Genomic DNA, 54788 nt, shown 5'->3' on the forward strand with positions numbered 1-54788 from the left:
CTGCTCTCCAGCCCGATACGTGCGCTGCGTTTAGAAGCCTTTGATGCCATCAGCGCCGGTTGGGAAGGGGAGCAGGAGACGGTTGCCGCTATCCTCAATGCCCTCAACGGCTGGCGGCTGGAGCTGGCCCGTCAGCGCGGTAAAACCCGTGTGCTCGATGCGCTGGATCTCTCTTGCCACCAGAGCCATATCGAGCGTGCCACCCTCGATGCCCTGATGAGCGAAACCTGGCGAGCCCGTGGGTTGGGTCAGCGGGCGCTGGGGCTGATGGCTGAACGGCTCGGACTCGACGATTTGGGGCCTGAGGATCTCTTTGCGCCGCCGCCAGCTTCCAGCAGCCGTGACATTTCTTTTGATGAGGCGATCGAGTTGATTGCCGATGCCTTTAGCCGTTTCGATCCCGAGATGGGGGCGTTTGCCCGCATGATGGCCGAGAAGGGGTGGATTGATGCGGCGCCCACGCCAAATCGCCGCACCGGCGCCTACTGCACCAAGTTTGCCGAACCGGTCGAACCGCGGGTCTTCGTTACCTATGCCGGCACCATGGACAATGTCATTACGCTGGCCCATGAGCTGGGTCACGCCTGGCACAACTGGGTGATCCGCGATCTGCCGATGAGTCAGCGCAGCTACCCCATGACGCTGGCGGAGACCGCCTCCATCTTCGCCGAAACCCTGGTGCGCAGCGCCCTGTTCGAGCAGGCGCAAAGCCCGGAAGAGCAGCTGGCCATCACCTGGGCGGAGGCCGACGGTGCGGCCACCTTCCTGGTCAATATCCCGGCTCGCTTCGATTTCGAGCAGGCCTTGGTGGCCGAGCGGACGCAGGGTTATGTATCCGCAGAGCGACTCAAAGCGTTGACCGACGAGGCGTGGGGACGCTGGTATGAGGGGAGCCTGACCCGCTATCACCCCATGTTCTGGGCGGCCAAGGCGCACTTCTCCATCGCCGGGCTGGGCTTTTACAACTATCCCTATCTGTTCGGTTATCTGTTCAGCCTCGGGGTCTATCAGCAGTTGATGAGCCGCAAGGCGGCGGGGGAAGAGGGCATTGCCGAGGCCTATCGTGCCTTGCTGCGCGATACCGGCCGGATGGGCGCCGAAGATCTGGTAGCCAAGCATCTGGGGCAGGATATCCGTGAGGCCGCCTTCTGGCAGGGGAGTCTGGCACAAGTAGCGCAGGCGGTAGAGCGCTTCACGCAGTTGCCTGCCTGATTGGGTCAGCGGTGATATGAACAACAGGCCCCCGGACAGTCTCGCTGTCCGGGGGCCTGTTTGTTATGCCTGCTCTTGCTGCGGTTTGATGGGGCCAACGAACAGGGGGCGGGTCTGGTGAGTCAGATCCGGCTGATAGCCGTTGAAGAAGAGGTTGAGCAGCACCGAGCTGATGGTGGCCAACAGAATACCGCTATGAAAAAGCGGTTGTAGCTGCGCCGGAAGCTGTTGGAAAAAATTCCCGGAGACCGTCGGGATCATGCCAATTCCGAGACTGATGGCGACGATATAGAGGTTGTGGCGGTTGCTGTTGTAATCGGTGCGCGCCAGGATGCGAATGCCGGTGGCCAGCACCATACCGAACATCACGATACCGGCGCCCCCCAGCACGAAGGGCGGGATGGAGGCGACCAGCACCGACATCTTGGGGATGAGGCCAAAGGCGAGCAGTATCCCCCCCGACATCACGCAGACCCAGCGACTCGATACCCCGGTCACGCTCACCAGACCGATATTCTGGGAAAAGGAGGTGTGGGGGAAGCTGTTGAATATCCCACCAATAATGGTGCCGATGCCATCCACCCGCAGCCCGCGCACGATATCACCGCGTCTGGCCGGATGGCCGACGATGTCGCCAAGGGCCAGAAACATCCCCATGGATTCGATAAAGGTGATGAGCATGATCACCGTCAGGGTGGCGATGGAGATGGGATCGAAGGTGGGCCAGCCGAAGGCGAAGGGCACTATGGGGGCAAACCAGGCTGCCTCGCCGAGGCCATCTAGGCTTACTTCGCCCATAGCGATGGCCACCACGAAACCGAAGATGATCCCGAGCAGCACCGAGATATTGCTGAAAAAGCCCTTGGTGAAGCGGGTCACCAGCAGGATAAAGACGAGCACCAGAAAGCTGGTGCCGATATAGCGCAGGCTGCCATATTCCGGATTGCCCTTGCCCCCCGCCATCCAGTCGATCCCCACCTGCATAATGCTGATCCCGATGGAGGTGATAACCACCCCGGTCACGACGGTGGGGAAGAGCGGCATCAGCCTACCTATCAGCGGCACCAGCAGGGTCGAGATGATACCGGCGGCAATGGTGGCGCCGAAGATGCCCGTCAGCCCCAGATCCGGGTTGGCTCCGATGGCCAGCATGGGCATCACGGCGGCAAAGGTGACCGACATGATGACCGGCAGCCGGATCCCGGCAAAGCGGCCAATCCCGACACATTGCAGCAGGGTGACGATGCCGCAGCAGAAGAGATCCGAACTGATGAGGTAGGAGATTTGATCCTTGGGTAGCCCCAGACTGCCGCCAATCACCAATGGCACCGCCACGGCGCCGGCGTACATCACCAGCACATGTTGCAGGCCCAGGGTAAAGAGTTGGCCCATGGGGAGCATGCGCTCCACTTCATCCACCGGGCGCTTGCGCGCACCCGGTCGGGGGGAGGGGGGATTGGTCTCGTTCATGAACAGATCACTCCTTGAAGCCCGCGCAACTGCTACAGGCAAGATAGTGGAAGCCGCAGCTTTCCCGGTCATTGATCTCGTGTATTGACAGAGGTGCCAGATCCTTCGGCAGTAGTGAGAGGGATCCGGTGCAGCACGGGTCAGTGCACAAAACATGCACAACGCCGCTCACGAGAGAAAACGTTTGGCGATAACGCCTTGTTTTTGCGGGATGAGTCACATACCGGCCAGATAAGTGTCCGGCTGCTGGCTGGGGAAGGAGGTGAGGGCATCTCAGATTGGTAAGGGGTTTATCATTATCGGTCTGGCGATCTCACTTTGATAGCCGGGCACCATAACGTTGCTCGCAATGCGCCCCTCTGCATGTGACGACGCTCGCGGGCCGCAGGGCGCAATCGGGGGCGGGGGCGTGATCCAAAGCAAGAAAGTTGGATGTTTTGGTGGCGCACGGGGCCGCCGCTGGGGTAGTTTCGATAAAACCGACACAGATCCTGAGGTCTTATCCATGATCATCTATCTGCATGGCTTTGATGCCACCAGCCCAGGCAATCACGAGAAAGTGCTGCAGTTGCAGTTTATTGATGATGATGTGCGTTTCGTGCACTACAGCACGGTTCACCCCCGTCATGATATGAGCCATCTGCTCAAGGAAGTGAAAAAACAGCTCGATATGAGTACCGATCCCAAACCGCTGATCTGCGGCGTGGGTCTTGGTGGCTACTGGAGCGAGCGGATCGGCTTTCTGTGCGGCATTCGCCAGGTGATCTTCAACCCCAACCTCCATCCGGAAGAGAACATGCAGGGCAAGATCGACCGGCCGGAAGAATATGACGATATCGGTACCAAGTGTGTAACTGAATTTCGTAAGAAAAATTCAGGAAACTGCCTGTGTATCCTTTCCGTTCAGGATGAAGTGCGCGATAATCGGGACACTGAACGTGAATTGAAGAACTATTACGACATCGTGTGGGATGAGCGCGAGACTCATAAGTTCAAAAATATCTCGCATCATCTGCAGCGGATGAAGGCCTTCAAAGAAGCCTGATCCATCACGTCGACCGATTTCGTTTTAGGGAGCCAATGGCTCCCTTTCGTTTTGAGGAACCGAGGAAAATCATCATGATGAATATTGTCGTTGTAGGCGGCGGCGCCGGTGGCCTGGAGCTGGCCACCAGTCTGGGTCGCAAGCTTGGCAAGAAGAACAAGGCCAAGATCACTCTGGTCGATCGCAACCGCACCCACCTGTGGAAACCCCTGCTGCACGAAGTAGCCACCGGCTCCATGGATGCGGGCATCGATGCCCTGAGCTACCAATCTCACGCCAAGAACCACGGTTTCGACTTCCAGCTCGGCACCCTGACCGACATCAAGCGTGACGATAAACGCATCGTGCTGGCCCCGATCCACGACGACAATGGCGACATCGTGGTCAACGAGCGCGAGCTGCCCTACGACTATCTGGTGATGGCCATCGGTTCTGTCTCCAACGACTTCAACACCAAGGGCATCAAGGATAACTGTATTTTCCTCGATAGCCCCTCCCAGGCGCACCGTTTCCACAACAGCATGATGAACCGCTTCCTGCAGTTCGCCACCGAATACCAGCCGGGCGACAAGGTGAAGATTGCCATCGTTGGCGGCGGCGCCACCGGCGTCGAGCTCTCTGCCGAGCTCTACAACGCGGTCGAGCAGCTCTACGCCTACGGTTTCAAGAACCTCACCACCGACAGCCTGAAGGTGACCCTGGTGGAAGCGGGCCCGCGCATTCTGCCGGCTCTGCCGGAGCGCATCAGCGGCGCCGCCCATCAGGAGCTGGTCAAGCTGGGTGTGGACGTGCGTACCGCCACCATGATCACCGAAGCGACCAGCGACGGTCTGCACACCAAGGATGGCGAGCTGATTGAAGCTGACCTGATGGTGTGGGCGGCCGGTATCAAGGCTCCGGATTTCATGAAGGATATCGCTGGTCTTGAGACCAATCGCATCAACCAGCTGGTAGTGAAAGAGACCCTGCAGACTACCCGTGACGAGAACATCTTCGTTATCGGTGACTGCGCAGCCTGCCCGCAGCCGGATGGCAAGTTTGTGCCGCCGCGCGCCCAGTCTGCCCACCAGATGGCCAGCCAGGCATTCAAGAACATTCTGGCCAAGATGAATGGCGGCGAGATGAAGCCCTACCTCTACCACGACCACGGTTCGCTGGTGTCCCTCAGCCGCTTCTCCACCGTGGGCAGCCTGATGGGTAACCTGATGCGCGGCTCCATGATGGTGGAGGGCTACATTGCCCGTCTGGTTTACATCTCCCTCTACCGGATGCACCAGATCGCCCTGCACGGCTACGTCAAGACCGGCCTCATCATGCTGGTGGGTCGCATCAACCGGGTACTGCGCCCGACCCTGAAGCTGCACTAAGCCGGGATTTGGCAACATGTTGAATACCAAAAGGAGAGGCGATGGCCTCTCCTTTTTTATGGGCGCAGATCAGGAAAGAGAGAGCTACTTGCCCAGATAGGTACGGTCGAAGAAGGTATTGACCCAGTGAGGGCGGTAGATGGCCAGCACCGTCATCGCCATGCCGTTGAGCAGAGCTTCGGGGAACAGCAGCAGTGGCCAGATGGAGAGGTAATCTGCCGTGATGGTGTGCCAGGGGTAGCTGTCACTTAGCCCCATCAGCAACGCGCTGGCGGCCACCTTGACCGAGATGGTGATGGCGCCGCCGAGAAAGGCGGCAATGAAGATATAGACAAAGAGATGGCGCGGCAGCCAGGCCCAGCTGGCCAGAAACAGCAGCCAGCTGGTGGCTACCGGCAGGGCGATGCCAACCAGTGCCTGCCAGCCAAAATCGGCCAGATTGGTGACACCGAAGTAACCGAGCACCAGCAGGGTCAGGCAGGGAGCGAGCAGTGCCAGCCGCCATCCCAGCAGCAGGGTGAGGGAGGTGAGCCCGAGAAAATGGACCTCCAGCCCCTCATGCAGACCGGCCCTTAGATACCAGAGCGGCACCAGCGCGATGGCACTGCCCAGCAACAGGTGTTGATAGAGGGGGTTGTCATGGAGGGTTTGCCACAGAGAGCGGCGCAGGCTGAAGGCCAGCAGTACCAGCCAGATCAGGAGGGCGGCGAGTTGTCCTTCACTCATCTTGTCGTCCATTCATGCAGTTGAGTCCGGGCGGTCTTCCCGACCGCCCCATAGCAGAGCAGGCTGACGAATCAGCCTGCTTTTACCATCAATATTTGACGTTGTTGTGGTACTTGCCGAGGATGCCCTTGACCCGTTCCATGGTCTCCTTGCTGGGGGGCTTGATCCCGCTCAGCTCGTACGGGTCGCCCAGCACGTCCCACTTGTGTTTGCCGAGCTCATGGTAGGGGAGCAGCTCCACCTTCTCCACGCTTTCGCCCAGCTCGGCGATGAACTGGCCTAGCCCTTCGGCGCTCTCGTCGTCGTCGCTCCAGGTTGGCACCACCACGTAGCGGATCCACATGGTCTTGCCTTTGGCTGCCAGATAGCGGGCAAACTCCAGGGTATATCTGTTGCTGACGTGGGTCAGCGGAATGTGTTTCTCGTCATTGATTTGTTTGATGTCGAGCAGCACCAGATCGGTCTGGTCGAGCAGCTTGTCCACCTGTTCGTCGAGATGACGGACGAAGCCGTTGGTGTCGAGACAGGTGTGGATCCCTTTCTCTTTGCAGGCGGTAAAGAGTTCGGTAATGAAAGCGGGTTGCAGCATGGCTTCACCGCCGGACGCTGTCACGCCACCGCCGGAGGCATTCATGAAGTGGCGATAACTGGTGATGTCACTCATCAACTCCGGTACGGTCACTTCGCGGCCACCTTCGGTATCCCAGGTATCGCGGTTGTGGCAGTACTTGCAGCGCATCAGGCAGCCTTGCATGAATACGATAAAGCGTATTCCCGGGCCATCGACAGTGCCGCAGGTTTCGACGGAATGGATCCGGCCAACGGTGCCGTGAGCTCCGGCTGGCTGGCTGATTTCAACGGCAGGGATCCGATTAATGACAGACATAAACAACTCCAACGATTCGAGCAGGCCGTTATTTTATTACATAAACCCCTATTGATCCTACACCTTTAGTCCGCCGCCCGGCTGCCAAGCAGCTGCTCCAGCCCCTTGACGGTGAGCGGCCGACTGGTGAGAAACCCTTGATAATGCTGGCATCCCAGCGCTTTGAGGATGGCCAGCTGCGCCTCCTCTTCCACCCCTTCGGCGGTGACGGTAAAACGAAAGACCTGGGCCAGATCGAGTATCGCCTTGACGATGGCTCTGTCCTGTTCGCTGTGTACAAGGGTCTGAATGAAGCTTCTGTCCAGCTTCACCTCGTCGGCGGGCAGATCCCGCAGATAGGCCAGCGACGAGTAGCCGGTGCCGAAGTCGTCGATGGAGATGAGGATGCCGAGCTCCTTGAGTTGGCGCATTCTGGCGATACTCTCCTGCCGATTCTCCAAGACTACCGATTCGGTCACCTCCAGCAGCAGGCGGGAGGGGGGCACACCGGTGTCGCGCAAGATGTACTCCACCTGTTGTACGAAGCCCTGGGTGTGGAACTGGCGGGCACTGACGTTGACCGACAGATGGGGGATCTGCAGGCCACGGTTGAGCCAGAAGCTGTATTGGGCGCAGGCGGTCTTCATCACCCAGTAGCCGATCTCGAGGATCAGGCTGGTCTCTTCGGCGATGGGGATAAACTCCCCGGGTGGCACCATGGTGCCGTCGCTGCGCTGCCAGCGCAGCAGCGCCTCGATACCCGACAGCGAGCCATTGTCGACCCGATATTGCGGTTGGTAGTGGAGTTGCAGCTCGTGGTGACGCAGGGCATCGCGCAGCTCATTGGTGAGGGTCAGCCGGTTCTTCTCATGCTGGGCCATCGCCTCGGAAAAGAAGACGTAGTGGCCCTGACCGGCGCGCTTGGCCATGTGGGTCGCGGTGTCGGCCTGTTGCATCAGGACCAGATGATCCGTCTCGTTGCCGGAGAAGAGGCTGATCCCCACCGAGGCGCTGCAGTGCAGCTTGTGATCGCCGATGTCGAACGGGGTACGAAACAGCCCCATCAGCTCGCGGGCGAAGTGCTCTGCCAGAATTTTGGCGGTGACTTCCCCTTGACCCAGCAGGGTAAAGAGCAGGGCAAACTCATCCCCCGAGATACGCGCCTGCACCAGATTGTCCTGGGGCAGCTCCCTGAAACGCTGCACCACGGCCTGCAGCAACAGATCGCCGCAGGCGTGACCGAGGGAGTCGTTGATCGACTTGAAGTTGTCGAGATCCACCAGCAGCAGGGCGCCCCACTGGCCGTTGGAGGCGCTCAGGGTCTGCTGCAAAATATGGTTGAGGCTGCGCCGGTTGTGCAGACCGCAGAGATCGTCGTAGTAGGCGAGCTGCTCGATATGTCTGGCCGCCTCTTTTTCCTGGGTGATGTCGTAGAAGCTGCAGATAAAGTGGCTGAGCTCCCCTTGCTCATCCTTGACGCCGTTCACCATCAAGCGTACCGGAAAGAGGTGACCATCCTTGTGCAAGCAGCGCTCTTCCCCGAGCCAGAACTCCTGCTCGTTGACGGTGCGGCTGACATCCTCCTTGAGATGATCCCCGTAGTAGGTGGGGCGCAGCTTGCGAATGGAGTGACCGATCACCTCTACCTCGCCAAATCCGGTGATCCGGCTGAAGGAGTGGTTGACCTTGAGGATGATGCCGTTGTGATCCATTACGATCAGCCCATCGTGGGTATTAAAGGCTACCTCGGCCAGTCGCAGGGCATCGTCGGTGGCGAGGCGCTTGAGTTCGATGGCGGCACGCTCGTGCTGGCTGCTCAATAGATCCAGAAGCTGTTCGGGCTCCTCAAGGGGGGTATCGAGCAGCAGGGTGATCTGGCCAATGGGGGCGCCGCTCTGGCCATGGAGCGGAATGCCGATGTAGGCGCTGGCATTGAGGGCAAGCAGCCGGGTCGCTTTGGGATAGCGCACGGGCAGATCTTCCACATAGATGGCCTGACCGTGCTGGAACAGCTCCTGAGCGGGGCCGGGGTCGAGCTGGATGGGCTTGAGGGTGGAGCAGATCTCCTCGTTGATGACGCAGCGGGGGATGATCCAGAGATCCTGACCGCGGGGCTGGAACTCGCCGATCCAGCCCACCCGGGCACCGCTGGCGTTCATGGCCCAGCTTACCAGCGTCTTGCAGTAGTCGATGCCGGTCTGCTGGTGCAGTTCGGGCGGGAGGGCCAGCTCGGCGCGGTGCTCTTCTGGTTGCGGTTGCCAGTGGCCGAGCAGCTGGGCGCTGCTGCGCACCAGCTGCAACATCTCCTCGCTGAGCGGGGTGGGATCGAGATACTCCAGACTCAGCACCCCGAACAGCTTGTCCTGCTCCAGCAAGGCACCATCTAGGCGTGAGCGCACACCGGCACTGGTCAGATAGAGGTGATTGCTCAGCATCGGCTGGTGGGCAGCCTCCGAGAAGCTCAACGCTTTGCGGGTACGCAGGGCGCGGATATAGCGGCTGTCACCACGGATGGGGTAGAGCGCCTCGCCCCCCAGGGTGAACACCGGGGTGAGTTGCTCGCTGCCGAGATCGCCGTTGGCCTGATAGTGCCAGAGGATGAGCCGATCGGCCCCCAAACTCTCTTTAAGGGCCTCGAGCAGGGGCGCATACTGTTGCTGGCTCGCCATCTGGCTGAGGCGCGGCAGTTGCAATGCCAGATCGGCGATGGGCTCCTGACGAAGGTTCTGCAGACAGATGAGCCAGAAGCCATCCTGCTCGTGGGCGAGGGCGATGTGCCAGAGCTGGCTGGCAAAGCGCACGGTGATCTTGCCGCCATGGCCGTTGGCCAGCAGTTGTTCGATGGGCAGGCGCAGGGCATCGGGCAGCTGGGCAGGCCAGGGGGCGCGCGGCTCATCGAGCCAGTAGAGCGGGGTTTGCATCACGTCGGTCAGGGCGACCAGCCGTTGACTGCGCAGATCCAGACGGAAAAAGAGTGGCGTCTGGAGGGCAGGAGGAAGATGACTGAGTGCGGTAGACGACATGAACAAACAACATCCTGTTAAGCAACCGTCGGGGTTGCAAGAATACTGCAAAATGGTGTTAAACAAAATTTCATTGAATTCTAAATTAGAAAAGTCTAATTTATTGCCCATTATCATGTATGAGGAGTCTTGCAGATGAAACGGATCCTGATTATCGGTGGTGTCGCGGGGGGCGCATCGGCGGCGGCTCGTGCTCGTCGTTTGAGTGAAGAGGCAGAGATCGTGATGTTCGAGCGGGGCGAGTTTGTCAGCTTCGCCAACTGCGGTCTGCCCTATCACATCGGGGGCGATATCCCCGACCGGGATGCCTTGCTGCTGCAGACTCCCCAGAGTTTCAAGCGCCGTTTCAACGTCGATGTGCGGGTTTTCCACGATGTGATTGAGATCGACAAGGCGGACAAGACCTTGCTGGTGCGCAACCTGCAAACCGGTGAAGAGCAGCGCGAGCATTACGATGTGCTGCTGCTGAGCCCGGGGGCGGCGCCGATCCGTCCTCCCTTCCCCGGTATCGACAGCCCCCATGTCTATACCCTGCGCAACATCCCGGACATGGATCGCATTCTGGCGGCCCTGCATCACGATCAGCCGCGCCACGTTACCGTGGTGGGTGGCGGTTTTATCGGGCTGGAGATGATGGAGGCGCTGCACCAGCGCAAGCTGGATGTCACCCTGTTGGAGCTGGCCGATCAGGTGATGGCGCCGGTGGACAAGGAGATGGCCAACATGCTCCATGCCCGCATCCGGGAAGAGGGGATCGACCTTCGCCTGCGCACCGGCCTCACCGCCATCGAGAGTCTGGATCTGCCTGCCGAGAAGACCTCCGCCGTGTCGACCGCCAAAAGCGGTGGCCTGCGCCTGACCCTCAATGACGGTTCCCATCTTGATACCGGCCTGCTGATCCTCGCCATCGGCGTCAAGCCGGAAACCCTGCTCGCCGCCAAGGCGGGGCTGGAGCTGGGCCCACGGGGCGGCATCAAGGTGGATGCCGAGATGCGTACCTCGGATCCCTTTATCTATGCGGTGGGGGATGCGGTGGAAGAGATAGACTTCGTCACCGGCGAATCTGTGCTGATCCCGCTGGCGGGCCCGGCCAACCGGCAGGGGCGCATCGCCGCCGACAACATGCTGGGCAGAAGCGAAACCTACAAGAAGACGCAAGGGACCGCCATCTGCAAGCTGTTCGATCTGGCAGTGGCCAGCACCGGCCTCAACGAGAAGCGACTGGTGCAGCTGGGATTGCCGTTCGAGAAGGTCTATGTCCACCCGGGCAGCCACGCCGGTTACTACCCCGGCGCCCATCCGGTCAGCCTCAAGCTGCTGTTTGCTCCGGATGGCAAGATTTATGGCGCCCAGGCCATCGGCAAGGATGGCATCGACAAGCGCATCGACGTGCTGGCGGTGGCCCAGCGCGCCGGTCTCACCGTGTTTGACCTGCAGGATCTGGAGCTTACCTATGCGCCGCCGTTCGGCTCGGCCAAGGATGTGATCAACATGGCGGGCTTTGTGGCAAGCAACCACCTGAAGGGGGACACCCTGCTCTGCCACGTGGCCGAGGTGCAGGCTCGTAACCCCCATCAGCTGGTGGTGGATGTGCGCAATGGCCCGGAGCTCGACAAGCTGGGGCGGATTCCGGGGGCGCTGCATATCCCCCTCGACGAGTTGCGTGGTCGCCTCCATGAGTTGCCCAAAGAGAAAGAGCTGCTGATCAGCTGTCAGGTCGGGCTGCGCGGCCATGTCGCCTGTCGCCTGCTGAGCCAACACGGCTTTAAAGTGAAGAATCTCTCCGGCGGCTTCAAAACCTGGCAGATGGCTATCGCCGAGTAACCGTTTTATTTCTGTGCCTGTTTGCCCCTCTCCCTTGTGCGTGCAAGATGAGGGGCTTTTTGTTTCTGCTTTTCGCCCTTCTTGCATTCCCCCCGTTGCTGCAATATTTCGACACACTTTATTTCCTGTGCCGGACAAAATTAACGTTTTGTTCAGGGGATGGGTGCTATAACCCCTGCCTCGTTCATGATGAACCGTGTAGTAGGGAGAGTGACATGCTGGATATGCTGATGGCCATTTGGCATCAGGATTTTGACGCCCTGGTTCAGATGCAGGCGGTACCCCTGCTGATCAGTTGCCTGATGCTGGTACTGCTGCTGGAGTCCGCATTCGTCTTCCTGCCCCTGCCGGGGGACAGCCTGGTACTGCTGGCCGGTGGGTTGGTGGGCATGGGGGTGTTTGGCCCCGAAGTGACTCTTGTCTATCTGCCGTTGGCTGCAGGCATAGGTTCCGTGCTCGCCTACTGGCAGGGACGGGCCCTACAGCGCACCCGCTTTATGGATCATATCGAACGGATGTTGCCTCCCGACAGCCTGCCCAAGGCGACCCGGCTGCTGAAAAAGTACGGTTTTCTGGCGATGTTCTCCTCCCGTTTTATCCCGTTCGTGCGGGTGCTGACCCCCATGCTGATGGGGATTGGCCGCCTGAGCGTGCTGCGGATGTGCGTGGCCAGCTTTGCCAGTGCCTTTATGTGGGCGCTCTGCCTCAGTTTGGTGGGCAAGCTGGCGATGAATACCCCCTTCTTTCTCCACCACAGCGAACTGTTGACCCGGGCCCTGCTGATTACCTCGCTGGTGCTGTTTCTGGCGGCCGTCATGGCCATCCTGTTTCGCTGGTTCAAAGGCGGAGCAAAAAACGAGACCAGCCACGACTAGATGACAACCCTTGCCGCACTGGATCAGTGGGCAAGGGGGTTCTCGTGCTGCAGGGGGGCGGAATTGTGCCCATTCGGGTAATGAGCTTTGTGTCGGGTGAGCAGGATGCCTTATCCTGTTTCCAGCCACGCTGCGTTTGCAGCGCTCCAACTCGGGATGGAACCTATGCGCCTCTTCGACTCTCCCTCTGCTTCTCACCGCTCTACCGCCGGAACCGGCGCTCTGCGCCGCCGCTGCTCGGCCCTGCTGCTTTGCGGGGTGGTCGGTTTGATGTCTGGTTGCGGCCCTGACAAGCCCGCCAGCCAAGTACCGACCACAGAATCTACAGCGCTGCAGGAGGCCGGGGCGCCAACTTCTGTAGTGCAGGCCAATGCCCGCCAATATCGCGATGCGCCGGCACTGGCGCTGGTCTTCTCCGGCCCCCTGGCGCCGAAGGCAAACTGGCAGAGCTGGCTCGGGGTCAGTGAGGGGGGCAAGCAGGTGCAGGGGGAGTGGATCCTCGCCGACGATGGTCGCACCCTCTATTTCCCGAACGTTCAGCCCGATAAAAGCTATGAAGTGAGCCTCAAAGCGGGGCTGGGCCCATCCCCCCAGAGCTGGACCCTCAAGACCCGCCCGCTGGAGGCGGGGGCCTCCTTTACCGCCAGTGGCATGGTATTGCCGCTGCGTCAGGAACTTCGCTTGCCCATCAGCGCGGTCAATGTGGACGAGGTCAATATCGACTTCTTTCGGGTCGATGCGGAATATCTGCCCCGTTTTCTGGCGGAATATCGCCCCGGTGCCGGCATGGGTAACTGGGAGCTTGAGCAGATCACCAAGCGGGCCAAGCGGGTATTCAGTGGCCGCTATGCGCTGGAGCTCGATGCCAACCGGCGCGAGACCCGCCTCATCAATGTGAAGGAGCCGCAGCTGGCGGAGGCTGGCGTCTACTTTGCAGTGATGTCGCCCCTTGGCAATTACGACTGGCGCAAGGAGACCACCTATTTCGCGGTGAGCGACATGGGGGTCAGTGCCCGCCGTTACCGCGATCAGCTGGAGGTGTTCGTGAGCTCCCTGGCCAGCGCCGACCCGCTCAAGGATGTGCAGCTCTCCCTGCTCGACGAGAAAGGCAACCGGCTGCAGGTGCAAACCACCGATCCGCAGGGCCATCGCCGCTTCGATCAGGTGCAGGGTGCTCGCTTGCTGCTGGCCGAGCAGGGCAACCATCTGGCGGTGCTGCGCCTCGATGGGGCTGCGCTCGATCTCTCCACCTTCGATCTCGGCACCCAGCCCTGGCAGGCCCAGCAGTTGTATCTCTTTAGCGGGCGCGACCTTTATCGCCCCGGCGAGCGGCTCGACAGCGAGATCCTGCTCAAGGGCCAAGATGGCCAGCTGTTGCCGGGCATGGTGGTGGAGCTGGAGGTGAAACAGCCGGATGGTCAGCTGCTCGAACAAAAGCGGCTGCTGCCGGACAATTTGGGCGCGGCCCACTACGGTCTGCGTTTGCCGGATGATGCGCCGCTCGGGCGCTGGACCATCAACCTCAAGACCGCCGCTGGCAGCCGCTTTGAGTGGCCCTTTTTGGTGGAGGAGTTCTTGCCGGAGCGGCTCAAACTGCAGCTTGGCAAGGGGCCGGATGGTGAAGTGACGGATCTGGACGCCTCCCTCACCCTGCCGCTGCAAGGGGACTATCTCTATGGCGCCCCTGCGAGCGCCACCAAGGCCAAGGCGGAGGTAAAAATCAGCCGCGCTACCATGCCTTTCACCCAGTGGCAGGAGTTCACTCTGGGTGACGTGCTGCTCACCGAGCAGGCCAAGGAGCTCGAGGCGCGCAGTCTCACCCTAGATGCGCAGGGGCAGGGGACTTTTTCGCTTGCTGATGAGCTCGACGGGGTGCGTGCCCTCGGGCCGCTGGAGGTGGCCTATCGGGTATCGCTCTCCGAACCCGGTGGCCGCGCCGTCAATCGCAGCCGCACCCAGTATGGCTGGCCCGCAGGCAGTCAGTGGCCGGCGCTCAAGGCCGACTTCGTGGCCGATCGTGTGGAAGGGGGCAAGCCGCTCCCCTTCCAGATCCTCAACCTCGATGAGCAAGGCCAACCGGTGGCGGGGGCGGTGAAGGTGCGCCTTATCAACGAGTACCGCGACTACTACTGGCACTACGCCGATGGGGAGGGGTGGAAGTACGAGTTCAACAGCCAGCCTTATCTGGAGCAGGAGCAGACCCTGCAGCTGGATGGCAAGGGGCCGACCCCGCTCACGCTGCAACTGGCGGCGGGCTGGTATCGGTTGGAGGTTGAGAACAGTCAGGGCCATCAATCCAGCCTGCGGGTTGAGATTGGCAGTTACGCCTGGGGCGGCGGTGGCGAGCAGGCGCGGCCTGACAAGATTGCCATCACCCTCGACAAGCGCGCCTATCAGGCGGGCGACAAGGCCAAAGTGACGCTGGTGGCCCCGCGCCCCGGCAAGGGGTTGTTGCTGGTGGAAGATGGCGACGGCCTGCGCTGGTGGCAGCGTATCGAGCTCAAGGGGGCCGGTGGCGATGCCAAGGATGCCCGCGGCGAGTTCGATATCCCGGTCAGGCCCGAGTGGCAGCGCCATGACTTGCATATCTCGGCCCAGATCGCCGCGCCAGACAGCGCCTCCAAACCGGTCAGCAGCCAGCAGGGGCAGAGCCTGCGCTCGGTCGGACTGGTGCCGCTCACCCTAGACCGGGAAGCGCGCCGTCTGCCACTCACCCTGAGCGCGCCTGATAAAGCGGTGCCGCTTACCCGGCTGGAAGTGACCGCCACCTCCACCCCCAATAGCCAAGGCCGTGTGGTGCTGGCGGCGGTGGATCGGGGCGTGCTCAATATCAGCGATTACCAGCCCCTCGACCCGTTCGAGATCTTCTTTGGTCGCAAGCGCTTCGCCCAAGATTTGTTCGACAACTACGGCCAGGTGATCCCGCCGCAGGATGGCAAGCTGGCCCGCCTCAACTATGGGGGCGATCGGGCGCCGCTGAAAAAGGGTGGCGCGCTGGAGAGCCGGGTCGAGATAGCTGCACTCTGGAGCGGCGAGGTGAGTTTTGACCAGCAGGGTAAAGCGGTGATCCCGCTCGACTTGCCCAACTTCAACGGCGAACTGGCGCTGATGGCGCTGGCCTGGAACGAACAGCAAGTGGGTGAGGCCGAGCGCGCCGTCAAGGTGGTGGCGCCCTTGGTGGCCGAGATCGGCTGGCCGCGCTTTGGCGCCAGAGGCGATGAGACCCGGGCATTGGTGCAGTTGCGCAACATGAGCGGCGAAGATCAGACCCTCTCCCTTGTCTGGACCCTCAATGGTGGGCTCAAGGCAAACGGCGAGCTACCCCGCACCCTGGCCCTTAAAAATGGCGAGGAGCAGTGGCTGACCCTGCCGCTCACCGTGACCGGGGCAAGCGGCGTGGCAAGCCTGCAGTTGGCGGCCAGCGGCAAGGATTTTGCCATCAGCCGCGACTGGACTTTGCCGCTGCGCTCCCCCTGGCCGGCCGAGACTCGCCAGCGCTACCAGATGCTGGCTCCCGGCCAGCAGATGAGCTTTGCGCCAGCTGAGCTGACCGGGCTGGATCGCGCCAACCTGCAGGGGCTGCTCAGCCTCTCCGGCACCCCCCCTTGGGATCCGGCAGCCCAGTGGCAGGCGCTGGCCGACTACCCCTACGCCTGTCTGGAGCAGACCCTGTCCCGTGCCTGGCCTTACTTGCTGACCACGGCGGATGAGCGGGCCGCCTGGAGCAAACCCGCAGAGGGCAAGAAAGCGGCGAGTGAGGCGGATGTGCAACGCGCCCTGCTGCAACGGCTGCAGCGGTTGCAACTGCCAAGCGGTGGCTTTGGCCTGTGGGATGGCCGCTCCGACGAGGAGCAGTGGCTCACCGCCTATGCCGCCGACTACCTGCTGGCGCGCAAGGAGGCGGGTGACGCCGTGCCGGAGGCGATGCTCAATCAGGCGCTGAACCGGCTGCAAAGCTATCTCACCGACAGCCAGTACGGCGAGCGTTGGAGCAGTGCCCCCGAGCACAGCCGGCTGGCCTATCAGGCTTACAGCGCCTATGTGCTGGCCCGGGTAGGCAAGGCACCGCTCGCTACCCTGCGTCTTATCTGGGAGCAGCAGGCCGATCACGCCCGCTCCGGTTTGCCGCTCTTGCACCTCTCGCTGGCCCTCTCGGCCATGGGGGATGAGCAGAACGCCGCCAAGGCCCTCAGCCGGGCATTGGCGACCGAGCGTGGTGATGAATATCTGGGTGATTACGGCTCACCGCTGCGCGATGAAGCTCTTGAGTTCTCCTTGCTGCGCCAGCACAAGCTGGCTGTGGAGCGCTGGCCGGCCCTCAGTGCCAAGGTGGCAGATACCCTGGCTCACCGTCAGTGGCTCAGCACTCAGGAGCGGCTCGCCCTGCTGCGACTCGCCCGCTTCGATCCGGCCGCAGACTGGCAGGCCAAGGTAACTTCCTCTCTTGGCAGTGGATCCCTGAGCGGTTCGGCTCCGCTGCAGCAGGGCGCCCCCGAGGCGCTGGCGGCGAGCTCCGTCACCAACGAGGGCAGGGGGGCCCTCTATGTGCAGCGTACTCTGGTAGGTTACCCAGAACAGGCACCGGCACGGATCAGCAAGGGGATGAGCGTGACCCGCAGCTGGTTCAACAGCGACGGTCAGCCGTTTGATCCCGCCAAGGTGAAGGTCGGCGATCTGGTGGTGGTGCGGCTCAACGTCAGCAGTGAGTCGGCGGTGCCCGATGCCCTGCTGGTGGAGATGGTGCCCGCCGGCTTCGAGCTGGAGAACCCGGCCCTTGGCAACAGCATCAAGCTCGAAGAGCTCTCCATCGAGGGGAAACCGGCGTGGCAGAGTGAGTGGAACGACTATCTCAAGCATCAGGAGTTTCGCGATGACCGCTACACGGCAGCGCTGGATCTGAGCGAGGGGAGCAACCAGCAACTGGTCTACCTGATGCGTGCAGTGACGCCGGGTCGCTATCAGGTGCCGCCGACCCAGGTGGAGGATATGTACCGGCCCGAGCTGCGGGCAGTGGGTGAGGATATCCACGAGGTGCGTATCTCTGAGTAACAAACCCACCCTTGAGCGGGTTCGCCCGCTCACTTTCTGGCAGCGCGGCTGGTTGAAATTGGGTCGCTGTGGCCACGCTGGCTGGCGCTGGCTTGGCGGTCTGCCGCGCTGGCTGCGTTTCTCGGTGCTGGGAGTTGTAGCACTGCTGCTGTCATTGCTGGCGCTGGATCGGATTTTCCCGCCGCCGCCACTCGACCCCGCCTATGCGCGGGTGGTGCTCGACATGAAAGGGCGACCGCTGCGCGCCTTTGCCGATACCAGCGGCGTGTGGCGCTACCCCGTGACCCTGGAGCAGGTCTCCCCCCGCTATATCGAGGCGTTGCTGGGTTACGAGGATCGCTACTTCTGGCGTCATCCCGGGGTCAATCCGGTGGCCATGGTGCGCGGGGTCTGGCAGTGGCTGCGCTATGGGCGGGCTGTGTCGGGCGGCTCGACCCTCACCATGCAGGTGGCGCGCCTTATCGAGCCCTACCACAGGAGCGTGCCCGGCAAACTGCGTCAGATGGCCCGTGCGCTGCAACTGGAGTGGCACTACGACAAGCGCACCCTGCTCACCGTCTACCTCAACCGGGCGCCCTTTGGCGGCAACCTGGAGGGGGTGCAGGCGGCAAGTTTTGCCTATCTCGGCAAGAGCGCGGCCAAGCTGACCTATGCCGAGGCGGCGCTGTTGGCGGTGCTGCCGCAGGCTCCCAGCCGCAATCGGCCGGACCGCCACCCCGAGCGGGCCCGCGCCGCCCGTGACAAGGTGATGCAGCGGCTGGTAGCGCAAGGCGTCTGGCCCGAACAGGTGTGGCTGGAGGGGCGTATCGAGCCGGTGCTGGCTCGCGGCCACTTCACGCCGATGGAGGCGCCGCTGTTTGCCCGCCTTGCCGCTGACAATCAGGCTGGGGCGCTGGTGCACACCACCATTGATGGCGATCTGCAGCGCTGGCTGGAGGGACGGGTGGCGAGCTACATTCGCCGTTTCCCCGAGCAGACCTCAGCAGCGTTGCTCTTGGTAGACAACAAAACCATGGCGGTGCGCGCCTATGTGGGTAGCGCCGAGTATGGCAATTTGCGCCGCCACGGTTATCTCGACATGGTGCAGGCAATCCGCTCTCCCGGCTCCACCCTCAAGCCCTTTATCTACGGTCTGGCGATGGATGAAGGGTTGGTGCACTCGGCCTCCCTGCTCTCCGATGCGCCGAGGCTGGGGTCTGATTATCGCCCCGCCAACTTTTCCGGCGCCTTTCAGGGGCCGGTGACCCTGGCCCAGGCGCTGCAGCAATCCCTCAATGTACCGGCGGTGCAGGTGCTGGAGGCGCTTGGGCCGGACAAACTGGTCAGCCGCCTCGACAACGCCGGGGTGCGGCTGGCGCTCTCCGACAAACCCAATCCGGCCATCGCGCTGGGAGCGGCGGGCATTCGGCTTGAGCAACTGGTGGCGCTCTACAGCTCGCTGACCCGGCAGGGGCAGGTGGCTATGCCGGTCTGGCTGGCGGGGCAGCAGGCGGTGTCGCGTCCCTTGCTGAGCCCTGGCGCGGCCTGGATCATCTGGCAAATATTGAGCGCGCAGGGACGGGCTGATCAGCCCTTTGCCAGCGAGGCAACCGGCCGGGTCAATCGACTGGCCTGGAAGACCGGCACCAGCTATGGCTATCGCGACAGCTGGGCGATGGGGGTCTCCGGTCGCTGGACTATTGGCGTCTGGCTGGGGCGCCCCGACGGTACCCCCATGCCCGGTTTTTACGGCCAGAGCGCGGCGGTGCCGCTGCTGCTCTCGGTCTACTCGCGGCTCTCGGACAACAGCCCTCTGCCGGCACAGCCCAACACGGTGAGCGAGGCTGAGGTCTGCTGGCCGCTGGGGCGCAAGGCCAGCGCGACCTTGCCAGAGGCCTGTTTGCAGCGCCAGAGCGCCTGGTTGCTGGAAGGGCGTGATCCCCCCACCTTGCCGGATCCCATGGACTGGCCCTCGCCGCTGCGCCAGGTTGCACTCACTGCCGAAGGCAAGCCGACGCTGACCTGTTGCCACGATGCGGCAAAATCCGGTTTTCGGGCCCTGTGGCCTTTGTCGTTGGAACCTTGGCGGTCCCCCGGCGAGCGGCGGCAGGCGCTGCTCGCCAGCGGTTGTGCAGGGGAGGGGCAGAGCGCCGAGCTGCAGGCCCCCATTCGCATCGTGGCGCTGGGGGAGGGCAACCTTATCCGCAGTCAGCGTTACCGGTTGCAACCCAAAGTGCTGGGCGGTGTTGGCAAGCCAGCTTGGTTTCTCAACGGTCAGCGGCTGCGCTGGGACGGGGATCAGGTGTTGAGCGTGGCGGGGCGCTATCAGCTGGTGGTGGTGGATGAAGCAGGCAACAGCGATCGCATCGAGTTTCGCGTGGTGCATCCTGACGGTGATGCCGGCACCATCACCCGTTGAGCGTTTTGCCGACAGTCATTGAGGCGAATGTAATTAACCATTTGAAATGCATCAATATTTGATTGGGTGAATTAACTTGTGAATAATTACGAATTCATTCAAATCCAATCGGGAGTTCTCTTTTGCTGCGTGTTCTGTGTCCCTTGCTGGTGCTGATGAGTTCGGGCTGTGCCACTACCAATCATGGTGATCACCATGTTTCTCCTGAACGTACCGGGTTCTATTCACCTTTCGAACCCGTTTCCGAGAGTTTTGTACGTTGTTATCAGAAACAGTTTGCCTGTACCCCTGCCAATATCCGCCGTGACAGGGCGATGGAGGCGCGCAGGCAGGCGCAAGAGCAGGCCAATCATCGTGGTGATGATTGGTAGGCCGCAGATAACGAGAGGGGTTGGCAAATGCCAACCCCTTTTTCATTCCGCCCATTCAGCCCGGTTGGCGCAGATGGCCGAGCCGGGTGAAGAAGTGCTGGCTCTTGCGCTGGTGAAAGTGGCTCTTCTTGATGGGATGGAAGATGAGGTGGCTTTCGGGATGGCTTGCTTTTAACTGGTGGAGCATGGCTACGGCGGGCAGGCTGGTGCTGACCAGGGTGGTGAGTGGCATGCTGAGGGTCTCGGGCCCGAGCAGTTGATTGAGCCCTTGCTGAGCCTGCTCAAAGCGGGTCAGGGCCGCCGGGTCGGCATAGCCGCTACCCAGCATGGTGAGCAGGTTGTCGAGGGCCAGATGAAATTCGGCCAACTGCTGGCGAAAGCCGCTGCGCCCGCGCAGGGCAATCAGCTCTGCAAACGGAATGTCGGCCAGGTGAGTAGGCACTTGCAACGGGATCTCGAGGAGGAAGCAATCCTGACCGCCGCGATTGTGGTAGCGGGATTCGAGCAGATGGAGCAGGCGGTCGAGATAGTCGTGATCGGTAATAAGCGCCCCGTCATTGGCGAGTGCCCACTCACGGGCAAGGCGCATGGAGATCAGGTTGGCAAAGCGTCGCGCCATTCTGATCCCCCCCTCATCCCGGGTCGCAAAGCTGTGAGTAAGGCAAAAGCCGTGCAGCCGCTCCAGCCCCACCTGATCCGGGCAGAAGCAGTCGTGGTTGGCCTCCTGACGCCAGCGACCAATCAGCTCCTTGTTGCCAAACACCTTGTGGCGGACGAAATCGGGGGCCACCAGGCCGCTTATCTGGCTCTCCAGTTGCGGGGTAATGGCGGCAAAGAAGGCGGCATCGGGCCGCTCGGCCAGCAGATCGGTCTGCTGTTGAAGGGTATCGAGCAGGGCGGTGAGACCGCTCTTTTCGCTGACGGTGAAGACGAAGGCGAGCCGCTCCAGATAGAGCAGGGCAAATTTGAGCCAGAGCTCGTCGCGTACCTCCATGCCGGGGTAGTAGATGTAAGTTTTTACCACTTTAAAAACAATGCCTTATAGTTATTCGCCATTTTCTTGGGGCGTGGTTGGGGCAAAATGGCCTTTTGACGTCATCAGTTCCCAGATCCGTGCAGCCTCCGATTTGCTGGCTGACGCGATCCACTTCCCGTAAACGGACTGAAGCATTTCAAGATCTGCGTGACCCATCTGGTCGGCGATATAAGCGAGGTTTCCGTGCGATGTCAAATTCCAGCTGGCGAAAGTATGCCGCAGTTGGTAAAGACGGCGATAGCGGATCCCGGATCGCTCGACCACTCGAACCCACATGGTCACAAATCCAGACTGGGTGAACCAGTCTCCCGAGTTGTGCTCAAACGTCGAGGTCAGTTTTGGCGAGAACACCGGACGAACGGAGATGGTTTCCTTGCCGACCTCCTGGTCAACGCTGATCACTACCGGCTTTCTCGAGTAAGTGAGTTCACGCTGACCTGATAGCGCCTCTATTACCGGGGGCTGCATGTCCACCACTCTGACCAAGCCGGTCTTTGGTAGCTTGAAGTAGTCACCACCCGGGCCGACGCTGCGCCTTACCGTGATCGTCCGCTTTTCGAAGTCGATATCTTCCCACGCCAGAGCGCGAAGCTCACCGGGGCGCAGGCCGGTATAAACGGATACGGTGATCATGCGCTGGTGCTGAACGTGGGTGCAGGCATCCAGTGCCAGCAGGTACTCAGAATATTCGAGCGGGTCGGCAGGTGATCCGTTGCTGGAGGATACCAGCTTGAATCCAGCCAACATCTTGCTGGCATCTTTCATGATATCGTTTCGCTCGCACCAGAGCAGAAACTGGCAGAAGCGTTTCAGATAGGTGTTCACCGTGGCAGGCCGCAGTTGCGCCATCAGTTCGTTGCGCAGCCGCTCGAGATCCTTTGGCTTCAAGCTGGCCATATCCCTCTCAGGGCCGAGAATAGCAAGACAGGACTTGAACCCGCAGGGGTAAATCTTTCTGGTGGTCGGCTTGAGAGTTGGCTCCAGCAGTTTCCAGAACTCGGCGCAGGCACTCCCCAGTTGATGGCGCTTTCTTACCGGGCCGAACTTTTCCGCCGTTCCGCTGTTTGGAAAATGGGAGGCGTAGTTGAAGGTGTTGATGGCGATCTCATGCTTTATTGTGGCCAGCTTGTTGGCGGCGAATTTCACGTTCGCTTTTGTGATGGGGAGGTCCAAGACCTCCCGGCACCTGACGCCTTTATAGGTGAAGTTGATGCGCAGTTTTTTGCCATGAACTTCCAATCCTGTGACGCCAGCCACTAGATCATCATGCTTGACTCTACCCACTTGTCATACTCCGCAACGTTGTAACGAATCTGGTTGTCAGGGGCGCGGCGCCACACCAGGCCCTCTGGCCACTCTCCTTTCAGGCGGCGCCCTTCGGCTGCCTTCTCTGACATGCCGGTTAGGGCAGCGAAAAGCTTTGGCCTTACCCACTTGGCACAGGGGTAGACAAATTGCTGCATGGTTTGGTCCTCGCGGTTAAAAGAGACTCGAGCCGGTGACGCCCGAGCTGGTTGTAGTAAAAGGTTTGAACTTGCTTACGGGAGTTGGCAGCCTGGTCAAGGCGGTATTCCCCCAGTTCGGTGGTTTTCAGGTTGTGCTGGTTGGCCAGCCTGCCGATGGCTTGGGCACTCACCCCCAGCTCCTTACCCAGATCGGTTGCACTCCAGAGTTGGCCTGTTACCCGCGGCGCTTCGATAGGCAGGTCGAAGTGCGCCAGGATGCGGCCGATCTCGGCGAGCTTGGCCGATTGGGAAAGGGTTGGGGAGAGTACGGTATTAACCAGATCGTCCAGCAGTTGGCTGCTCTGGTCGATGAGTTGTAGTTGTTGCATGGCGTGGCCCTCCTGTCCTTGAGGATGGGGCGCCAATTGGGTTGAAGGAAGGGCCGCTATTTGTCCGTTTAAATTTCCATGGCAAGTTGGATGGACACTCGGTCAAATTCAGGGTCATATACCAGCCTAGATGCTGAGTTCACAGCCTCGATTCTCTCCACAAGGATCGCAGCTCTGGTCTCTTTACTCTGTGGTTGATACGTCCCTTTCCATGCGCTATCTAGGCCGATATTCCGCGCCACATTGGTGCTGTCTGCGCTTGAAAAAGGAAGATGCTTAAATACCGCCTGGTTAAGGCCGCGAAGCATATGAAGCTTTGCCATTGGATACCCGTTTGCATCAACAACATGACGGATCACATCCTTGAGGCGCTGAACGCATTTCTTTGGGTACTTGATGTCGTACTCGCCGCAGCTCCCAATAGCTACTCGTGGATAATGTCTGCACAGCCTGATAAATCTGTCGTCACTTTCGTTCATGTGCCATACCGGGACACCAACAACCTTTCCATGTGGCCACGCGGCCAGCAACTCATCATTACCCTTTTCTCCGCCATCAATAACATCCGGGATGATGGCGAAATCAAAGCGCGGGTGATGGCGCCACTTCTCAACAAACTCATAGTAACCAGCCCAATCTATTGGTCGGCCAGTTTTCCAGAATGTGAACGCGCCATTATCTAGTGCAAACGACTGTGTTATTTCGGAGGCCAGAGCCAACTGGCCATGGTTAGCGTAACTGATAAATGCGTGACGCCCTTTCCATGCCTTTATTGCGCATGTATCAGGAGTTATTGGCCCTCCATGATAGTGGATCATTACCCCTCCAGTTAACTATCCATAACCTGCTGCTTCGGTTCGATTGTTACCACCCCAAGATCGCACTCGAACTGGATGGGCTGGCCGTGGTCTGCCGCGACCCAGCACATCACCCGACTCATGCAGCCGAGAGCCTCCTCGGTACCGAGCTCCGCCATAGCGGCGGCGATCTGCTCGGCGAACTCCTTGTTGTCAGCCATTAGCTACCCTCCCACTCCGGCAACTTGTCGAACTGGTCTTGGGTTAGCATCACGGTTTCAACCTGGTGCGGCCCGTCGATGTTCTCGAGTACGCCATCCCGCTCATCAGCCGGCACGATAAAGCTGGCGCCATCGAACTTGATGCAGGCGAACTCCAGTTGCTTGAAGTCCTCACACTTCGGCGCGTGGGTGCTTGGCTGGAAGCGCCCGCCATGCATTTCGGATAGGTCGCGCGCCATTGTCTGGCAGTTGCACATACTCACCCCTTCACAAACAGGTCGGCCGCCACGATGACGGCCAGAATGTTAATGGCCAGGATTGCGATCCCGGCCGCCTTTTGTTTGGTCATTACAGCTCCTATGGGCAGCAGCTCGGCGAGCCGCCGCAGTAGTGGCTATTCGGGTCGAACTCGGCAACGTCGCAGTAGATGGGGGTAAGTCGTTCGCAGCAGATGCACTTGCCAACCCAACCTTCGCCATATTGAAACTGGATATACCAGCCATCCTTTAGCTGTGCGATCCGGGCTTTTCTGCATGCCTCTTTGGCTGCCTTGACCCGCTCCTGCATGGCGTACAGTTTGGCGTGCTTGATGATCCAGATCCCGGTCATCTTGGCCTTTAACAGCGGATAGCCGCAGTGCGTGCCTTCTGAGTCGGTCTCTTCGCCAAAAGCCCAGATCAGGACTTCTCGCGCGACATAAAGGACAGAGTGCCAGTCTTCACCTTCACCCCAGTAGTCAAGCCCGCCGCCGATGCTGGGCATGTGGTTCACGCGAACCCGCACTTGCCGGTTCTCGCGTTCCTGCTTGCTGGTTAGCGGGGCATTGTCGAGATTGTTGTGGCGATAGTGTGGCCGGTACAGCTCCAGCTCCTTATCAATCCAGACTTCGCCGATCAGGTTGCCAAGGATGGCGTGGAGCTTCTTGCTCAGCTTCTTCTCGATACGTGGTTTCATGTGGCTATTTCACATCCTTCATGCTGATCGAGATCCCGACGTAGGGGCACTGGGCGCGGTACACATCGCGGCCGTGCTCGCGCTCGATGCTCTTGCAGCGAAAGCCTGTGCGGGACTCGGTGGAAATAGGAAGGCCAGCTGGTTGGCTGGCCTGTAGTTTGGCTATCTGGTGCAGGGCGCGCTCGAGAGCCGCCTGCTTGTTGGGGTCAGTCAGCATCGCCACCCCCGATAACCGATAAAGCCGGGCTCCATGACGCGCCGGAACGGCAGCACCGGGAGGTGGGCTATCAGGGTCTTGAGCTGGGGGTTATCTGGCTGGCTGTCGATGGTGACTTTGGCGCCTGGGTTGATGCGGAGATATCTCTCCCGTGCGTCGGTGGCTTCTTCCCGGGTCAGGCCTGGCTGGATGATGGGGGCTCGGTAGCGCACGGCTCACCTCCTGATGGTATTGCTGCGGCAGGCAATGTCAGGGCCTCGGCAAGCAGGATGTATTCACCCTCGTCGTCTTGCTCCATTTCTGCGCCGCAGTCCTGACCGAAGGAATCGCAGTGCCCGCCAAGGGTGTAGCGCTGGAGGGATGCAATGTCAGACATCAGCACCAGCGCGTCAGCCGGATTCTGCTCCTGCATCATGGCGAACAGCTCTTCGCAATCGCCTGTCAGGGCGGCCTTGATATGGGCTGCAAAAATCTTGTGCCCCTCGGAAATCTGCTGGCTCGGCGCGCACTCGATAGCATCCTCCACATAGGGGAGTGCGAGCTTGAGTGTATCCAGCGCCCCCTTGAGTCGGCTCTGAAGCTGGTCGTGCTGCCCCTGCAGCTCGCGGTAGTCGGCTGCGACCGGTGAGGTGGTGGCATCAGTCCACTCGGTGTCTTGTCGGTCTGGCAGTTTGCCAGCCAGAGCCATTTCAACTCGCTCAAGGAAGGCATCAACAACCGGCAGATCGTCGATTGCCACCCCGATCGCCGGCACTATTTGGGTTACCTCCCGCAGCAGCTCCGCCATTACCCCGCACTGGCGGGTGGCGTCTGCAAGCTGCTCGGCCAGCTCCTGCTCGCGCTTGTTTGCCAGCCCCAGCACCACATATCCCGGCTTCTGCTCGAAGTCGGTGATGTAGCTGACGGTTCGCTCGGCCGTCTGGCTGGTGAACCCTTCATCCCACTCCCAGAGCAGCAAGGTATCCCCCACTTGGAAGTTGCGATCGGCGTTGTTGCGGATCTCGAAGGTCTTATCGCCGGAGACGACGGCGGCGAAGTATTCCGGCTTAATCTTGAGTTCGTGAATCACGATTGCTCTCCTTCCACAAATTCGAGTGCGGCGGCCACTTCCGGCAGCAGCTTGTCCCAGCTGGCGATATCGCCGTTCTTGTGCCAACCAGCTACGCCTTCACTGCTGTTCATCACGCCCTGCACCGCATACAGCGCATCGAGCAGCACATCCCGCTGCTTGGTCATGGCGGCCAGCTTCTCTGCCGGGGTGAGCCCATGCTTGCGCTGCATGGTGATGGTGAAGGGGCCGGTTTCAGGGTGGTTACCGCTCATCTCAAGGTAGTTAGTGGCGCCACTGGCCTTGAACTGGCCAGCGAACGAGGCGGCCAGCAGTTGCACCGCGACGCCTGAGATGCTGAGGTTAATACCGTCATTGGCGTCAAACTGGCTGATGAAGGCTTGCTTGGCCACGAACTCTGCCAGTGTCACGCCCTCCAGATCCTCGGTGGCGTAGCCGTCCAGCAGGTTGTAACAAGCAACCAGGCGCCCAGCGAAAGCGACCAATTCAGGGGAGTCATCTGTCTGCCCCTCCATCCTGACCACCACCTCTGCAATCGCGCCGTGCCCATCCACGTCAATGGTAGCGTTGCAGTCGTTGAGGTCATGACGCTGGTCCAGTCGCAGCACTGCGTTCTTGAAGTGAGTCATGCTGCCTTCTCCTGCCCAAGGCTTTGCTCAGCCGCATGGAACTCGCTACCCAAGATCTCGGTCATCATCGGCCCGACCTTGGCTCCGGTGCGCAGGTAAATCGCGCCGTCATGGGCAAACAAGGTGAAGCCACCGCCAAACAGCAGCTCACCCCAGTTCAGTCCCATGGACTCGTAAAGTGGATTGGCCTCCACCGATTCGGGGAACATGTCCCAGTAGCGATCTTGCAACTCCTTTTGCTCCTTGGCTTTGCCCTTTACCTTCCCGCGCCGCGGGGCTGACAGGTAGTGCTGGTCAGGCTTGGTCCAGAGATCTTTGTCTTCGCGCTGGGAGTAGTTGTTCAGCACCAGATTGGCGCACTTGAACTGGTGAACATCACTGCTGAACTTCGGTTTGCCATCAAACTCCTTGCCAAGAGCGTTGGCTTTCTCAATCAGGACACTCTTTGCAGTCTCAAAGTCGGCGTGAGCGGCCAGCACTTTGGCATCAGTGGTCTTGTAGAAACTGGTCATAGCGGAGCCTCCTCACCACCCAAGGCGGCAAACAGTGCGGGTATAAACTGGGACAGCTCGCCGGTCACCAGTGCAAAGTCGGCGTCCAGACGGGCAGCCGGATCCTCGCTGGTGATATCGTCGTTCTGCTCGCGCAGCTCCTCGCTGAACTTGAGGCGCTTGATGGAGAGGTCATCGCCCAGCACGAAGCTGATGCTTTCACCCCAGCAGAGGGCCAGCTTGGTGACCAGCTTGTCGTTGGCGAGGTGGTTTTTCACCTCGTCGGTCATCAAATCCTGCTGCTTGAAGCGGGCGATCCCGCCGTGTTCCATGGCGCTGCGCAGCTCGGATTCATCTTCCAGGGTGAAGGATGCCGGAAGGTTGCCCTCTTGCAGCCACTCGGTCATGGTGATTTCTGGCGGGTTCTTGAGTGCCACCGGCACCACCGGCAGGCTGCCGATGGACTTGCGCAGCAGGGCCAGCACGTCATCGGCCTTCTTGGCGGATGGCGCATCGACCATCAGCAGGCCGTCGGCCGGGTTGATCCACGCGTAAGTGTTGGATGTGCGACTGAATGCCCGGGGCAGCAGGGTGTGCAGCAGCTCCTCTTTCAGCGCCTCTTTCTCTTTCTTCTTGAGGGGGCGACCCTGCTCGAACTCGATCGCCTCTACCTTCTCGGCCAGCTGCTCTTTTACAACGGTAGATGGCAGCATTTTCTCCTCCTTGCGGGCGCAGATAAGGATTTGGCCGTTGGCGGAGTGGGTTAGGGTGCTGCCGAATTTGCCGAGCGGGCGAGTCCAGCCGAAGCGGGACATGTCCTGGCTGCCGCAGGGGGTGAAGGCGCAGGCTTCCAGTTGGGTTTCCAGTTGCTCAACGGTCAGGTCGAACGGGCGGGTAAAGCGGTACACTTGCAGGTTTTTAAACCACATGGTCAGAGGTCCTTTTGGTCGGTTAGTTGCGGGCTTTCGCCTGCAAGTCGTGGAGTTTCTTGGCGGCTGCTTCGGCTTGTGACCGGTTGCAGATGGCCCCGCCTGGCAGTACAAACTTGCCGCGCAGCTTGGGGTGGGGCATGACGACGCCCAACCCGATGACTACCGCGCCGCAGTAGGGGTTATCTGTGTCTTTCATGGGGGTCCTCGACTTATCCACCGTTTCTGTGTGGCTGGCGGTGGATGGTTTGGGGGTATCAGGCTGCAGCGCTGACGGGCTCTGCTCCGGCAAGCAGCAGGGTTAGCTTGCTGACATCGCGTATCCGGCACTCGCCGCGCCAGTTTGGTGCGAAGATGAGGAGCATGGAGCCCTTGGGGTTGCCCTTCATCTCTTCGCCGGTTGCCTTGTTAATAAAGCTCACCCGTCCATTGCGCCACTTTCCGTTCTCGTCGTGGTAGCCGGTGATGTGGCGCACCTCGCTGGCGCGCTCGCCGGGATACCATTCGGTGCTGGTGTCCTGCGGCACCAGCATGACGGTTCCGATGCCGCGGCCCTGCTGCTCGATGGCCTTTTCCACCCAGGGCCCGATATCGGAGTAGGGCGGGTTGAGCCATGCCCACGGCGAGCGCACCGACGGGCTGATAAAGTCGCCCCAGTCCACGCTCAGGGCGTCGATATCCGGCGTCAGGTACTTCTGGCAGAGCGCCGTTTCCGGCAGGGCGGCGGCATCGAGGACAAAGTTGAACTCCAGATCCAGCGCTCTGAACAGATAGAGCGGGGTCTGTGTCATGTCGCGGGTGGCTTCTGGAGTGGTGGAGCCGCGGTAGTCAGCCATTGGCAGCCTCCTTTCTGGCTTTGCTGTATCTGGCCGCGTCCTCGCAGTCGTCAATGTGGCTGGCTCCATACTTCTCTCTGGCCGCCTCGGCGCAGGTGTATGCCTCGTATGGGTTAAGACCCCAGGTGACCTTCCCGCAGTCAGGGCAGTTGCCGCGGTGGCGGCCGGTTGTCGGTCGCTCGCGGCGGCGCTTTGGCATACGGATCCCGGCAACGGTGATCATTCGGCGCTCGTTGACGTTGCGCGCTTGGAATGTGCGGCGGCTGATGGACTTCACGTACTCAAGCGGGTAAAAGGCTACCTCATCGTTCCACAGAGCATGCCGTACCTCCTCTGCGGTCAGGATCAGCGCATCAGACAGGCAGACTGTCGAACCCTTCTGGGCCTTCCAGTAGACATCGTTCCCGTCGAAATCACCGATGCAGCAGTGGATCACGTACTGATCACAACCTTCTTTCAGGCCTGCCATGCTGTCATCAAGATACTGGTGATCCACCCGCACGGTAGCGAGCTCATCGACCAGCGCTTTACTGAGCGGAACATCGGTGTAGCGGTCGTTGAAGTGGCTCTGGGCCTCCTCCAGCGTGTAGACGTGGGCTTTGTCCAAGTTTGAGGTGTAGCCATTGCCATTTAGCGCCCAGAACATGCAGGTGCTGCCTACATTGGTTCTGGTGTCGCGCAGATAGAAGCCTGTCATGCCGCCTCCTTGTGCTGTTCCGGTTGCTGGCTGGCTGCGAACTGCTCTTTCTCCCACTGGCGAACCGCAGCTTGACCTGCGCTGATGATCTGATCGGCCAGCTTGGCGCCAATGCCCTTGATTGCCAGCAGCTTGTCGCTCTGGTTAACCATCAGCTTCCACAGGTCGGTGATGCCAGCACCTTCCAGCAGTCCCTGCACCTTGGCGTTGAGGCCAATCTCGCTGATGTGGACTGTCTGCGCCCACTCGGCGCGGGGTTGCAAGTGAGGGTGGGTGATAGCCAACGCATCGAGCATGAAGGCGTGGATGTCGCGGATCGCCTCCATCGGGATGTCTCGGGCGATGACGCTCGGAAATATTGGGCTCATCCACTCACTCAGCATCACAGTGCAACCGGTGGCGTCTGAGCGCATGGCGTGGAGCTTCCAGTCCAGATCGTTCAGCAGGTAGCTCTTGTCAGACTGGATACCACCCTCTACCAGGTAGACATTCCAGCGGATGCCGTTGCCGTCAGGGTAGTGATTGCGCAGGTGCTTGCCCCACAGCAGGCTGATCTCCTTGAACCGGGCCATATCGTTGATGACCTGCTGGCGCTCATCCAGATCGGCCTGCTGCTGGTTGATGATGGCTGTCAGCTCGGTCACGCTGCGGGAAAGCCGGGTGTTGTCGCGGCGGTACCCGCTGATTTCGTTCTTGCTGGCGTTGATGGCGTTCAGGCGCTCTTCCAGCTTCTTGCGCTGCTCCGCCACCTTGCGCTTCAAGCCTTCAGGATCCATTGCCTTGTAGGCTTTGATGGTGCGTTCCAGCTCGCGGATCTGGACGTTGGCAGCGTTGAGATCTGCCTGAGCTCCGTCAGCCTTGCGGTTTGCGGCGTAGACGGCGTTTTCAGCCTGCTCTGCTTTGGCGCTGGCCTCTTCCTGTGCTGCTGCGATGCGCTGCTCGGCCTCTGCTACCTGCTGGTGCAACTGGCTGACCAGTGCGATCTGGTCGTTCAGCTCGGCATCTCGTGCTTCCAGCTGGTCAATCAGTTCATTGAACTGGTCTATATGGGCATTGGCAGACTCGCTGATCATGGTCAGGTTGGCGGTGAGCAGGGTTTCAAAGCTGCCGATGGCGGCCTTGGCCGGGCCGTCCGGCATCTGGATGATGGCGCGGATCTGGCTGGTGAGGGTGTTCAGGGCGAGGCTGGTTGCCTCGCTGGGGTTCAACGTGGTCATGGTTCGGGTCCTGTTGGGAAAGAGAAAGCCCAGCAAGCGCCAGGCTTTGGTTGGTTAGGCGGCTCGCTTCTTATCGAGGCCAAGGCGCGCAATGTTGGTGCGATAGATTTCGTTCGCCTGGGCCTTCTGCTCTTTGTTCAGCTTGTCACCCATTTCAGTAATGACAGACAGCGCTGAGCGCAACTCAGTTGCTGACTCGGCGATGTCGAGCTTGAATAGGGCATCTGCGAGCTGATCAGCAATCTCCGGGTCAACATCCGGCACTACCGGCTCGGGTTCGCTATGCGGCTGCTCAATGACGCTTTCCGCCTGCCCCTCGATGACCGCCCCCTTGTTTGCCTCTGCTTGCTGCTGCGCCCGCTTGGCTGCAGCTCTCTCGGCGAGGTTTTCGGTGGCAGACTTGTTGCCGCCATCCGGGCCGGTCGGCGTAAAATCAGGGTTGATTTCGCGCTCTTCCAGCTCATCGACGGAGTAAACACCAAGAATTACGTCAGGGGTGTAGAGGCGAGCCCAGCGCTTGACACCAAGATAGGCCAGCTGTTGCTTCGGGTCGTCGGCCCACAGCGTCGAGTTGCGGGTGCGCGCCTGCTGCAGCAGCAGCTTAACCTCGCGCACCTGGCCGTTAGCCAGCGCGGCAATGACCTTTACCCCGCAATCTTTCTCATCAGCAAAGCTCCAGTCTGGCACCCGGTAAACGGCCCCTTTCTTATCGGGATCCTTGCTCTGGACCTCTTTGAACTTGCCGATGACGCGCTCCCACGGCCCGAAAAACTCATAGTCAAAGCGCCCCTTGATGACGCCGGAGTTTACCACCACGGCGTTGACCAGTTGGGCCTCATAACCGAGCGTTCCGTTGACAAGGTGGGTTTTTTGCGCCACAGGGAAGGGGTTCATACCCCACTGCACCGCTTGCAAGCAGATGGCAAAGCAGTCGGCCTGATTGCCGCGCAGATGTTGCGGCACGGTGGCCTTGCCGCTGGCCATCATGGCTGCCATCTTGTCGATGCTAGCCATGAAATCCATATTCATCATCAGGCTCAGCATGTTTGCCTGACCGCGCTCATTGGCCAACACAGGGGCCGCGCTCTGGGTTGCTACTGTATTTTCCATGTCGATGTTCCTTAGAAGAGGCTGTCTGGGAGTTCTTCGGCCACCGGCTCATGACTGATCACGGTGGGGGTGAATGGCTCTTCGTTGTTGATGCGGTGGCGTTCTGCTGCCGCCTGGTACTGAGGCACGTTGATTTCGCCCATGCCATCGTGGCCCGGGTAGTAATTAGCCTTGCGCCAGGTGACGATGTTGCGCACTACCATATCGCGCAGCTCAAGGCCGCGGCGCCGATCCTCCTGCCCGTAGAAGTAGACGCCGACCATGATGGGCTTGTAGACGTCATGACCAAGGGGGCCGTCCTTCTCCACCGCGATAAACACGAAGCTGGCCGGGTGTCCGGTTACCGCTTCATAGCCGTCGGTGTAGTGGGCGTCCTGAATGTGGTAGTTGTGGGCCGAGCCATCGCGGGCAAATGCCGCTTCGCTGGCGTTGCGCACAAATTTCAGGTCAACCAGCACATGATCCGGGCGTTTCCAGTCAGGCCGGCATTTCAGCAGCTCACCGGTTTCTGGGTGGTTCCAGTAGATACTGGTCTCAGCCTCGCCCTCATCCAGCAGCACGGCTGCCTCCGGATGATTCAGGACAGCTTCGCGGTAGCGCAGGGCGTGGATGTATTCGTTATTGGTCACGATCACCTTGTCGCCAGCTTGCTCGCGGAACTGCTCTTTCAGCTCGTCGAGGAATTTCGCGTCAGGATTGAAGGTGCGGATCCGCTCTGCCATTTCCGCTTTGGTGCCGCTGAGTGGGAGGGGATCCGGCAGCGTGGCAATGCGCTCTGCTCGCTCCAGCTCTTTGGCGCCAATCTTGGCGTAGTTCTCGAGCACGGCCTGATAGCTGCCCTTGCTCTTGAGTGGCTTGGTCAGCGTATCGTTGTAGGCTTTGACGCATGCCTTGAGCGCTGTAGCTGTGCGCTTGTCATCTTCGCCGATGGTCTGGAAGCTCTCAGGGAGCTGGCAGTATGCTGCCTCGGCATCGCCCACCGTGGATCCAAGCTCGATGGGTGGGGTCAACTTGGCGTTGTACGCCTCAATGGCATCAGCCAGCTCCTGCAGCTCTGGGCGCTTCTCGAGACCGGCGTTGTACTCTTCGATGGCCGCCTTCATCTGGTCTGCACCAACAAAGGCATCTTCCGGCCACACCGGCTCGATGGCGTATTCGCTTTCGAAGTCGCCAAACTCCAACACAATCTTGTGCAGGATCTTGCCTTCGCGGAACGGCACAGTTTCTTTCTGCTGGTTGCCGTCAATCTTGTAGTAGCGGTAGTGCTGGCCGGATATCAGCGCCAGATCCAGGCTGCTTTTCGATTCGCCCGCGCTGCCGTGGTAAACATCGCTCGGGATGTCGCTATACATGCAAGGCGCGACAGGGATGAAGGTTTCAATCACCTGCTCGGCGATCTCGGTTTTTGCTGGTGCATTCATGGGGGTTGGTCCTCTGGTGGTCAATCTGCGGCCCCTTGCATAAGGAGCGTATATTCAACTTTCGAGACTACAGCTCTAGCTCATGTCGCAGGGCGCGCTTTTCGTGGTACTCCTCGATGGCGCGGCGTTCTGCTGCGCTGGGTTCGACGCTCACGCTGTAGCGGTGTTCAGTACGGGGCGGCATGGAGCCGCGAAAGCCCATCACCTGGGCTTCGGTCAGATTTTTCATGGTCGGGGTCATCTTGGTTATCCAAAGGCGGCCACAGCTTCGACGCCATGTTGTTGCCAGCTCCACCGGAGCCGCCTTGGGATACCCGCTGTTGCCAGCGGGCCTGCCGGTTACGTTATCCGGCGCTGTCTGGTCAGCCGTTCGTGTGTCGCGCTCCCGCGGCCGATAACAGGTGTCCACCCCAGAGTTGTGGACTGCTCTACCCATGCCACTTAGCTTGTTGACCCTCACCAGATGCAAAGCTGGCTTCCCACGAAGGGAACTCGGGGCGCCATCACTACTGGCGCATGGATTGGCCGCTTCTAACGGCTGTCGGTCACATCGTTCGCACTCCCTGTTGTGTTGAGGTCGCAATAGTCGAGTGATAAATCGTTCACGTTCACGCACCGCTTTCCGAATTGACGGGTTATCGGCGCATCCCTACCGGCATCGGGATTCGTGGTTGTGAGCCGGTTCCGAGTTGTTAAAGAGCGGTGCAACGCTGCTTCTTTTGGCAAAAAGAGGTTGCAGATAGCCAAAGCGCACTTGTGGCACTTGTTGAAATGGGCTTTGGCTACGGCGCTATGAGGGAAGCGCCAGACCCGGGTCAGATGGCGTTGCGGTGGAACTCGGCGCGCCAGTGGAGGAGGGCGCTGTGCTTGGTAAAGCCTGTGGTGCGGCGCTGGGCTGCGCGGGCCGCCACAATTCGGTGCCGCTCGGTCTGCATCATGGCAACGGTCAAGCGCTGCTTGATGGTTCGGCGGCGTGCGGCATTGCCATTGAACTTGTCAGCGATGGCGAAGAGGATCTGGTCTGCGTGATGCGCGGCTCTGGAAAAAATGCTCTTGGTCATGGTACATTTACTCCTGTTGGCGAGTAGGTCCTCGCTAATTCCCACCGGGTCAACTGGTTGGGGTCCTGATTGCTGGGGTGGTCCCCTGGCGTCTGGCGGGATGGTCTCCCGCCCTTCAAAGCCCGCCCTGTGCGGGCTTTGTCGTTCTTACGCGCTGGTCAGGCGCTTTTCACTTCTGCCCTGGTTAGGGGCTGGGTCCTGATTGCCGGGTTGCACTCAATTCTTTACTGGTCTTTTACTCCGCCAGATCCGGAGGTTTGCCGGTTACGTCTCCGGCCCGGGCTCTCACCGTTCGTGTGGCATTACCCAAGACCCTCACCACGATTGGCCGCCTTCCACGCTGCCCCTTGCTGTTATCGGTCTTGGTTGTTCGATTGCTTTACCGAACAAGGCAAAGGTTAATATTCCCGAACACTTGCGTCAATAGAAAATGTTCGGTTTTACGAACTATTTTTTTAGTAGGTGATGTAGCTGCCAAGTGGTGGGCACAAAAAAGCCCGCGCGATGCGGGCTTGATTGAGGTTGGTGCAGTTACTCTTTCGTGTTGCGGCGCAGTTCGACCATGCGGCCGAAGATAATGGCGTCCTTGATGGGCACCACTCCAAGGCGCTGATCATCGGTTACCAGTGTAATGCCAGAGAGGCCGTCGAGCGCCTTAAGCAGCCGATCCTGCTCGCTGCTGACTATCCTCGCCAGCACCACGTCGTTATGGCGTGGCGTCCGGTCGGCCAGATCAATAACGCAGATGTCGCCGCTCTTGATGCCTGAGCCAGCGAGGTTGTCATCGTTGGCAATGATGCCGATCAGCTGGCCATCGTAATCACTGTATATGGTGCCGCGCCCATCAAGGGTGTGCAGGGCATCGGTTGGGTGCTCTGTGAGGTCTGACATTTCCCATACCGCCACTTTGCCGAGGTGCGTGTCTGCTACATAAGTGCCGCTCTCTTTACCGGTATAGAGCCATAGCGGGTCGCATCCGAGCGCTTTGGCAATGGAGAGCAGGCTGCTGACGCGCAAATCCTTGAGCGGGTCAGACAGCAGAACGGATATCACCGCTTTGCTCACGCCTGACTTGCGCACCAGATCGGCCTGGTTCCAGCCGCGCTCATTGAGCATGTATTTCAGTCGATCTCTGAAAGAGGTCATGTCGCACTCGTTCGAATAAAAAAACACTTCCTCATTTTGTCCTATTTCTTGTGCGCTATGCCGATGGTTGACTTGTTCGGAAAAGCGAACCAAAATGAGTTCTGTATTACCAGTATCCATAAAAGGACCCCGACCAATGAAGAAAGACCAAGCCATCCAGTTTTTTGGCGGCAGTAACGCCATGGCGCGAGCCGTTGGCGTGACCAAAAGCACCGTATCCGAATGGCCCGAAATCATCCCGGCCAAGTATGCCACGCGCATCCACTTCGCCTCCGGCGGCAAACTTGATTTCTGCCTTGAGGATTACCGCCCGGAGCAAACGGAAACCCAGCAGGCCGCCTGACCAACGGCCAGCCTTACCCCAACCACCAGAGGACCCTGACCATGGGAAGACCAGCCCTGTCTGATCACGAAAAAATGGACACCCTGTCACCCTTGCGGGTGCGCGGCACTGTCGGCCACCGACAAGTGTGGCAGGAAGTCGGTGCCGAAGTCGGCATGACTGAAACCGCATTTGCCCGCACCTCGCTGCTTATGCTGCTCAATTCCATATCAAAGCATGAGCCCCAGATCCTGGCGAGAGCCGTCAAACGGGCCAATCGGAGCCTGATCGAACAGGGTTACCCGCCCGTCACTGTCGAGGAGATCCTGAAAGGGGATGGCCTGCCAGAGCGCGGTCTGCTGACCTTCTCGCCGCAAGATGAGGCCATCTATGACGAGGAGCGCCCCAAGAAGCCGGTGCAAAAGCTCATCGGCCTGATCAATTTCGTTTTAGGGAGATAACTGCAATGACTATCAACGCCAGACCGCCACGCCCCGCAGCCCAGCACGTCAGCGAACGGGACAACATTATTCTGAAATCCGTTATCCATGAGTTGTCGCTCGAGCTGGACACCTCGCTGATCCCGACTGCGCACGCTGCCGGTACCGACAAGACAGCCGTTCGACTCTCCCGGGAGTTGATGGCCCGCAAAATCGAGCGCGCCGAGCAACAAGCCTGCGCATAAACACGCTAATCACGGCCTGACTCACCACCAGGCTGTTAATCAGGACCTCAAAAATGACCATTGAACCCAAGGCCCATGGGGCCGCTCTCCTTTGTGCCGATCTGGATCACTGCCCAATGTGTGGCAGCGAGCTGCGCACCGGTAACGATGACCGCTCATTTGAATGCCCGGGATGTGAATACACCGAGCAGGAGGTGGCGGCATGAAAGCAATCGACCTTTTCGCTGGCCTTGGTGGCTGGTCTACCGGTGCTGTTATGGCTGGTTGCGAAGTGCTATGGGCAGCCAATCACTGGCAGGAAGCTGTTCACTGGCACAGCGAGAACCACCCGGATACCCAGCATATCTGCCAAGACCTGCATCAAGCCGACTGGACGCAGGTGCCAAGCCATGATCTGCTGCTCGCATCCCCATGCTGCCAGGGGCACAGCAAAGCGCGAGGCAAGGCAAACGGAAACCCGCAGCACGATGCCAGTCGCTCCACTGCATGGGCCGTGGTGTCTGCCCTTGAGTTTCACCGGCCGCAAGCCGCCATAGTCGAGAACGTGCCCGAGTTCCTTGATTGGTCGCTGTATCCGGCATGGGCGGCAGCCATGCAGGCGCTGGGTTATTCCTTGGCGCCGCATGTGGTCAATTGCGCCGATCTCGGGGTGCCACAAGAGCGTATCCGCATGTTTATCGTCTGCACTCGTTCAGCAAACCCATTAATCCTGAACCTGCCGAAGTTGGACCATGTTCCGGCGTCGCAGTTCATTGACTTCAACGCTGGGCGCTGGTCACCAATAGCCAAGCCGGGGCGGGCGGAAGCAACGCTGGAGCGAGTTGCAAACGGTAGGTCGGTCCACGGCGACCGGTTCGTGATGAGCTACTACGGCAACACCCGTACCGGGCGCAGCATTGATCGGCCAATTGGCACCATCACCACCCGAGATCGCTGGGCTGTAGTGGACGGCGACCGTATGCGGATGCTCACGGCAGAAGAAAACCTGCTGGCAATGAGCTTTCCGCGCGATATCAAGCGCCCAGACAACCACCGGCTGACTGTTCACATGGCTGGCAATGCCGTTCCGCCCCTGGCAGGCAAGCGGATCATTCAGGCACTGGTGGAGGCAGCATGAACACCGTTATCAAATTCCCGGGGGCTAGTGCCCCTCAAACCACCCAGAAGGAGGTTCGTGTGGCTGACCTTGATGATGGGTATACCCGCACGGCGAATGAGATCCAGAAGGCCAAGTGCAAGCTGCGCATGGCAGGGAGAGAGCTCAATGTCCTTGATGCGGTTATCTACTCCACCTATGGCTGGAACAAGAAGCGCGACCGCCTCACAAACACCTATTTGGCGGACCTGTGCGACATGGACCCGTCCGATGTAAACAAGGCCCTTCTTGTGTTGGCTCGACGTCGCATTATCACTCTTGAGAAGCTTGGCCATATGAAAATTGTAGGCGTAAACAAGGTGATCAGTGAGTGGGTATACGCCAGAGAAAAGACCCAAAAGGGTATTGGCAATTTCACCAAAAAACCGGGCAATTCTACCCAAAATGATGGGCGTTTTGACATTTCAAATCAGGTGAAAACACCCAACACCCAAGACAGTCTTACCCAAGACAATATAAAAACCTCTTCGTCGAAGAACGCTGACGCGCTCCCCGACGCCGGAGCTGTTGAGTCGGTTTCTGCCGCTGTCGAGAAGATCCGGCCAGATGCTGCCATCCAGACCCCGAGCGGGAAATTCTGGGGCACTCAAGATGACCTGACCTGCGCTGAATACATCCACAGCAGGGTGCTTGTGGTGAACCCAACGGCCAAGGCCCCCAACTGGGCGCAGTGGGCGAACGATATCCGCCTGATGCGAACCCAGCTTGGATACACCCATCACGATATCTGCTCGCTGTTCAAGTGGGCCAACCTGGACCCGTTCTGGTCAGCCAACGTGCTATGCCCCAAGACCCTGCGCAAGCAGTGGGACAAGCTCACTGCCAAGCGTGCTGGTGTGGTGCGCCAGCCGGCGCGTGGCGAGGAGTGGGATCTGACCAAGACCATGACCGCCGACAAGCTCAACCAGATGATTCAGGAGGGGTACTGATGACCATGAGACCGTTAAGCGAAGTCCTGGCTGGCATGCCGAGTGAGTTACCTATCACGCCAGTGCGCCAAGTGGCTGCCGTGGTTACCGAGCGCGACACCCAGGTCGTGAGCAAGCTGATTGAGCAGCTCAAGGTGATTTTCCCTGCCTGGCAGCGGTCATTTCCCACGCTCGAGATGCAGGAACGGGCTCTGCGGGAGTGGACGGTTGCGCTGGTTGAGGCCAACTGCACCAGCCGTGATCAGCTGAGTCAGGGGATGCGGGTTGCTCGCTCTCAGGAGATCCCGTTCTTCCCTGGGCCAGGGATGTTTATCAAGTGGTGCGAGATCACGCCGGAGTCGCTGGGCCTACCGACAGTGGACGCGGCCCTGGTCGAGGTCAGAACCCGCCGGTTTACCCATCCCGCAGTGGAGTTGGCCGCCAAGGCGACGAGCTGGGAACGCCAAACGCTCAGCCTGGATGATTACCGCCCTGTGTTCGAGCAGGCATACGCCCAGCTGCTGCGCCGGGTCGTTGCCGGAGAGGATCTTGGGGCGGAGGTGCGCAAAGGGCTGCCAACGCGTGAGCAGATCCAGCACAGCCCGGAGTATTACCAGCAAACCGGCCAGCGCGGCGTGGAAAGCCTCAAGGCCCTGTTCAAGCGTGGAGGGATGGCCAATGTTCAATCTTGACGTGATCGCCGCGGTCAAGGCCGCGAAGTTTTGCCGGGTGGTGGTCTATCCGGCCATTCGTGGATGGTGCGGGGAGCGGGTGCTGCTCGAAGTGGCAGACGAGATCTCCGTGCTGGGACACACCGATTGCCAGCGCGGGGCAGGGCACTGGCTGGTGCTCGACACGACGCCTGAGCAAGTTGCGGAGGAGGCCGAACGGCTGAGAGGCGCGCCAGTACTGGTGTTGAGAGGCGGTGTTGCAAATGGAGCTGTGGATAACTTTTGTGGGGAGGGCCTTGCCAACCAGTGACAACCGGTATATCGCGCCGTAACATGTTCATGCCGGACTTAGACCACCCGGCTGTTTGACCAAAAGGACCCGACCATGACCGCAAAATCGAATACCCGAGATCTATCCGTTGCGACCCAGCTGGGGCGCGTCATCGCGATAATGCGCGACGGAAAAGCCCGCACCCTGCGCGAAATCGAGCGCGAGTGCTGGAACCGCTTCGGCCACGCCGACACCCAAGCCGCCATCAGCGCCCGCCTGCGCGAAGTCTGCTGCCACGGCTGGGTAAAACACTCCACCTGCCAGACCATCGACAGCAAGCAGGTTTGGCATTACAGCCTCTCTCCGTTCCCCACTGCGGAAGCCGTTGCGGCTAAGGCGGTGGCAGCATGACAAACTTCCTCGGATTCAAGCTATCCACATCGGATGTTGTTCGCACCGTGAGCCTTGGTGATGAAATCCTATCCGATAGCATCCCGGTATTTCGCGCCGGCTACTCATACTGCCACCCCAACCCGCGCAATGACAGGGCCGCAAAACGCCAGCGTGCCGCAGCCAAGCGCCGCAACAAAGCCAAGCGGGGGTGAGGATGAGCAACCTGAGCAAAACCCAAGAGGCCCAATTCCGTGAGCTGGTGATCGCCAAACACGGTGAGGCGTTCACAACCTCCCGCAAGGTCGCTGAGCTGTTTGGTAAGCGGCACTCCGATGTTATGCGCGCCATCTCCAATCTTGAGTGCAGCGCCAGCTTCAACGAGCGCAATTTTGCGTTGGTTGAGTATCGCGATGGGAAAGGGGAGGCTCGACCTGAATACCTCATCACCAAAGATGGAATGGCATTCCTGGTGATGGGCTTCACAGGCAAGCAGGCTGCCCAGTTCAAGGAGCTCTATATCCTTGCCTTCAACTGGATGGCTGAGCAGATCCGCACCACCCATGAGCTGACCAGCTGGCAGCACGACTTCACCCGCAGAGAGGCTGTATCTGTTGCCAACGGCACTCTGCATGGGCAAGGTCTGGCCCGCCGCCGTATCGAGAAGCATGCGCTGAGCCAGGAGCAGGCAGCTATCCATGCCAAGCTACAGCTGTGCTTGAACCTGATCGGTGAGGAGGCAGCATAACCATGGAGCTTACCCTTCTGAAAATGTCAGGCGGGGTGCTCGCCCCGTCCACTCCGGCCGACGCCGAAGCCATCAAGCTTATGCCGATCGGTACCACCATCCTGGCCAAGGGAAAGGGGCGCCGAAATCTGGCGTTTCACCGCCGTTTCTTCGCTCTGCTCAACCTGACTTTCGATTACTGGGAGCCAACTGGCGGCATGGTATCGCCAGCCGAGCAGGGGATCCTGTCCCGATTCGTTCGCTACCTCGCCCAGTTTGGCGCAGGCAGCGTGCTGGACAAAGCCAAGGATGAGTTTATCGACCAGTTGGCCAGCAGCCGCATCGAGCGCCACGGCCCCCAGGCTGAGAAGTCGTTTGAGGTGATGCGCAAGTGGCTCACCGTTGAGGCAGGTTATTTCACCGTGGTGATGCTGCCGGATGGTGGTATGCGCAAGGAGGCCAAGAGCGTCAGCTTCGCCAAGATGGAGCAGGCTGAGTTCTCCGACCTGTACCGGGCTGTGTTCGGGGTCTGCTGGCGCTATGTGCTGAGCAAGCAGTTTGCCACCGAGGAGGAGGCTGAGAACGCCTGCTCCCAGCTGATGGGGTTTGCCGGATGAGATTCGAGACCAGCCCAATCCGCTCTGGCGATCTGCGCGATGGCGCTCGCGGCCAGATCTGCAAGATCCAGCTCGCCGGGGTCTGTATCGGTGGCACTGAAACCACCGTGCTAGCCCATCTGCCCAGCGCTCCGCATGGAATGGCACTCAAGGGGGATGATTTGGTGGCTGTTGAGGCGTGCTGCGCTTGCCATGACGCCATTGATGGCCGTATCGCCTACGACTGGCAGCCCGGGGAGCGTGAAGAGGTCACCTATAGCGCCCTGACACGTCAGCTGCACAGCTGGGTGGTGCGCGGGCTTGTTAGTGTGAAGGGGGCGGCATGATCACTGCAATCGTTTACTGGATGATGAAATTTCAGTTTGGCGCCGACTGGTCATACTGGAGCCTGGTTTTGCCGGTGATAACTGATCTGGTGATCATCGGGGCGTTAGAGAAATGGAGCGCACACCTGTGATCCGTCTCTCTGCCATCGACGCAGCCCGCCTGCTGGATAAACACCCGAAAGCCAAGGCGGTAGCGAACCAAGCCAAGAAATCCAAGCAGGTGGATGAGCTGCACGGCAAGGTGATGGCCCAGCTGGTCGGCTTCCCTGACCCTGCCACCGAGCTGGTATTTCACCCCAAGCGCCGCTGGCGTCTCGATTATGCCTGGCCCACCCGCATGATCGCCGTCGAGATCCACGGTGGTATCCACTCCGGTGGGCGCCACACTCGCGGCAAAGGGTTCATAGAGGACCGCGCCAAGATGAACGAGGCCCGCTTATTGGGTTGGACTGTCATCGAGGCCACGCCAGAGCACATCAAATCCGGCCAGCTGCGTGCATGGCTGCTCACCGCTTTCAATCAGGACCAAGACCAAACGAGGACCAACCCATGAGTAATTCACTGGAAATGGCACTGCGCCTGTTCTCACCAAAGGGGGCGCTCCATGAGCCAACCTCCAGCAACTTCAACGCCCTGGGGCGGGATGATTTTATCGGCGCCCTGCAGGTGGCCGCCAAAAACAACCCGCAGGGGCTCCAGTTCCTGATGGCCGATCACCAGCTCGACGCTTCCGCCATCTCTGAGCTGGCAGCGCATTTTGAGGGGGAGATAGGCAATGCCGAGGCCGGTGGCATGGCGCTGGCTATCCTGCTGCGCCGCCCGCTGCCTGAGCAGCTGGACAGACTGGTGCTGTCTCACCCCCATTACGACAAGGAGCGCCGCCGCGCCGCCGTGGTGATGGAGAAGGCCAAGCGTGCCCACCGGGCCGGTAATGACCACGAATATCAGCGCCTGCTGGCTGAGCGTAACGGGATCTTGTCTCTCGCCCACGACCACTGTGTCGCCGAGATGCTGCAATCCGGCCGCTGCCCGCACTGCAAGGGGACCGGGATCCGCCCCCGCAAGGGGGACGAGTGCCCCAAGTGCCACGGTACCGGGCGAGTCGTGCCGCATGCTGATATGGTGTCACGCCGGTTCGGGCAGGAGATGCGCCAGCGCGTAGAGCGGCTAGTTGATGAGGTGATACACCAAGCCTCTGACCTGTCCAAGATTATGGACCGGCAAGTGCGCCAGATGCGGGCTGCGTAGGGGGAGGCGGGATATGGAACAGCAAAGCACACACCAGGAGTTGGTTGTTGAGTGCATCGATGGTCAGTTGCGGATCTCGGTTGGGGTGAATACGCTCGCCAACGCACTCGCCACCGGCAGTCATGGGATGCGCAAGCTGGAAGTCGTTGATGCCGAGGTGTTTGCCAAGGAGGTTATCAAAGAACTCACGCTCGCGCGGGAGTTTGGCGGCAGCTTGGTTCACTGTATGCTTGACCATGCTGCCGGACTGGCTGCCGACAAGTACGCTCACTGGATTGAGGTGTCACCGCCTCCGACATACCCAACTCCAGGGTACACCGAATTTATCGACAAGCATCGTCCGACACCTTACATACCCACCGGACATTACGATGATGAATAACTTTTTAGAGGGTAATCATGGCATTTATACGTTTCATATACGGAAGTAGCCTTGGTCTTGGCTATATCGCGGCAAAGTCATTGAAGGAGGGTGATGAGATCGTCAACCCTGCTGATGGCTCGGTACACACCGTTGAGCGCATCTATGGCGCAGAGCTGATTGAAGATGACTCAAAGCTCAATGGTGTGTCATTCCCTGTTTTCACAGAGAAAAACAATCCAATCACTCTCAACGAGTGGGCATCGATAGAGCTGACCAGAGATCAAGGCGGTTTTATAACATCAATCGTTCCGACCAAGAGCTATGAGCGAGGGCTGCCAATGTCGCTGGTGCTGCAAGGGGATGGTCATTGTGAGTCTGTAGTTGTTGCAGATGGAGATTCGCAGATGGTTGCCGCGATTGGCGATATAAGCTCATGCCATAACAAAGAGTGATGGGTGTGCCTGCTGGCTCTCTATTGGCAGCTCTGATTGCTTGAATCCCCACCGCCCCAGCGTTAGTATCTATCAAAGATGGCCAGATTCCCCCGGGACTCTGGCCTTTTTCATTTCCGGCCCGCCATCGTGCGGGCTTTGTCGTTTCTGGAGGGGCGATGACGCCTGACAAGGATCCACAGAACTACAGCATGCTCGCCTATCTGGCGTTCGGCGGGCTGAGCGTATGGGGAGGGCTTGTGACCTACATACAGACAGTGAAGCGCGAAGGGCGGCAGTTCCGCTGGGCGGAGGCGGCGCTGCAGGTTGTGGTGTCAGGCTTCGCCGGGATGCTAACCATGCTTCTGAGCTGGTATATCGCCGCACCGCTGCCGCTGTGTGGCTTTATGGCCGGTCTGGCTGGCCTGATGGGGTCGAAGGCTCTGGAGCTTTACGAACGCCGGGCAACCGGCTGGATGAGTGGGGGGAAAGGGTGATGAGTATTCGCCTGCAAGTTATTGATGAGGTGATCCAGCGTGAGGGGGGTGACAAGTTCACTGATCGCGCAGAGGACCGCGGCGGCCCGACTCGCTGGGGGGTGACTCAAGCCACTGCTCGCCAGTTCGGCTACACCGGCCATATGCGCGACTACCCAAAGGCTGAGGCGGTAAAGGCCTACACCTCTTACTGGAACCAGATGCGCCTCTCATCCATCGAGGTGATTGATGCCGATCTGGCCACCTACCTGTTTGACTATGGGGTCAACTCCGGTCCAGGGCGGGCAGCAAAAGACCTCCAGCGCCTGCTGAATGTGTTGAACGATCGACAAAAACTCTATCCAGACGTGATAGCAGACGGGGCCATCGGGCCCCGTTCTCTTTCTGTGCTGGAGAGTTACGTCAAGGCGCGCGGTACAGGTGGCAAACGCCTTCTTGCCGAGGCTGTGAACTCACTTCGAATTGCCCACTGCATCACACTGGCTGAGCGTCAGGAGTCGCAGGAGGCCAATGCCTACGGCTGGCTGAGCCGGATTTGCAACCTGTGAGGTAGGTATGGAACACATCGTTGAGGTGGTAGCCAACTGGATTGTCATCCTGATGGCCGTGGTAGGGGGCGCATCCTTGGTTGTTCAGGGGCTGGCCAAGATTGCGGCCATCACCCCGTCCACCCGGGATGATGAGATTATCGGGAAGGTTGATGCCTTCTTGGTCGGTCTCGCCAAGATCCTGGACAAGCTGGCCCTGAACCTGCCGGCCGACAAAGCCAGGAAGCAATAACATGAACAGCTTGCTCCAACTGCTCGACATTCTAACGGCCCTGCTGGGCCGTTGGCTTAAGCAGGAACGGGCAAGGGAGGTGCAGGAAAGCTATGACCAAAACCATAGTGACCCACAAGGGCGCTTTGCTGCTCGCTTCGGCGCTGCTTCTGGCCAGCTGCCAGACAACACCAAGCCAAACAGCGAACTGCCCACCACCCACTCCCAGGCTGACATGGAGCCCCGCCAATAACGGCGGGGTTTGTCTTTCTGGGGACTCAACAGCCGACCTACTGGACTATCTCGATGCACTGGAGCGATGCGGTGGTTAATGGCGTTACCGTGACCGGGGTTATCACTCACGTTAAGGAGTATGACGGCAGTCATGCCCTGGTTGTTCTCAATACCGGCGTTTCCGTAGTGGTACCGGCAACCCATCAGCCCGTACCCGGCGACACCGTTGTCGAAGGCGAGCTATCTCTCTAAATGGCAAAGACCGACTGGGCACAGCTCAATGCAGAATTCCTGCAGGAGCACGAAGCGACCGGCATCAGTGCAAAAGACTGGTGTGACAGCCGCGGCCTGAACTACAACTCGGCGCGTCGCTATTTGAAATCTCGGGGGCAATCCCCCGCACAACCCGATAAATCTCGCGTAGCTGCGCAACCTGCGCAATCCGAAGTGCGCAAAACTGCGCAATCTGCGCAAAGTGCGCAACCAAAGGGGAATGAAGGCCAGACCAAGAGGGGAGAGGGAAGGGGGGAAAGGTCATCCTCATCCACGCAAACCCCTGACGAGTCAGACCAAAACCCGAAAAGAAAATCGGGACGCCAGCCAGATGGCCGCTTTGGCGTGGGCAATCGTGAGTCCGTCGGCAACCCAGGCAACCCGAGCCCTGTCGCAAAGTGGAAGCCAGGCGATCGGCCCGCGCTGACCCATGGCGGTTACGCCCAGTTCCTCGATTCGCCTGAGCTGTTCGACCAGGCCGAGGAGTTGAGGCTGAGGGACGAGCTGATATTCACCCGGGCTCGCGTTATCTCTGTCACCAAGACCTTGAAGAACCTGCATCAGGATCTGGTCGATGCCACCGAGATGACCGACCGGATTGGGCTCTATGACAAGATCCTGAAAGCTGAGCAGGCACTTGACCGCAACATCCAGCGAATCGAGTCAATCGAGCGCACCCTGAGCGCCATTCGCATCGATGAGGTGACCGGCCCCAAGATTGAGGCGGACACCAAGCGCATCAAAGCGGCCACCCGCAAGTTGACGGCCGAAGCCGATCGGCTGGAGAAGGATGGCGGCAGCGATACCACCCCAGTGAGTGAGATGCTCTCGGAGCTCCACGAGATGGGGACTGGCGGCATGATGTCGTGATAAAATGCGAGTCATAATTCACCAGTCATGCAGGAGTCAGCGATGAAACAAAGAGAGCGTCAGGCCACCCAGCGAATTTTGGCTATTGAGGCTATCGCCAAGCTGCGCTCTGTGTCAGAGCTGTTTGGGGTAGAAGATACCGGGCCTGATGGTGATGAGCGTGCAATGGCTGCCTTCAAGCGTTGGGATGAAAAGATCACTGAGCTTGAGCGGTGGATAAAAGATGAAAGCCCAATCGCCTGAGTTTTCCACGCTGGAGGGAGTGATGAGAATTTATCGCAAGGATGAGACAGGGAAGGCTGTTTACATTGCTGACTACCCGTTGCCAAGAGAGGTGTGCGATGAAATCGATTCAGGGCGCGATGGCCGCGAGGTGTGGTACGAACTGCCTCCTGTCATGGGGGAATTGCGACTGATTGGCAGTGATGAAGAGCCTGATTATGCCGCCACTGTCACCCATGAGCGCATCCTCCTTGAGCCATACCGCCTTTACCGCAACGGTGTGCTGGTCGAGATGGGCGCCATGATTGCCGATCCCCGCCATGTGACTATGTTGGCCGAGAGCGCCAAGCAGCGCGCCGCAGCCAGGGATGAGGTTGGCCGTATCGCCGCAGCATGGCGCGAACTAGCGTAAACACTGCATCACCCACACCAACCCGCTTCGGCGGGTTTTTTATTGCCTGAGACCCTCCAATGACCGAACTCGACATCTCCGCCATGACTGAGCAGGAGCAGGTTGCCTGCATCCGCGAAAAGCTCAGCGATAAGTGGTGGCGGATGAACAACCTCTACATGATCGAGAACGAGCAGGGCCAGCTGGTGCGCTTTCGGCTGCGCCCGGCGCAAGAGCTGCTGTTCAAGACCATGTGGTGGCTCAACATCATCCTCAAGGCGCGTCAGCTCGGGTTCTCCACGGCCATCGATATCTATCTGCTCGATGAGGCGCTGTTCAACAAGAACATCAAGTGCGGGATCATCGCCCAGGATCTGACGGCAGCAGGCGAGATATACCGCACCAAGATTGAAGTCCCGTTCGATAACCTACCTGGCTGGCTCAAGGCCCAGTTCAAGGTGGTTACCCGGCGCGGTGGGGCCAATGGCGGTCACATCCTGTTCCGGCACGGCTCCAGTATTCAGGTGGCCACCTCTTTCCGCTCCGGTACCGTCCAGCGCCTGCATGTGTCAGAGCACGGCAAGATCTGCGCCAAGTACCCGGAGAAGGCCAAGGAGGTGCGAACCGGTACCCTGCAGGCCATTCACCCGGGCGCAGTGGCCTTTATTGAATCCACTGCCGAAGGTGTGGGTGGAGACTTCCACGCCATGAGCATGAAGTCCCTCGAGCTGGCCAGGGCATCCGGTGAGCTCAGTAAGCTGGATTGGAAGTTCCACTTCTTCGCCTGGTGGCAGGACCCAAAGTATCGCGCAGACGTTCCGGCGTCCGGCGTGGTGGCCAGCAAAGCCCAGCTTGAATACTTCGCCGCGGTTGAGAAGGCGATGAACTGCACCATCAGTGACGAACAGCGTCAGTGGTACGTGCTGAAAGAGTCAACCTTGGGCGCAGAGATGAAGCAGGAGTTCCCCAGTACGCCGCTGGAGGCGTTCCTGACCTCTGGCCGTAGGGTATTCGACCCCATCGCCACCATGGAGGCAGAGGGCGACTGCATGCCGCCTCTCATCGTCTATGACATGGACCCCGTTACCGGCAGACGCGAGAAGGCTCGCAAGCCTGACAAACTGGACGAGCAGGGACAGCGCTCCCTTGAGAACATGCTGTTGGTGTGGGAGCTTCCAGATCCCGATGAGGATTACGCCATTGGCGCCGACGTGGCGGAAGGTCTCGAGCACGGCGACCGCTCCAGCTTTGATGTGATCGCCAAGAGTGACGGGCGCCAGGTTGCCCACTGGTTCGGTCATCTCGATCCCGGTCTCTTTGCCCAGCTGCTGGCCCATGTCGGCAAGTTCTACGGCACCGCAGAGCATGGCCCCGCCTATATCGGCCCGGAGCGCAACAACCACGGTCACGCCGTCCTGCTCAAGCTGCGCGAGCTCTATCCTACCCGCCGCATCTACACCCAGGAGTATATCGACCGGGATCGGGACGATGAGACCCAGCGCCTCGGCTGGCTGACCACCCGCCAATCCAAGCCGATCGTGGTGGATGGTCTCAAGGCCCTGTTGCGTGCCGGTCAGGCCGGGATCCGCTGGATAGGCACCATTTCCGAAGCAACCACCTACGTCTACGACAAATCCGGCAGCATGAACGCCCAGGACGGCTGCTACGACGACCAACTGATGAGCTACATGATTGCCCAAGAGATGCGCGCCCGCATGCCTGCTCGCATCGTCAAACCCGAATCCACCCGTAAACCCAAGCATTGGATGGCCAACTGATGATCAACTCACAACCAAAAGCCCCCGAGAAGGGCGGCCTCGACACGCAGAAGCTGCTCGCGCTGATGAGCGATATCAATGGCCAGCCAGACTGGCGAAGCCTTGCCAATCGCTCCTGTGCCTACTACGACGGCGACCAGCTGCCGCCTGAGGTGGTCAAGGTGCTCAAGGAGCGTGGCCAGCCCATCACCATCCATAACCTGATCGCCCCGACTATCGACGGCGTGTTGGGGATGGAGGCCAAGAGCCGCACCGATCTGATGGTTGTCGCTGATGACCACGACGATGAGCTCGAGCAGCTTGCCGAGGCAGTCAACGCCGAATATTCCGACATGTGCCGCCTTGGCGGGCTGGATCGCGCCCGGGGCGAGGCATATGGCGGCCAAATCAAGACCGGCTTGGGTTGGGTGGAGGTAAGCCGACGCAGTGACCCGTTCGGCCCGCGCTACAAGTTCAGCAGCGTCCACCGTGACGAGGTGTATTGGGATTGGCACAGCCGGGAGCCAGATCTCAGCGACTGCCGTTGGCTGATGCGCCGTCGCTGGGTTGATCTGGATGAGGCCAAGACCATGTTCCCGAGCAAGGCTCAGGCGCTGGAATGGGGCGTCAATGATTGGGCTGGGATGGTCAGCCTGACCGCCATAGAGGGGCTGGACCCCAACCTTGTCAGCGCCTATGACGAATGGAGCCAGTTCAGCGGCAAAGAAGTGGAGTGGTGCAGCCGGGAGCGGGATCGAGTCCTGCTGCAGGTGGTCTACTACCGCACCTACACCATGCGCCAGGTGTTGATGCTCGACTCTGGCCGGGCGCTGGAGTTTGACAAGAGCAATCAGCTACACCGCGCCGCCATTGCCAGTGGTCGCGCCAGGCTGGAACGCTGTCCGGTAGCCGTGATCCGCGAGTCATGGTTCGTTGGCCCCCATCATCTGGTCGATCGCCCCTGCACCGCACCACACAACATGTATCCGCTGGTGCCGTTCTGGGGGTACCGCAAGGACCGCACCGGCGAGCCATATGGCCTGATTGCCCGCGCCATGCCAGCACAGGATGAGGTGAACCTGCGCCGTATCAAGCTGACCTTCTTGCTGCAGGCCAAGCGCGTCATCATGGACAAGGACGCCACCAACATGAGCCGGGATCAGGTGCTGGAGCAGGTAGAGCGCCCTGATGGCTATATCGAGCTCAACCCTGACCGTGCCAATAAGACCAGCGTGAGCGACGCCTTCAAGGTGGAGCAGGATTTCAACGTTGCAGCCCAGCAGTTCCAGGTGATGCAGGACTCGGTGAAGCTCATCCAGGATACCATGGGGGTTTATGCCGCCTTCTTGGGGCAGGGCTCTACCGGCCAATCTGGCGTTGCCATCAGCAACCTTGTGGAGCAGGGCGCGACCACCCTGTCGGAGATCAACGACAACTACCGGATGGGCTGCCAGCAGGTAGGGCAGCTGGCACTGGCCTATCTGCTTGAGGATATGGCCAGCAAGCGCAACTACAAGGTGACCGTCAACCGCGACGACCCGCGCCGCCGCAAGGCTGTGGTGATCAACGTGGAGCAGGAAGGTGGCAAGCTGACCAACGACGTGACTCGCCTGCGAGCCCATATCGCCCTGGCGCCCATCCAGCAGACCGCCGCTTACAAGCAGCAGCTGGCCGAGCGAATGACCCAGGCTATGTCCCAGCTGCCGCCAGAGGCCGCCGCTGCCTGCTTTGATTTGCTGGTCGAGCTGATGGATGTGCCGCGCAAGGCGGAGTTTGTGGAGCGGATCCGCAACGCTCTGAACATCCAGAAAGACCCGGAAGAGATGAGCGATGAGGAGCGCGCTGCCGCAGAGCAGCAGGCCCAGCTGGCCCAGATGCAGCAGCAGATGGCCATGCAGGAGATGCAGGCCAAGCTGGCAGAGCTGGAAGGCAAGGCCGCCAAGTGGCAGGCAGAGGCCCAGCGCATCGCCAAGTTGACCGACTCTATCCGCTTCGAGGACGCCCTCAAGCAGGCCAAGACCGGCAAGACGCTGCAGGAGATGGAGCAGCTGGCAGCCCAGCAGCAGGCGATGCAGGCCGAGCAGGCAGCCCTGCAGGCCCAGCTGTTGGACACCATTCAGCAGCAGATAGACGCGATCGCGCTCTGATAGTTGCTTTCCTAATCGCCCAGCGTTAGGATTTCTCCATCATGGCCCAGTCTTTCGAGATTGGGCCTTTTCATTTCCAGACCCGGCCATAGCGCCGGGTTTTTTATTTGGAGCAGGCCATGACCGACAGTGTTGAGTTGAAAGGTGTACTCGAAGCAGCCCTCAGCGAAGATGGCGGCATTATCCTAATCCGTAACGCGATGGCCGAGTTCCTGTCGCACAAGAAGGTTCATGCAGCGGTAATCTCAGAAGTTCACCCCTGTGACGAGCATGGCAACTTCATGATCGACATCACCAATCCACTCTATGACGGCATAACCATTCCCTACATGGTCACCCCGGACATGGTTGCCCGCTTCACCCCTGGCATTGGTGACTACATCGTGCTGTATGAGAACGACTATGTATCATTCAGCCCGAAAGATGTGTTTGAGGGTGGATACCTCATGATCGAAGAGCAGGCTGTGTGCGCCAGTGAAGAGGATGCCGAGATGGAGCGAGATATTGAGGCTCTCGGGCTAACAGCGCCGCGCGTTACTCCTGGCCAGATCGAGGCACTGATGCGCGGTGTTCGCTATGAGGTGCAGGTTGTTCCCGGCACCACAACCACGCTGGCCACCGCCATTGCTGCAAACGGCTTCACCCTTGCCATCGGCATGGCCGCCTGCGCCGACCCGGCCAACTTCAATGCAGAGCTTGGCGCCAAGTACGCCATCAAGGATGCCGAAGCCAAGGCCCGCCAAGAGCTGTGGAAGCTGGAAGGCTGGCGGCTCAAGTGCCACCTGGATGGGCCTATGCTAATTGTGAGCGATGATTGCCTGATAACAGGGGTCATCAGCACGAGCAAAGTACGCGGTGTTGATGGCGGAAGCCCCAAGCCAAGCCGCATCGAGCGCATGCGCATGGAGCAAGAACAGCTGGCAGAGCGCACCGGCAAGCTGGAAGCCTTTATTTCGAGCGAAACATTCAAGCAGCTTACTCATCAGGAGCAGAACCGCATGAAGCGCCAGTTGGTTGCGATGCGTGAATATCTGGCCGTGCTGAATGAGCGCATTGCCGCAGCAACGAATCCCTAGCGATAGACGACAGCCTTTGCCCGCCTTGTGCGGGCTTTTTTATGCCCAGCCCCAGCCGGGGAGCGCTTTCGACGAGAGCCTTCCCCCGCTTGGGCAGCGATACCACCCACTGAAAACCCACGAGGACGACCATGAGCAAAACCATCGATAACCTGACCGGGACTGAAAGCCTGGACGAACTGGAAGCCATGCTGGCCGAGATTGAGCAAGCGCCCGATGTCGAGCTGGACAATGGCACTGACACCAAGCAAACGGACGTAGAACCCGCGCCGTCGGCGGGCGAGGTGGCAGCCGGTAGCGAACAAGCCGCAGCCAATCAGGTTGAGGAACAGGCCGGCGCACCTGAAAAGGTCGTTATGGCAAAGAACGGTCAACACACTATCCCGTATGAAGTGCTGGAGCAGGCGCGCAATGAAGCCAAGCAGTTGCGTGAGCGGCTGACTCAGGCGCAGCAGGCCCAAGTGGAGCGGGATAAGTTGCAGGCATTGCTGGAGAAGAACGGGATCGACCCATCGGTTGACCCGGACAACATCAGCAAGGAAGAGTTGGAGCAACTGGCGCAGGACTACCCGGATATCGGTAAGGCCCTGATGGCAGTTGCCAGCAAGCTCGACAAGCTGGAGCCGCAAGCCGCGCCGCAACAGGTTCAGCCATCCGCCAATCCAGCACAGGCCGCACTGCAGGCGGTACCTGACCTGGCCGCATGGCGTGACGGCGACCAAGACCGCTTCGATATGGCCCTCACTATCGATGACAAGTTGCAGGCCGACCCCGCGTGGAGCAATAAGCCGCTGGCGGAGCGATTCGCAGAAGTGGCTCGCCGCACCAAGCTGGCCTTTGGTGACGAGGTTGAAGCGCCTCCCTCCAAGGCACCCGGCAAGGCGGCAGAGAAACCCGCTGATCACATCCCGTCCAGCCCATCAGAACTCGGCCAAACCCATCACGCACCGGCAACGGGCATCGAGCGTTATGGCGCCATGTCCCAAACCGAACTGGTTGGTGAGATGGGCAACATGACAGAGGCCCAGATCGAGGCGCTGCTGGCGCAGTCCGGGTTCTAACCCACAACCCCGTTTACATCAACCAACCCCGGCCACTGTGTCGGGGTTTTTGTTTTCATGTAGGAGAGGATCATGACCCAAGTCACCTCGGCGCAAGCCAACAAGATTTTGCAGGCCGCCCTGTTTACCGCGGCCAACCGTTCCCACTCGCTGGTGAACATGCTGACCGAAGAGGCCCCCAAGGGCGCCAAGGTCAATGGCGGCAAACAGACCAGTGCAGGCGCTCCGGTAGTTCGCATCACCGACCTGGCCAAGCAGCGCGGCGATTCCGTGGATATGCAGCTGTTCCATCAGCTCTCCGGTCGCCCGAGCATGGGTGATCAGAAGCTGGATGGCCGCCTGGAGTCCCTGTCCTTTGCGGACTTCTCGCTCAAAATCAACCAGACCCGTCACGGCGTGGATGCTGGCGGCAAGATGAGCCAGCAGCGCACCAAGCACGATCTGATCAAGACAGCCCGCACGCTGCTGGGAGATGGTTACTACAGCCGACTGGTTGACCAGCGCGGCTTTGCCCAGCTGGCCGGCGCCCGCGGCGATTACTACGCGACCGATATCATCCTGCCGCTGGCGGATGACCCGGAATTTGCCGACATCATGATCAACCCGCTGACTGCGCCCACCTACGAGCGCCACTTCTTCGGTGGTGATGCGACCAGCTTCGAAGCCATCGACGCGGCTGACCGCTTCAATCTGGGCTGCGTGGACAACATGTCGCTGTTCCTGTCCGAGATGGCCAACCCAATCCAGCCGATCCGCATGGTGGCGGATCCGTCCGGTGGTGAGCCGCTCTATGTGCTCTACGTCACCCCGCGCCAGTGGCACGACTTCTACACCTCCACCTCCGGCAAGGACTGGCAGGCGATGCTGGCGGCCGCAATTGAGCGCAGCAAGGGCTGGAACCACCCCATCTTCCGCGGTGAGGGTGCGATGTGGCGCGGCATTATGGTCAAGCCCTACAAGGGCATGCCGATCCGCTTCAACCAGGGCAGTACCGTCAAGGTGTGCGCCGCCAACTCCGCGACCGGTGAGGAAGTGGGCAAGGTTGCTGGTACCACCATCGACCGCGCTGTGCTGCTGGGCGGTCAGGCGTTGGCTAACGCCTTCGGCTCTGGCGAGCAGGGCGGCTCCTTCGGCATGCACGAAGAGAAAACCGACCACGGCAACAGCACCGAGATCTCCATCAGCTGGGTATCCGGCCTGCAGAAGATCCGCTTCAAGCAGCGCAACGGCAACATTCAGGACCATGGCTGCATGGTGCTGGATACCGCCGTCAGCGCCGTCGCGCGCTAATCCACCACCAGAGCGAGGGGGTTGATGCCCCCTCCTGTTTAAATCTGACCAGACAAGGAGCCATATCATGGCCAAAACTACCCTGCTCGCCCGAGCGTACCGCTGGTTTATTGGTTCGTTCGGCAATCTCTCTATCTCCCCGACCCTGGTGGCCAAGCTGGCGGCAGTGCCGTCCGGCGACGTCATCGCCTTTGGTGACAAGGTG

Annotated in this window: 65 protein-coding genes (2 of these 65 running past the window's edge); 40 read left to right on the forward strand and 25 right to left on the reverse strand. The window is 59.9% G+C overall.

The genetic code is table 11. The features are described from left to right. On the forward strand, positions 1-1212 hold the 3' portion of the coding sequence (locus tag BN1139_RS01615; protein ID WP_005353053.1) for a M3 family oligoendopeptidase. Its footprint begins 585 nt before the window's first position; only the last 1212 of its 1797 coding nucleotides appear in the window; the start codon falls outside the window, past its left edge; the stop codon is at positions 1210-1212. Between the two features lie 63 nt (positions 1213-1275). Here the strand turns inward: BN1139_RS01615 and BN1139_RS01620 are convergent, their stop codons facing one another. Then, a complete protein-coding gene (locus BN1139_RS01620; protein ID WP_005353050.1) occupies positions 1276-2682 on the reverse strand; it encodes a nucleobase:cation symporter-2 family protein in 1407 nt (468 codons plus the stop codon). 505 nt (positions 2683-3187) lie between these two features. Here BN1139_RS01620 and ycfP point away from each other — a divergent pair. Together ycfP and BN1139_RS01630 are read left to right on the forward strand one after the other, a co-directional pair. Beyond that, complete coding sequence (gene ycfP, locus BN1139_RS01625; RefSeq protein WP_005334000.1) at positions 3188-3727, forward strand: alpha/beta hydrolase YcfP; 540 nt, start codon at positions 3188-3190, stop codon at positions 3725-3727. A gap of 74 nt (positions 3728-3801) precedes the next feature. Further along, positions 3802-5094, forward strand: a complete 1293-nt coding sequence (locus BN1139_RS01630) for an NAD(P)/FAD-dependent oxidoreductase (protein ID WP_005353047.1) — start codon at positions 3802-3804, stop codon at positions 5092-5094. Between the two features lie 84 nt (positions 5095-5178). Here BN1139_RS01630 and BN1139_RS01635 read toward each other — a convergent pair whose 3' ends face one another. The 3 genes from BN1139_RS01635 to BN1139_RS01645 all read right to left on the reverse strand — a co-directional run bounded on the left by BN1139_RS01635 (position 5179) and on the right by BN1139_RS01645 (position 9708). Next, entirely contained in the window at positions 5179-5820 is a 642-nt protein-coding gene (locus BN1139_RS01635) for an energy-coupling factor ABC transporter permease (RefSeq protein WP_005353044.1), read from the reverse strand. An 88-nt stretch (positions 5821-5908) separates the two neighbouring features. Beyond that, entirely contained in the window at positions 5909-6706 is a 798-nt protein-coding gene (gene pflA / locus BN1139_RS01640; protein ID WP_005333994.1) for a pyruvate formate lyase 1-activating protein, read from the reverse strand. A gap of 65 nt (positions 6707-6771) precedes the next feature. Next, the gene (locus tag BN1139_RS01645; protein WP_041979931.1) at positions 6772-9708 is read right to left on the reverse strand and encodes a sensor domain-containing phosphodiesterase; all 2937 of its coding nucleotides are present in this window, start codon (positions 9706-9708) and stop codon (positions 6772-6774) included. A 135-nt stretch (positions 9709-9843) separates the two neighbouring features. On the opposite strand from BN1139_RS01645, the gene BN1139_RS01650 reads away from it, so the two are divergent. The 5 genes from BN1139_RS01650 to BN1139_RS20700 all read left to right on the forward strand — a co-directional run bounded on the left by BN1139_RS01650 (position 9844) and on the right by BN1139_RS20700 (position 20225). Next, entirely contained in the window at positions 9844-11532 is a 1689-nt protein-coding gene (locus BN1139_RS01650) for an FAD-dependent oxidoreductase (RefSeq protein WP_041979933.1), read from the forward strand. Positions 11533-11747: 215 nt separating this feature from the next. Continuing rightward, on the forward strand, positions 11748-12407 hold the full coding sequence (locus tag BN1139_RS01655; protein WP_005353037.1) for a DedA family protein: 660 nt from the start codon (positions 11748-11750) through the stop codon (positions 12405-12407). Between the two features lie 165 nt (positions 12408-12572). Beyond that, complete coding sequence (locus BN1139_RS01660; protein WP_005353035.1) at positions 12573-17456, forward strand: alpha-2-macroglobulin family protein; 4884 nt, start codon at positions 12573-12575, stop codon at positions 17454-17456. Positions 17457-17508: 52 nt separating this feature from the next. Beyond that, a complete protein-coding gene (gene pbpC / locus BN1139_RS01665) occupies positions 17509-19854 on the forward strand; it encodes a penicillin-binding protein 1C (protein WP_005353033.1) in 2346 nt (781 codons plus the stop codon). A gap of 122 nt (positions 19855-19976) precedes the next feature. Next, positions 19977-20225, forward strand: coding sequence for a hypothetical protein (locus BN1139_RS20700; RefSeq protein ID WP_005333987.1), 249 nt, complete (start codon positions 19977-19979; stop codon positions 20223-20225). A 55-nt stretch (positions 20226-20280) separates the two neighbouring features. Here BN1139_RS20700 and BN1139_RS01670 read toward each other — a convergent pair whose 3' ends face one another. The 21 genes from BN1139_RS01670 to BN1139_RS01770 form a co-directional block, all read right to left on the reverse strand. Beyond that, positions 20281-21219 carry a hypothetical protein gene (locus BN1139_RS01670; protein WP_041980056.1) on the reverse strand — a complete coding sequence of 313 codons (939 nt, stop codon included), beginning with the start codon at positions 21217-21219 and terminating at the stop codon, positions 20281-20283. Between the two features lie 51 nt (positions 21220-21270). After that, positions 21271-22545 carry a site-specific integrase gene (locus BN1139_RS01675; RefSeq protein ID WP_041979935.1) on the reverse strand — a complete coding sequence of 425 codons (1275 nt, stop codon included), beginning with the start codon at positions 22543-22545 and terminating at the stop codon, positions 21271-21273. Positions 22546-22687: 142 nt separating this feature from the next. After that, a complete protein-coding gene (locus tag BN1139_RS20705; protein ID WP_041979939.1) occupies positions 22688-23095 on the reverse strand; it encodes a hypothetical protein in 408 nt (135 codons plus the stop codon). 68 nt (positions 23096-23163) lie between these two features. After that, positions 23164-23913, reverse strand: coding sequence for a hypothetical protein (locus BN1139_RS01690; protein ID WP_041979941.1), 750 nt, complete (start codon positions 23911-23913; stop codon positions 23164-23166). An 11-nt stretch (positions 23914-23924) separates the two neighbouring features. Next, complete coding sequence (locus tag BN1139_RS01695) at positions 23925-24113, reverse strand: hypothetical protein (RefSeq protein ID WP_041979943.1); 189 nt, start codon at positions 24111-24113, stop codon at positions 23925-23927. Then, complete coding sequence (locus tag BN1139_RS01700) at positions 24113-24352, reverse strand: hypothetical protein (protein ID WP_143231911.1); 240 nt, start codon at positions 24350-24352, stop codon at positions 24113-24115. Before BN1139_RS01700 ends, BN1139_RS01695 begins: the two co-directional genes overlap by 1 nt. Before the next feature lie 118 nt (positions 24353-24470). Continuing rightward, complete coding sequence (locus BN1139_RS01705) at positions 24471-25067, reverse strand: hypothetical protein (RefSeq protein ID WP_041979946.1); 597 nt, start codon at positions 25065-25067, stop codon at positions 24471-24473. Between the two features lie 4 nt (positions 25068-25071). Next, positions 25072-25284 (reverse strand): hypothetical protein, encoded by a 213-nt coding sequence (locus tag BN1139_RS01710; RefSeq protein WP_041979948.1) that lies wholly within the window; start codon positions 25282-25284, stop codon positions 25072-25074. A gap of 175 nt (positions 25285-25459) precedes the next feature. After that, a complete protein-coding gene (locus BN1139_RS20710) occupies positions 25460-26353 on the reverse strand; it encodes an ASCH/PUA domain-containing protein (RefSeq protein WP_074045141.1) in 894 nt (297 codons plus the stop codon). Continuing rightward, on the reverse strand, positions 26350-26982 hold the full coding sequence (locus tag BN1139_RS01725) for a hypothetical protein (RefSeq protein ID WP_041979952.1): 633 nt from the start codon (positions 26980-26982) through the stop codon (positions 26350-26352). Before BN1139_RS01725 ends, BN1139_RS20710 begins: the two co-directional genes overlap by 4 nt. Then, a complete protein-coding gene (locus BN1139_RS01730) occupies positions 26979-27494 on the reverse strand; it encodes a hypothetical protein (protein WP_041979954.1) in 516 nt (171 codons plus the stop codon). The genes BN1139_RS01725 and BN1139_RS01730 overlap by 4 nt, the downstream gene beginning before the upstream one ends. Next, positions 27491-28402, reverse strand: a complete 912-nt coding sequence (gene rdgC, locus BN1139_RS01735) for a recombination-associated protein RdgC (RefSeq protein ID WP_041979956.1) — start codon at positions 28400-28402, stop codon at positions 27491-27493. Before rdgC ends, BN1139_RS01730 begins: the two co-directional genes overlap by 4 nt. A gap of 22 nt (positions 28403-28424) precedes the next feature. Further along, positions 28425-28601, reverse strand: coding sequence for a hypothetical protein (locus tag BN1139_RS21585; RefSeq protein WP_178378290.1), 177 nt, complete (start codon positions 28599-28601; stop codon positions 28425-28427). Positions 28602-28659: 58 nt separating this feature from the next. After that, entirely contained in the window at positions 28660-29238 is a 579-nt protein-coding gene (locus BN1139_RS01740; protein WP_041979958.1) for a phage N-6-adenine-methyltransferase, read from the reverse strand. Then, positions 29231-29935: a hypothetical protein gene (locus BN1139_RS01745; protein ID WP_041979960.1), complete on the reverse strand. Its 705-nt coding sequence runs from the start codon at positions 29933-29935 to the stop codon at positions 29231-29233. The genes BN1139_RS01740 and BN1139_RS01745 overlap by 8 nt, the downstream gene beginning before the upstream one ends. Further along, on the reverse strand, positions 29932-31152 hold the full coding sequence (locus BN1139_RS01750; RefSeq protein ID WP_041979962.1) for a hypothetical protein: 1221 nt from the start codon (positions 31150-31152) through the stop codon (positions 29932-29934). The genes BN1139_RS01745 and BN1139_RS01750 overlap by 4 nt, the downstream gene beginning before the upstream one ends. A gap of 54 nt (positions 31153-31206) precedes the next feature. Beyond that, positions 31207-32196 carry a RecT family recombinase gene (locus tag BN1139_RS01755; RefSeq protein WP_238325688.1) on the reverse strand — a complete coding sequence of 330 codons (990 nt, stop codon included), beginning with the start codon at positions 32194-32196 and terminating at the stop codon, positions 31207-31209. A 77-nt stretch (positions 32197-32273) separates the two neighbouring features. Beyond that, positions 32274-33683: a PD-(D/E)XK nuclease-like domain-containing protein gene (locus tag BN1139_RS01760; RefSeq protein WP_041979965.1), complete on the reverse strand. Its 1410-nt coding sequence runs from the start codon at positions 33681-33683 to the stop codon at positions 32274-32276. 67 nt (positions 33684-33750) lie between these two features. After that, positions 33751-33912, reverse strand: a complete 162-nt coding sequence (locus BN1139_RS21590) for a hypothetical protein (RefSeq protein WP_143231916.1) — start codon at positions 33910-33912, stop codon at positions 33751-33753. A gap of 586 nt (positions 33913-34498) precedes the next feature. Further along, a complete protein-coding gene (locus BN1139_RS01765) occupies positions 34499-34744 on the reverse strand; it encodes a hypothetical protein (protein ID WP_041979967.1) in 246 nt (81 codons plus the stop codon). 531 nt (positions 34745-35275) lie between these two features. After that, positions 35276-36010: a helix-turn-helix domain-containing protein gene (locus tag BN1139_RS01770; protein ID WP_238325689.1), complete on the reverse strand. Its 735-nt coding sequence runs from the start codon at positions 36008-36010 to the stop codon at positions 35276-35278. Positions 36011-36026: 16 nt separating this feature from the next. Here BN1139_RS01770 and BN1139_RS01775 point away from each other — a divergent pair, with 16 nt between their 5' ends. From BN1139_RS01775 to BN1139_RS01920, 32 genes are all read left to right on the forward strand, one after another. Continuing rightward, positions 36027-36233 carry a Cro/CI family transcriptional regulator gene (locus BN1139_RS01775; RefSeq protein WP_041979972.1) on the forward strand — a complete coding sequence of 69 codons (207 nt, stop codon included), beginning with the start codon at positions 36027-36029 and terminating at the stop codon, positions 36231-36233. A 41-nt stretch (positions 36234-36274) separates the two neighbouring features. Then, positions 36275-36673 (forward strand): hypothetical protein, encoded by a 399-nt coding sequence (locus BN1139_RS01780; RefSeq protein ID WP_041979973.1) that lies wholly within the window; start codon positions 36275-36277, stop codon positions 36671-36673. Positions 36674-36678: 5 nt separating this feature from the next. Then, positions 36679-36897 (forward strand): hypothetical protein, encoded by a 219-nt coding sequence (locus tag BN1139_RS01785; RefSeq protein ID WP_041979975.1) that lies wholly within the window; start codon positions 36679-36681, stop codon positions 36895-36897. A 53-nt stretch (positions 36898-36950) separates the two neighbouring features. Further along, positions 36951-37103 (forward strand): hypothetical protein, encoded by a 153-nt coding sequence (locus BN1139_RS21595; RefSeq protein WP_178378289.1) that lies wholly within the window; start codon positions 36951-36953, stop codon positions 37101-37103. Then, positions 37100-38014 (forward strand): DNA cytosine methyltransferase, encoded by a 915-nt coding sequence (locus BN1139_RS01790; protein ID WP_041979977.1) that lies wholly within the window; start codon positions 37100-37102, stop codon positions 38012-38014. Before BN1139_RS21595 ends, BN1139_RS01790 begins: the two co-directional genes overlap by 4 nt. Then, on the forward strand, positions 38011-38982 hold the full coding sequence (locus tag BN1139_RS01795) for a replication protein (RefSeq protein ID WP_052449558.1): 972 nt from the start codon (positions 38011-38013) through the stop codon (positions 38980-38982). Before BN1139_RS01790 ends, BN1139_RS01795 begins: the two co-directional genes overlap by 4 nt. Beyond that, positions 38982-39653 (forward strand): replication protein P, encoded by a 672-nt coding sequence (locus BN1139_RS01800; RefSeq protein WP_052449559.1) that lies wholly within the window; start codon positions 38982-38984, stop codon positions 39651-39653. Before BN1139_RS01795 ends, BN1139_RS01800 begins: the two co-directional genes overlap by 1 nt. After that, positions 39640-39942, forward strand: a complete 303-nt coding sequence (locus tag BN1139_RS01805) for a hypothetical protein (RefSeq protein ID WP_041979978.1) — start codon at positions 39640-39642, stop codon at positions 39940-39942. Before BN1139_RS01800 ends, BN1139_RS01805 begins: the two co-directional genes overlap by 14 nt. Before the next feature lie 75 nt (positions 39943-40017). Beyond that, positions 40018-40314, forward strand: coding sequence for a hypothetical protein (locus tag BN1139_RS01810; protein ID WP_041979980.1), 297 nt, complete (start codon positions 40018-40020; stop codon positions 40312-40314). Next, positions 40311-40508 carry a hypothetical protein gene (locus BN1139_RS01815; protein ID WP_041979982.1) on the forward strand — a complete coding sequence of 66 codons (198 nt, stop codon included), beginning with the start codon at positions 40311-40313 and terminating at the stop codon, positions 40506-40508. The genes BN1139_RS01810 and BN1139_RS01815 overlap by 4 nt, the downstream gene beginning before the upstream one ends. A 2-nt stretch (positions 40509-40510) precedes the next feature. Next, the gene (locus BN1139_RS01820; protein WP_052449560.1) at positions 40511-41041 is read left to right on the forward strand and encodes a Rha family transcriptional regulator; all 531 of its coding nucleotides are present in this window, start codon (positions 40511-40513) and stop codon (positions 41039-41041) included. A 2-nt stretch (positions 41042-41043) separates the two neighbouring features. Further along, complete coding sequence (locus tag BN1139_RS01825; RefSeq protein WP_041979984.1) at positions 41044-41637, forward strand: DUF1367 family protein; 594 nt, start codon at positions 41044-41046, stop codon at positions 41635-41637. Next, a complete protein-coding gene (locus tag BN1139_RS01830) occupies positions 41634-41963 on the forward strand; it encodes a nuclease domain-containing protein (protein WP_041979986.1) in 330 nt (109 codons plus the stop codon). The genes BN1139_RS01825 and BN1139_RS01830 overlap by 4 nt, the downstream gene beginning before the upstream one ends. After that, positions 41960-42094: a hypothetical protein gene (locus BN1139_RS21840; protein WP_256689442.1), complete on the forward strand. Its 135-nt coding sequence runs from the start codon at positions 41960-41962 to the stop codon at positions 42092-42094. Before BN1139_RS01830 ends, BN1139_RS21840 begins: the two co-directional genes overlap by 4 nt. After that, a complete protein-coding gene (locus BN1139_RS01835) occupies positions 42076-42516 on the forward strand; it encodes a hypothetical protein (protein ID WP_238325690.1) in 441 nt (146 codons plus the stop codon). Before BN1139_RS21840 ends, BN1139_RS01835 begins: the two co-directional genes overlap by 19 nt. Then, complete coding sequence (locus BN1139_RS01840; protein WP_041979990.1) at positions 42513-43211, forward strand: TIGR02642 family protein; 699 nt, start codon at positions 42513-42515, stop codon at positions 43209-43211. The genes BN1139_RS01835 and BN1139_RS01840 overlap by 4 nt, the downstream gene beginning before the upstream one ends. A gap of 13 nt (positions 43212-43224) precedes the next feature. Beyond that, positions 43225-43593, forward strand: a complete 369-nt coding sequence (locus BN1139_RS01845) for a hypothetical protein (RefSeq protein WP_041979992.1) — start codon at positions 43225-43227, stop codon at positions 43591-43593. Positions 43594-43610: 17 nt separating this feature from the next. Continuing rightward, on the forward strand, positions 43611-44027 hold the full coding sequence (locus tag BN1139_RS01850; protein ID WP_041979994.1) for a hypothetical protein: 417 nt from the start codon (positions 43611-43613) through the stop codon (positions 44025-44027). A 158-nt stretch (positions 44028-44185) separates the two neighbouring features. Continuing rightward, complete coding sequence (locus tag BN1139_RS01855; protein WP_041979996.1) at positions 44186-44503, forward strand: phage holin family protein; 318 nt, start codon at positions 44186-44188, stop codon at positions 44501-44503. Further along, complete coding sequence (locus BN1139_RS01860) at positions 44503-45051, forward strand: glycoside hydrolase family 108 protein (protein ID WP_041979998.1); 549 nt, start codon at positions 44503-44505, stop codon at positions 45049-45051. The genes BN1139_RS01855 and BN1139_RS01860 overlap by 1 nt, the downstream gene beginning before the upstream one ends. A 7-nt stretch (positions 45052-45058) precedes the next feature. Next, positions 45059-45283, forward strand: a complete 225-nt coding sequence (locus BN1139_RS01865; RefSeq protein WP_041980000.1) for a hypothetical protein — start codon at positions 45059-45061, stop codon at positions 45281-45283. 1 nt (position 45284) lies between these two features. Next, positions 45285-45515: a hypothetical protein gene (locus BN1139_RS01870; protein ID WP_041980002.1), complete on the forward strand. Its 231-nt coding sequence runs from the start codon at positions 45285-45287 to the stop codon at positions 45513-45515. A gap of 71 nt (positions 45516-45586) precedes the next feature. Beyond that, positions 45587-45748: a hypothetical protein gene (locus tag BN1139_RS01875; RefSeq protein ID WP_236396332.1), complete on the forward strand. Its 162-nt coding sequence runs from the start codon at positions 45587-45589 to the stop codon at positions 45746-45748. After that, positions 45749-46639 carry a hypothetical protein gene (locus BN1139_RS01880; protein WP_041980006.1) on the forward strand — a complete coding sequence of 297 codons (891 nt, stop codon included), beginning with the start codon at positions 45749-45751 and terminating at the stop codon, positions 46637-46639. A 42-nt stretch (positions 46640-46681) separates the two neighbouring features. Then, positions 46682-46882: a DUF6835 domain-containing protein gene (locus BN1139_RS01885; RefSeq protein ID WP_041980008.1), complete on the forward strand. Its 201-nt coding sequence runs from the start codon at positions 46682-46684 to the stop codon at positions 46880-46882. A 22-nt stretch (positions 46883-46904) separates the two neighbouring features. Further along, positions 46905-47273 carry a hypothetical protein gene (locus BN1139_RS01890; protein ID WP_041980010.1) on the forward strand — a complete coding sequence of 123 codons (369 nt, stop codon included), beginning with the start codon at positions 46905-46907 and terminating at the stop codon, positions 47271-47273. 59 nt (positions 47274-47332) lie between these two features. Next, the gene (locus BN1139_RS01895; RefSeq protein WP_041980012.1) at positions 47333-49030 is read left to right on the forward strand and encodes a terminase large subunit; all 1698 of its coding nucleotides are present in this window, start codon (positions 47333-47335) and stop codon (positions 49028-49030) included. After that, entirely contained in the window at positions 49030-51156 is a 2127-nt protein-coding gene (locus BN1139_RS01900; protein WP_041980014.1) for a portal protein, read from the forward strand. The genes BN1139_RS01895 and BN1139_RS01900 overlap by 1 nt, the downstream gene beginning before the upstream one ends. A 119-nt stretch (positions 51157-51275) precedes the next feature. Continuing rightward, positions 51276-52232, forward strand: coding sequence for a Gp49 family protein (locus BN1139_RS20600; protein WP_052449561.1), 957 nt, complete (start codon positions 51276-51278; stop codon positions 52230-52232). A 131-nt stretch (positions 52233-52363) separates the two neighbouring features. Then, positions 52364-53293 carry a hypothetical protein gene (locus BN1139_RS01910; protein ID WP_041980016.1) on the forward strand — a complete coding sequence of 310 codons (930 nt, stop codon included), beginning with the start codon at positions 52364-52366 and terminating at the stop codon, positions 53291-53293. Between the two features lie 72 nt (positions 53294-53365). Next, on the forward strand, positions 53366-54583 hold the full coding sequence (locus BN1139_RS01915; RefSeq protein WP_041980018.1) for a phage capsid family protein: 1218 nt from the start codon (positions 53366-53368) through the stop codon (positions 54581-54583). Positions 54584-54650: 67 nt separating this feature from the next. Beyond that, on the forward strand, positions 54651-54788 hold the beginning of the coding sequence (locus tag BN1139_RS01920; RefSeq protein WP_041980020.1) for a hypothetical protein. Its footprint extends 252 nt past the window's final position; the window shows 138 of its 390 coding nt (coding positions 1-138); the start codon lies at positions 54651-54653; the stop codon falls past the right edge of the window.

It is taken from the genome of Aeromonas veronii bv. veronii, from assembly GCF_000820225.1.
GTDB lineage: Bacteria > Pseudomonadota > Gammaproteobacteria > Enterobacterales > Aeromonadaceae > Aeromonas > Aeromonas veronii.

Bases quoted from the DNA above. Each gene is read 5' to 3' on its own strand.
- BN1139_RS01810 (WP_041979980.1), top strand. From the start codon at position 40,018: ATGACCGCAAAATCGAATACCCGAGATCTATCCGTTGCGACCCAGCTG.
- rdgC (WP_041979956.1), bottom strand. From the start codon at position 28,402: ATGTGGTTTAAAAACCTGCAAGTGTACCGCTTTACCCGCCCGTTCGAC.
- BN1139_RS01845 (WP_041979992.1), top strand. From the start codon at position 43,225: ATGGAACAGCAAAGCACACACCAGGAGTTGGTTGTTGAGTGCATCGAT.
- pflA (WP_005333994.1), bottom strand. From the start codon at position 6,706: ATGTCTGTCATTAATCGGATCCCTGCCGTTGAAATCAGCCAGCCAGCC.
- BN1139_RS01885 (WP_041980008.1), top strand. From the start codon at position 46,682: ATGAAACAAAGAGAGCGTCAGGCCACCCAGCGAATTTTGGCTATTGAG.
- BN1139_RS01785 (WP_041979975.1), top strand. From the start codon at position 36,679: ATGACTATCAACGCCAGACCGCCACGCCCCGCAGCCCAGCACGTCAGC.
- BN1139_RS01660 (WP_005353035.1), top strand. From the start codon at position 12,573: ATGCGCCTCTTCGACTCTCCCTCTGCTTCTCACCGCTCTACCGCCGGA.
- BN1139_RS21840 (WP_256689442.1), top strand. From the start codon at position 41,960: ATGATCACTGCAATCGTTTACTGGATGATGAAATTTCAGTTTGGCGCC.
- BN1139_RS20705 (WP_041979939.1), bottom strand. From the start codon at position 23,095: ATGCAACAACTACAACTCATCGACCAGAGCAGCCAACTGCTGGACGAT.
- BN1139_RS01645 (WP_041979931.1), bottom strand. From the start codon at position 9,708: ATGTCGTCTACCGCACTCAGTCATCTTCCTCCTGCCCTCCAGACGCCA.
- BN1139_RS01700 (WP_143231911.1), bottom strand. From the start codon at position 24,352: ATGGCGCGCGACCTATCCGAAATGCATGGCGGGCGCTTCCAGCCAAGC.
- BN1139_RS01725 (WP_041979952.1), bottom strand. From the start codon at position 26,982: ATGACTCACTTCAAGAACGCAGTGCTGCGACTGGACCAGCGTCATGAC.
- BN1139_RS01695 (WP_041979943.1), bottom strand. From the start codon at position 24,113: ATGGCTGACAACAAGGAGTTCGCCGAGCAGATCGCCGCCGCTATGGCG.
- BN1139_RS01800 (WP_052449559.1), top strand. From the start codon at position 38,982: ATGACCATGAGACCGTTAAGCGAAGTCCTGGCTGGCATGCCGAGTGAG.
- BN1139_RS01895 (WP_041980012.1), top strand. From the start codon at position 47,333: ATGACCGAACTCGACATCTCCGCCATGACTGAGCAGGAGCAGGTTGCC.
- BN1139_RS01860 (WP_041979998.1), top strand. From the start codon at position 44,503: ATGAGTATTCGCCTGCAAGTTATTGATGAGGTGATCCAGCGTGAGGGG.
- BN1139_RS01790 (WP_041979977.1), top strand. From the start codon at position 37,100: ATGAAAGCAATCGACCTTTTCGCTGGCCTTGGTGGCTGGTCTACCGGT.
- BN1139_RS01910 (WP_041980016.1), top strand. From the start codon at position 52,364: ATGAGCAAAACCATCGATAACCTGACCGGGACTGAAAGCCTGGACGAA.
- BN1139_RS20600 (WP_052449561.1), top strand. From the start codon at position 51,276: ATGACCGACAGTGTTGAGTTGAAAGGTGTACTCGAAGCAGCCCTCAGC.
- BN1139_RS01755 (WP_238325688.1), bottom strand. From the start codon at position 32,196: ATGCTGAGCCTGATGATGAATATGGATTTCATGGCTAGCATCGACAAG.
- BN1139_RS21595 (WP_178378289.1), top strand. From the start codon at position 36,951: ATGACCATTGAACCCAAGGCCCATGGGGCCGCTCTCCTTTGTGCCGAT.
- BN1139_RS01655 (WP_005353037.1), top strand. From the start codon at position 11,748: ATGCTGGATATGCTGATGGCCATTTGGCATCAGGATTTTGACGCCCTG.
- BN1139_RS01635 (WP_005353044.1), bottom strand. From the start codon at position 5,820: ATGAGTGAAGGACAACTCGCCGCCCTCCTGATCTGGCTGGTACTGCTG.
- BN1139_RS01870 (WP_041980002.1), top strand. From the start codon at position 45,285: ATGAACAGCTTGCTCCAACTGCTCGACATTCTAACGGCCCTGCTGGGC.
- ycfP (WP_005334000.1), top strand. From the start codon at position 3,188: ATGATCATCTATCTGCATGGCTTTGATGCCACCAGCCCAGGCAATCAC.
- BN1139_RS21585 (WP_178378290.1), bottom strand. From the start codon at position 28,601: ATGAAAGACACAGATAACCCCTACTGCGGCGCGGTAGTCATCGGGTTG.
- BN1139_RS01745 (WP_041979960.1), bottom strand. From the start codon at position 29,935: ATGACAGGCTTCTATCTGCGCGACACCAGAACCAATGTAGGCAGCACC.
- BN1139_RS01850 (WP_041979994.1), top strand. From the start codon at position 43,611: ATGGCATTTATACGTTTCATATACGGAAGTAGCCTTGGTCTTGGCTAT.
- BN1139_RS01730 (WP_041979954.1), bottom strand. From the start codon at position 27,494: ATGACCAGTTTCTACAAGACCACTGATGCCAAAGTGCTGGCCGCTCAC.
- BN1139_RS01840 (WP_041979990.1), top strand. From the start codon at position 42,513: ATGAGTAATTCACTGGAAATGGCACTGCGCCTGTTCTCACCAAAGGGG.
- BN1139_RS01760 (WP_041979965.1), bottom strand. From the start codon at position 33,683: ATGAATGCACCAGCAAAAACCGAGATCGCCGAGCAGGTGATTGAAACC.
- BN1139_RS01775 (WP_041979972.1), top strand. From the start codon at position 36,027: ATGAAGAAAGACCAAGCCATCCAGTTTTTTGGCGGCAGTAACGCCATG.
- BN1139_RS01620 (WP_005353050.1), bottom strand. From the start codon at position 2,682: ATGAACGAGACCAATCCCCCCTCCCCCCGACCGGGTGCGCGCAAGCGC.
- BN1139_RS01670 (WP_041980056.1), bottom strand. From the start codon at position 21,219: ATGGAGGTACGCGACGAGCTCTGGCTCAAATTTGCCCTGCTCTATCTG.
- BN1139_RS01770 (WP_238325689.1), bottom strand. From the start codon at position 36,010: ATGGATACTGGTAATACAGAACTCATTTTGGTTCGCTTTTCCGAACAA.
- BN1139_RS01630 (WP_005353047.1), top strand. From the start codon at position 3,802: ATGATGAATATTGTCGTTGTAGGCGGCGGCGCCGGTGGCCTGGAGCTG.
- BN1139_RS21590 (WP_143231916.1), bottom strand. From the start codon at position 33,912: ATGAAAAATCTGACCGAAGCCCAGGTGATGGGCTTTCGCGGCTCCATG.
- BN1139_RS01900 (WP_041980014.1), top strand. From the start codon at position 49,030: ATGATCAACTCACAACCAAAAGCCCCCGAGAAGGGCGGCCTCGACACG.
- BN1139_RS01650 (WP_041979933.1), top strand. From the start codon at position 9,844: ATGAAACGGATCCTGATTATCGGTGGTGTCGCGGGGGGCGCATCGGCG.
- BN1139_RS01865 (WP_041980000.1), top strand. From the start codon at position 45,059: ATGGAACACATCGTTGAGGTGGTAGCCAACTGGATTGTCATCCTGATG.
- BN1139_RS01805 (WP_041979978.1), top strand. From the start codon at position 39,640: ATGTTCAATCTTGACGTGATCGCCGCGGTCAAGGCCGCGAAGTTTTGC.
- BN1139_RS01795 (WP_052449558.1), top strand. From the start codon at position 38,011: ATGAACACCGTTATCAAATTCCCGGGGGCTAGTGCCCCTCAAACCACC.
- BN1139_RS01705 (WP_041979946.1), bottom strand. From the start codon at position 25,067: ATGAAACCACGTATCGAGAAGAAGCTGAGCAAGAAGCTCCACGCCATC.
- BN1139_RS01880 (WP_041980006.1), top strand. From the start codon at position 45,749: ATGGCAAAGACCGACTGGGCACAGCTCAATGCAGAATTCCTGCAGGAG.
- BN1139_RS01690 (WP_041979941.1), bottom strand. From the start codon at position 23,913: ATGATCCACTATCATGGAGGGCCAATAACTCCTGATACATGCGCAATA.
- BN1139_RS01835 (WP_238325690.1), top strand. From the start codon at position 42,076: ATGGAGCGCACACCTGTGATCCGTCTCTCTGCCATCGACGCAGCCCGC.
- BN1139_RS01915 (WP_041980018.1), top strand. From the start codon at position 53,366: ATGACCCAAGTCACCTCGGCGCAAGCCAACAAGATTTTGCAGGCCGCC.
- BN1139_RS01710 (WP_041979948.1), bottom strand. From the start codon at position 25,284: ATGCTGACTGACCCCAACAAGCAGGCGGCTCTCGAGCGCGCCCTGCAC.
- BN1139_RS01830 (WP_041979986.1), top strand. From the start codon at position 41,634: ATGAGATTCGAGACCAGCCCAATCCGCTCTGGCGATCTGCGCGATGGC.
- BN1139_RS01855 (WP_041979996.1), top strand. From the start codon at position 44,186: ATGACGCCTGACAAGGATCCACAGAACTACAGCATGCTCGCCTATCTG.
- BN1139_RS01825 (WP_041979984.1), top strand. From the start codon at position 41,044: ATGGAGCTTACCCTTCTGAAAATGTCAGGCGGGGTGCTCGCCCCGTCC.
- BN1139_RS01815 (WP_041979982.1), top strand. From the start codon at position 40,311: ATGACAAACTTCCTCGGATTCAAGCTATCCACATCGGATGTTGTTCGC.
- BN1139_RS01750 (WP_041979962.1), bottom strand. From the start codon at position 31,152: ATGACCACGTTGAACCCCAGCGAGGCAACCAGCCTCGCCCTGAACACC.
- BN1139_RS01780 (WP_041979973.1), top strand. From the start codon at position 36,275: ATGGGAAGACCAGCCCTGTCTGATCACGAAAAAATGGACACCCTGTCA.
- BN1139_RS01740 (WP_041979958.1), bottom strand. From the start codon at position 29,238: ATGGCTGACTACCGCGGCTCCACCACTCCAGAAGCCACCCGCGACATG.
- BN1139_RS01765 (WP_041979967.1), bottom strand. From the start codon at position 34,744: ATGACCAAGAGCATTTTTTCCAGAGCCGCGCATCACGCAGACCAGATC.
- BN1139_RS01890 (WP_041980010.1), top strand. From the start codon at position 46,905: ATGAGAATTTATCGCAAGGATGAGACAGGGAAGGCTGTTTACATTGCT.
- BN1139_RS01820 (WP_052449560.1), top strand. From the start codon at position 40,511: ATGAGCAACCTGAGCAAAACCCAAGAGGCCCAATTCCGTGAGCTGGTG.